Here is a 57,671-nt window from a genome sequence, read left to right on the forward strand (position 1 = left end):
AGAAGTGAAACGAAATAGCGCCGATGGTAGTGTGGGGCTTCCCCATGTGAGAGTAGGACATCGCCAGGCTTTAAATTATGGACACTTGCTGATTACAAGCGAGTGATACCACTGCGGAGTGGTAGTTCAGTTGGTTAGAATACCGGCCTGTCACGCCGGGGGTCGCGGGTTCGAGTCCCGTCCACTCCGCCACTTATTTGAGAGTCGTCTCATTAAACACGAACTGCAGGGGTGTAGCTCCAATTGGCAGAGCAGCGGATTCCAAATCCGCGTGTTGGGAGTTCGAATCTCTCCACCCCTGCCATATATCAAGGCTCTGACTTAGGTCAGAGCCTTTTTCGTTTCTAGCGAATAGTTGTCGACATCTGATGCACATTGATCTTAAGAACATATTACATCGGTGACTTAAGCCATTCTATTTTCCATTGCAATAGATTGCGTCACTAAGCTTCGGTGTATCGTTTTACCCTTTCTTACTTCTCTTCATACTCCCATTACTCTTCGTTAGTGAGCTAGTTGATTTACTACTTGATCTATATGACGTGTATAGAAAAGGTTAGTGGTTACATTGGCTTGGATGATTACTGACTTGGTTCCTGTTATTATCATGAGTTAATGCTAATAATTAGGAAGTAAGTTTATGCCACATTTTCGATTCCGTGCTGTAGAGCCGCAAGCTGTTCAGGCACTATCAAAGCCTCTGACGGATGAACTTCAGCCTCTGATGGACTGTCCGCGTGAGGATTTTACTTTTGAGTATATCTACACTACGTTTTTCAATGAGGGTGAGGTGAGTGCTGCATATCCTTTTGTCGAAGTGCTTTGGTTTGACCGTGGTCAGGAAGTACAAGATAAAGTTGCTAAGCTTATTACACAGCAAGTTCGTGGTATTGCTGGTGCAGATATTGATGTTGCTGTTATCTTTTCAGCTTTATCTCCTAAAGCTTATTACGATAATGGCGAACACTACTAAAGGCTAAAAGCTATGAAGCTGAGTTTCATTGTATCTTTGGGTTTATGTTTCTCAGCTTCTGTATACTCTACTCCTTGGGAGTCTGTTGCTAACCCTACCCGAAACTCTTCTTCCTCTATTGGTAGTTATGCCAACGGTTGTTTGGATGGCGCATTACCTTTGCCTCTTGATGGCGTTGGTTATCAAGTTTTACGTAGTAAAACGAAACGCTACTATGGGCACCCTAAAACGATAGAGTTTATTGAAAACCTAGCGCTTCAAGCTCATCAAAATCTCAACACAACGCTGCTTATAGGTGATCTGTCTTTACCACGAGGAGGAAGGTTTTCTTCTGGCCATTCTAGTCACCAAACTGGGTTAGATATTGATATCTGGTTAAGACTCGCTGACCAACCGCTTTCTTATAACGAATTACAACTCCCTAAGCCAATGAGTGTGGTGGACTTAAAAGGGTATTCCATACTTAACCATCGTTGGGAAGATAGGCACTTTAGGCTGATTCGATATGCTGCACAGAGTGAGGATGTAGCACGAATTTTTGTACATCCTGTTATTAAGGAGCAGCTTTGCTCGCAAGAAGAAGGCAAAGAACGTTCTTGGTTACGTAAAGTTCGCCCTTGGTGGGGGCATCATTACCACTTCCACGTCAGGTTATCTTGTCCTGAGTCGAGTGGCTACTGTGTTGAACAAGCTCTGCCTCCCGCTGGTGATGGTTGCGGGGTAGAGCTTGCTAGTTGGGGACCGAAAGTTAAGCCTATCGATAAGCCTCCGTCTGCGAAAGTTATTACTAAGCCCAAGCGAAAAAAAGCGATTCCACCGCAATGCCAATCACTTATCTCTACTAACTAGAGTGACTCTACAGGTTTATATTCCCTTACGTATCTCTTTTATGAAACTGGAGAAACATCATACTTTTGTCTACAGTGAATAATACCAATACAAAAACTAACCTAATTAGTTTTGGTGACATAATATAGAAATCTAAATTAAACAAAGAGTTGTAGTATAGATAAGTCGTAACTTCTCTGTTTAGAAAGATCTTTCGTCACGATACTTTGGTTTCTTAGCAATATGTCTGTCAGTTGGCTAGCGAAGCAATAACAAGGCAGACAAGTGTGTGATGCAGGAATGGATACTTCTCCTGCTAGAAGAGTAAATCAAGGATAAAACCATGACTATGATTTGTGCAAAAGAATTTGCAGAGTGGTTAAGACACAGATTTAGCAGTGAAACGAAAGGGGTCTTATTGACTCGGGTTGATGTAAATCACCTGACAGGACGTCAGCGTCTTGATCCCGGATTTGTTAATGATGTGCATTACGAGCTGATGCAATATGGAATGGCTTTCGTTACGGACACGAGCCGAGAAAACTTTTATCTTGTGCCGGTTTCCCAAGCAGAAAATTGGCGAGATAGGTTAGAGTCTCATTTTGAAAAAGAGTTGTTTTGTAATATCTATCCTATTGAAAAGTCGGGTTAAAAAAAGGTTCAACTTTGTCTCCAAAGTTGAACCTACTTGTTCTTATGCCAACCCTTGAATAATCACGAACTTCTCCAGTAACTGCTCTTCTGTTTCTACATGATCCGGGTCTGTGATGATGCATTTTGTAATCGGACACACTGACTGACAGGTCGGCTTTTCGTAATGTCCCTTACACTCTGTACATAGAGCTGGGTCAATCTCGAAAATGCTTTCTCCCATGCTGATTGCCCCATTGGGGCATTCGGGATCGCACATGTCGCAGTTGATGCATTTGTCAGTAATGAGCAAGGCCATGATTACTTACCAGTCGGGTTACGGGTGTCCTGCCCTGAGTTCAAGTTACGCATCAATAGACCGTATTCTAAATCTAGATCTGCTGGTACTGGAATGAAGACGAAGTGACCATTCCCTTTGGCATCCTCAATAGACTCTGACTTACGGTTTTCCATCGCTTCTAGCGTGAAAACAACATTACCTTTTGGCGTCATTAGCTCAAGACTATCACCGACAAGGAATTTGTTTTTCACTTCTACTTCAGCCATATCACCACGACGTTTACCAGTGAACTCACCGACAAACTGTTGAGCATCAGAGACTGAGTAGCCGTAATCGTAATTTTGGTAGGTATCGTGAGTATGACGACGTAGGAAGCCTTCGGTATAGCCACGGTGAGCTAGGCTCTCTAGTGTACCCATTAGGCTTTCATCAAATGGTCGGCCTGCTACAGCGTCATCAATTGCTTTGCGGTAAACCTGTGCAGTACGAGCACAGTAATAGAATGATTTAGTACGACCTTCGATTTTCAGCGAGTGCACACCCATCTTAGTTAAGCGCTCAACATGCTGTACCGCACGTAGGTCTTTAGAGTTCATGATGTAAGTACCATGTTCATCTTCGTACGCTGCCATTTTTTCTTCTGGACGGTGCGCTTCAGAAAGTAGAACGACTTCATCCGTTGGTTTACCACGACCAATTGTGGTTTCAGGGCGTTCGTCTTGTACTTCGACAGGCTGTGCTTCAGATGGGTCAAACTTCTCTACAATATCACCAGCGTCGTTTTCTTTGCCTTCTTCCACTTTGTATTCCCAACGGCACGCGTTGGTGCAAGTGCCTTGGTTAGGATCACGTTTGTTTATGTAACCAGAAAGTAGGCAACGACCAGAATAAGCCATGCATAATGCACCGTGAACGAATACTTCAAGTTCAGTTTCAGGACAATGCTCACGAATTTCTTCGATTTCTTCTAGAGATAGCTCGCGAGAAACGATCACTCGTTCCACGCCATTCGCTGCCCAGAACTTAACAGTCGCCCAGTTTACAGCGTTTGCTTGTACAGAAAGGTGAATTGGCATTTCTGGGAAAGCTTCACGAACCATCATGATTAGGCCTGGATCTGACATGATCAATGCGTCAGGACCCATTTCTACGATTGGTTTAAGATCACGGATGAAGGTTTTTAGCTTCGAGTTGTGTGGTTGAATGTTACATACCACATAAAGCTTTTTGCCTAGAGCATGTGCTTCATCGATACCGATTTTTAGGTTTTCGTGGTTAAACTCATTGTTACGTACGCGGAGGCTGTAGCGAGGCTGGCCAGCGTAAACTGCATCTGCGCCGTAGGCGAATGCGTAACGCATGTTTTTCAGGCTTCCCGCAGGAGACAGTAGCTCAGGTACGAATGCTTTCTCAGTTGTCATTGCTCAATTCTCTTTTATCTGATCACAAGTCAGGCCAATTCCACCTAATGGAAATGGGGCGCAAATTTTACGTCAAAATGTGAACTGTGACTAGGGTAATTGTGCTTCAGATAGAAAAACGCCCTCAAAAAAAGTGAGGGCGTTATGGTTAACCTTTATACAATATTAAGCGTTGGGATTTGGTAAGCCGCCTAGCGCATCGTATAGGTTGGGTAGGAAAGCACTGAACTCCCCACACATCAGAGAGAAGTCTGCATCAAATCGAGCTGCTTGATCTTCACGTGGAATATCGTCATTTTGATCTTTCAATTCATCAGAGAATTTTAGACGCTTAATACCCGCATCTTCTGTCATGATGAATTCAATACGATCTTGCCAATTAAGTGCAAGCTTCGTTACGACTTTATCTGCTGCGATGTGGTTGCGGATTTCATCTGTGGTCAGCTCTTGCTTCTTACAACGAATCACGCCACCTTCTTCAAGCACGGATTTTAGCTCAGCTTCGTCCATCATGGTGATACCTTGAGGTGTGTCGCCCGTTTTCACCCACTCGGTTAGCGTTGTTTCAATCGCTACTTCTGGAATGGCAGGAACAACAGGTAAACTACCCATGGTTTTACGAAGTAGTGCTAATACGTCTTCCGCTTTTTTGTAGCTGCTTGCGTCAACAAGGATGAACCCTTCTTTTGGCATGATGAGCACGTGAGTGTGGCTGCTGCGGCTAAATGCGCGAGGCAGTAAATCCATTACGATGTCATCTTTCAGGTTGTCTTTCTCTTTCTTCTTCAGAGGACGACCTTCTTGCGCTTCCATTGCTTCTACTTTTGCATTCAATGACTCTTTGATCACTGAGGCAGGTAGCATTTTCTCTTCTTTCTTGGCGCAAATCAGAATGCGGTTTTCTGACACGTGAGTCATCATGTCGCCATGTCTACCCATTGCACTGACCCAGCCAAATTTCTGTTTATCTTGACTGCCACATGGGGTGAATCGGAATTCAGACAGTTGAGTTTCTAGTTGTTCGGCGTTGAAAGTAACCTCGCGGTTAACGCGGTATACCAGACAGTTTTTAAACCACATAAATCTTCTCTAGGCTTGATGACAAGGGACTAATCATAGGGAATTTTTGTGCTGATGTCTTAATAGAAATGAAAAATATCCGAATGAACCTCAAAAGAAAGTTATATGAAAATTTGTTTTCAAAGGTCACAAAAGTGTCATAATTGGTAGTGATAATGCTTATGCATAGAGAGGCGCTTTGTCTCTTAAATTCATTAGCTCAACGAACATAAGGTTACTCAATTATGTCTAGAAGGATTCTGGTTGTTGAAGACGAAGCTCCTATTCGCGAAATGCTGTGCTTCGTACTTGAGCAGAAAGGTTACCAAGCGGTAGAAGCGGAAGATTACGATACTGCAGTAACCAAACTGGCTGAACCCTTCCCTGATTTAGTTTTACTGGATTGGATGTTACCAGGAGGCAGCGGCATTAACTTCATCAAGCATATGAAGCGAGAGGAATTAACGCGCAACATTCCAGTTGTGATGCTTACCGCTCGTGGTGAAGAAGAAGATAAAGTGCGCGGTTTAGAAGTCGGTGCGGATGACTACATTACTAAGCCATTTTCTCCTAAAGAGTTGGTTGCCCGTTTAAAAGCGGTGATTCGTCGTGTAACCCCGACCGCACTGGAAGACGTAATTGATGTGCAGGGATTGAAGCTTGATCCTGTATCACACCGTGTCACGGCTAATGATGCACCATTAGATATGGGCCCAACAGAGTTTAAAATGCTACATTTTTTCATGACGCATCAAGAGCGTGTGTATAGCCGTGAGCAGCTATTAAATAATGTTTGGGGTACTAACGTGTATGTTGAAGATCGTACGGTCGATGTTCATATTCGCCGCCTGCGTAAAGCATTGGAAGCCGCAGGTCATGATAAGCTGATCCAAACTGTTCGTGGTGCTGGATACCGCTTCTCGACAAAAGCATAAATTAACACGCAGCTTATCGGTACCATTTCTGGAGTTATGAGTGGTTGAAAGATTAACGTGGAAAAAGCTGGCCTGGGAGCTGGCTTTTTTTTACACCCCATGGGTGATAGTAGGTTGGATATTCGGTTATATGCCGTGGTTGCTTTTGGCAGCTACGGCATTGCAGCTTGTGTGGCATTTGCATAACCAAGTACGTTTATCTTCTTGGTTATGGGATGAAAAGCGCCTCACGCCACCGTCTGGTAGCGGTAACTGGGAATCTTTGTTCAATGGCTTGTATCGCTTACAGCAGCGCCAACGTCGTAAACGCAAAGAGCTTACTAATCTCATTCGCCGATTCAGAAATGGTGCGGAATCGTTACCCGATGCCGTCGTGGTGTTCCGTGCTGAAGGCAATATCGTTTGGTGTAACAAACTGGCTCAACACTTATTGGGTTTCCATTGGCCGGAAGACTCTGGTCAACCTATCTCCAACCTCATCCGTACGCCTGACTTTATCAAGTACCTCAACAAGAAAGACTTCTCTGAGCCATTGGAAATGCGTTCACCACTCAATGTCGAACGCATGCTAGAACTACGTATCGTACCGTATACCGAAGGTGAACATTTGATGGTGGTGCGTGATGTTAGCCAGTTAAAACAACTTGAGGGAATGCGCCGTAATTTCTTTGCTAACGTTTCTCATGAACTGCGTACACCAATGACGGTGCTACAAGGTTATTTAGAGATGACAGAAGACCCTGACATGGTTGTGGGCCCAATGTGGAGCAAAGCGCATGGCGTCATGACGGAGCAGCTCAACCGCATGAACAGTTTGGTGAACCAATTACTGACGCTATCTAAAATTGAAGCGGCACCTATGCATGAGCTTGAAGAAGTCGTGAATGTACCTGCGATGCTTGAAGTGTTAGAAAAAGAGGCGGTTAGCCTTAGTGGAGACAACCAACATAAATTGAAATTTGATGTTGATGCTAGCCTACGCGTACTGGGCGATGATGACCAGTTACGCAGTGCTATCTCCAACCTTGTTTATAATGCTGTCAAATACACACCACCTGGTGCAAACATTAATGTTCGTTGGTTCCAGACATCTCAAGGCGCATGCTTAGAGGTGGAGGATAGTGGTGATGGTATAGAACCTCAGCACCTCCATCGACTTACTGAGCGTTTTTATCGCGTCGATAAAGCAAGATCACGCGATACCGGAGGGAGTGGGTTAGGGTTGGCCATTGTAAAACACGCGCTGAGCCACCATGACTCTCATTTAGAAATTCACAGTGAAGTAGGTGTGGGCAGTAAGTTTTCTTTCGTATTGCCTGAGCGTTTGGTGGTGAAATAATGGCGTTACGATTGGCAAAAACATTCAGTTTATTCGCGCTTGTTTGTTCCTGTATGGCTGCCGCTCAAGATAAACCATTGCCGAATTATCATAAAACGACTGGGATTGTTGGGAACTTGCTCTCTGTCGGCTCCGATACGCTTGCGGGCATGACGACACTTTGGGTTGAAGAGTTTAAATCCATTTACCCGAATATTAATGCGCAAGTCCAAGCGTCTGGCTCTTCTACTGCTCCCCCTGCATTGACCGAACAAACTGCTCAGTTTGGTCCCATGAGCCGTCCTATGCGTTTAAGAGAGGTTGAAGCGTTTGAACGTGAACATGGTTACAAGCCAACGGCGCTTAGGGTGGCCATCGATGCTATCGGTATTTTTGTCCATCAAGACAATCCAATTCAAGGGCTCAACTTTAGTCAGTTAGATGCTTTGTTTTCTGCAACTCTGCGCTGTGGTGAAAGTCAATTTGTCACAAACTGGCAGCAACTCGGTCTTGAATCACAGTGGGCAAAGCGAAACGTACAGTTGTTTGGTCGTAACTCCGTTTCTGGAACTTATGGTTACTTCAAAAGCAATGCCTTGTGTGGCGGCGATTTCAAGACCCGAGTAAACGAGCAGCCAGGCTCCGCGTCAGTTGTGCAAGCTGTAGCGTCAACCATCAGTGGAATTGGTTATTCTGGTGTCGGTTATCGAGTGGCAGGTGTACGCTTAGTTCCTGTGGCAAAAATGGGAAATGACTACGTGACGCCAACGCGAGAACATATTGTTAGTGGTAAGTACCCACTATCACGTTACTTATATGTTTATGTGAATAAGCACCCGGATTACCCATTAACACCAATAGAAGCCGAGTTTATTCGCTTTATTTTCTCCGCTCAGGGGCAAGCGTTGGTTGAGAAAGATGGCTATGTACCCATTACAGCAGATTTTGCAGAAGAAGAATTAAAAAAAGTCGGCCTATAAGCCGACTTTTTATTTAGGCGTGAACAGTGCGAGATTAGAAAGTGAGTGTCCACTTCGCGCTGCTCCATCGTTCTTGTTCTTCCTGTAAATCAGCATGAAGCAATTTGTTGCTTTCTAGCCATGCTTCATCTGTGCTCGCGAGAGTCCATTCATCATTTTTGATGGATAAAGTGATGTCAGGCAATGGATCTTCGTTACGCTGTCCATTTAATACGATAGAAAGTCTTAATATTTTGATGAGGCTTATCACATCACTTTGTTTGTAGAGGTTGAAATCTGGCAGTTCTTGCAGTTTGAGCGCTTTACGCTGGAAGCGAGCTAATGTTGCGAGCACTAATTGCTGTTCACGGTTGAAACCTTGTAGAGTGGAATGCAACAGAATATAGAAAGAGTGGCGATGGAAGCTACGTAAGTTGATACTTAATCCGACTTCATGAAGCAATGCTGCCCATTCTAGTAAGTCAAATAACTCACTCTTTTTCTTAATGCCTAGTTCAGAGCGCACCTGACATAACATCTCACGTGCATGGCCTTTAACACGAGCAGCATGCTCTAAGTCAACCCGGTGTTTGTTGGCTAAATTTTCAGTTGTGCGCATACGTATATCGGAGCGCGCAAAACGCTCTTCCATTTCGTACAACAGACCTTCGCGCAGAGCACCATCGGAGAAAAACATCTGCTCAATGCGAAGTGCTTTGAAAATTGCGGACAAAATTGCCACGCCTGCCGCGAATACGGGCTTACGTTCTTCTGTTAAACCTGTCAGTTCAATCTCTTCAATTGAATCAAAATTACACAGAGTTTCAATAAGCGTGTCCAGTCTCTTCGCGGTGATCAGGCCATCTTCAAAACCTAATCCTACTAGCACTTCTTGAATCGCTTTGATGGTTCCTGATGAGCCGAGAGCGATATCCCAGCCTTTTTTACGGTATGCTGAAGCGATGGACTCGAGTTTTTGCTCGGCGGCTAACATCGCTTTATTGAAGTTTTTCCCAGACAGTTTGCCGTTTTTAAAATATTGCTCTGTAAAGCTGACGCATCCCATCTGTTTACTGTTGAGAAGCTCAGGTTCAAACTCTTGTCCAATGATCATTTCGGTACTGCCGCCGCCAATATCAACGACCAACTTGGAGTTTGACTCTACTTGAGTGTGAGCGACACCTAAGTAAATCAAGCGGGCTTCTTCTTCCCCTGGGATGATTTCTATTGGGAAGGGCATCACTTCTTTCGCACGCTCAATGAATAGATGAGCATTTTTAGCGCGTCTTAGTGTGTGTGTCGCGGCGATACGCACATTCGACTCATCAAGCCCTTGCAGTCTCTCTGCGAACATGGCTAAGCACTCTAACGCACGTTCCATCGCGGAATGACTTAAGTTCAATTCACTGTCGAGTCCTGATGCTAAGCGAACACGCTGTTTATGACGGCTAACCAGTTGTAAGTCACTGCCTACAACCTTGGCCACCACCATGTGGAAACTGTTTGAGCCGAGGTCTATCGCGGCAATGTAGCGAGTATCTTGTTCAAGTATTTGAGGCATCTGAATTTTGTTTTCTAGTTTGCTTTTCTATATTTTTAAGATAGTCATAGATAGCGATTTGAGAACGAACTTTTTTGCGATTACCTCGTGGTACGTAAGTGTTGCTCATTTCCTTATCTATAAAACGAGCCTTTACTGTATCGGTAAAATGGATATTCGTTATATCAATAATTCTCTGTTTCAAACGTGGATCACGGACTGGCGCCGCCACCTCAATGCGGTGATCGATATTTCTTGTCATCCAGTCAGCAGAAGAGATATAGACTTGCGGATCGCCATCGTTATGGGTAATCACCACGCGTGGGTGTTCCAAAAAGCGGTCAACAATACTGATGATGCGAATATTGTCGCTGATCCCCTCAATGCCCGGTACTAATGAGCACATGCCGCGAATGATCATATTTATTTTCACTCCCGCCGTACTTGCTCCATATAGCTTATTGACGATGCCCTTATCGACTAGGTTATTGACCTTGATCGTAAGAGCGGCTTTCTTTCCTAGCTTGGCATTCGCAATTTCATTATCAATTAAGCGGTAGATTTGGGTTCGAGAATTACGTGGAGATACCATGAGGTGGTTGAACTTCACTGGGCGGTATGGATTCTCAATATAACCGAAGACATTACGAACTTCGTTAGTGATTTCTTGATCTGCGGTAAGGAGAGAGAAGTCGGTATAAATTCGTGCCGTCTTCTCATGGAAGTTGCCTGTGCCGATGTGCGCGTAGCGAATAATTTCTTCACCTTCACGGCGACTGATCATCAATAGCTTTGAGTGAATCTTAAGGCCAGGCGCTCCGAAGATGACGTGTACACCAGCTTCGGTCAACACTTTTGACCATTCGATATTGGCTTCTTCATCAAAGCGAGCCTGCAGCTCCACGACCACTGTGACATTTTTTCCGTTGTGCACCGCATCAATTAATGAGTTCATCAAGCGAGAATCTTTCGCGACGCGATAAATGTTAATCTTGATACTAAGTACTTTTGGATCGAAGGAGGCCTGGCGTACCAACTCACTAATGTGGTCAAAAGTGTGGTAGGGGTAATAGAGTAGAATATCTTTCGCTTTAATCGCATCAAAGCTGTTAGCGTAACCTTCGAAATCGGCGCATTTCATTGGTGGAAGCGGTTTATTTTCAAGGTACTCTCGCCCAACATTTGGAAACGCAATGAAGTCTTTAAAATTGTGATAGCGGCCGCCGGGGATAAGGTTATCGTAATTAGAGATATTGAGCTTGTTACAAAGAAACTCTAGCATTTGGGGCGGCATATCACGTTCGTAGACGAAGCGAACGGGCTTTGCTGTCAGTCGCTGATTGACACCTTCAGACATTTGTTCGAGCAAGCTGTATTCGATTTCGTTGCGTAAATCGTATTCGGCGTCACGCGTCATTTTCATCGCATAGCCGCTAAGCTCATCATAATCAAAAAAGCCTTTGAACAGCTCATCCAAACAGTGGCGGATAATATTATCAAGTAAGATGATGGTTTTTCGACGCTTTCCTTTCTGTTCTGGTACCATCACAAAGCGGGGAAGGTGATCGGTCGGAATTTCGATCAAAGCGTATTGGTAATGTTCTTCTTTACGTAGCTCTACGGCGATGTAAGCGTACTCGTCTTTGAGAAATTGCAGAACATCGATCTCATCTTTCATTAGCAGAGGGGTGATATGCGGCATGACCTCTCTACGGAAGTATTTCGCGATCCACTTTTGCTGCGATTCATCCAGTTGTTGCTCGTTGACCAAGAAAATGCGACGTCGCGCCATTTCTCGAATCAATTCGCTGTAAAGCTCATCAAATTGTTCGTTAAGCTTGAGTGCTTTCGACTGCATTTTGGTTAACAGTCGTTTAGGGCTATCGCTGCCACCGCGCTCTTGGCTGATTAGGATTCTGCGCTTCACGTCCGCAAAGCGTACTTTGTAAAATTCATCTAAATTGTTGGAAAAAATCCCAAGAAAGCGAATACGTTCGATCAAAGGGACGGTTTTATCGGCAGCTTCTTGTAATACTCGTTCGTTGAAAGACAACCAACTAAGTTCTTTTTCTATATATAGTTTTTCTGCGCTCATAACCTTACCTAGCCAAAAGTGAAGTAATACGTACTCATCTTGGAAAAATGGATGAGTGAGAACATTATGAGATTTTCATTACAGATTTATTTCATACCACGCATTGCATAAGAGTTGTATTCTTTTCAGGTGTTTAATGTGATCTGTAATATAATTGTCATCTTAACGACATATTCTAGTACTAAGTCAAAAAAGGTAGAGATTTAAATGGCACAAGCCGAGTTTTCATTGCAGGAAAAAGATAAGAAACGACTGATAAAAGATCGTTTAGTTCGACTTGCAGTGACATCCGGTGGTGTCGGCGTTCTCGCGGCGCTTATTTTGATCTTTGTCTACCTCGCCATGGTGATCATTCCGCTTTTTTCTGATGCGGAGATCAAAACCAACCAAGCCATTCGAGCCACCCATATTGAAACACCACTGGCGATTTCGGTGGATGATTACGCTCAGCTCGCGTTCGTTCTAACCCAAAGTGGTGAGATTCAATATTTGTCGATGGACGATCCTACGAAGCCTGCAGTGTATAAACAGCAAATCGTCCAGGAACCCGTCGCTTTCTCTCAATCTGCTCCTGGACTAGGTTGGTATGGGGTTGTTGATGGGCAGGGTAAAGCGCACCTTTTTAAGCCTGAATTTAATGCCACGTTGAGAGAAAATACACGTCCTCCGGAAGTGATTGAGCTAGACACCAGCATGGATCTGACGCTGAGTACGCCTCAAGATCCTGTGACTCAGTTTGTGTTTGCAGCTTCAACGCCCTTACCAACAATTGTTTGGCAGACACAAAGCGGTGAAGTGAAGGCTCGTTGGCAAGTGGCTTCGTCTTTGGGTACGCCTCCGACAACGATCGATTTTACGTTCTCTTCAGGCTTTGATGCACCTCAGCAAATGTTATTGACACCTGATGGTGAAACGCTTTATTTGCGCGATGGCTCTGAGTTGATCGTGTTAAAGAAAACCGCACGTAAATTTGCTGTGCGAGAGGTGGTCGATCTTACTCAAGGTGATAAGAAGCATTCCGTTCGTACGATAGATTTATTGGCTGGTGCTTACTCGCTTTTGGTGACGCACAACGATGGTCGGGTGTCGCAATGGTTTGATACGCTGCAAGAAGAGAAACGCACGTTAACGCATATTCGTGATTTTAAATTGGCATCAGAGCTTAAGTATTTGTTGCCGGATTCTCATCGCAAAGGATTTTATAGCTTTTACACCAACGGCACGTTGCAAAGCCATTATACAACCAGTGAAAAACTGGTGTTGTTTAAGCGTGCGTACAATCAAGCGCCCGCAATCGCAGCAATGTCTAACAATGAACGCTACTTAATCACTTGGCAAAATAATGCGTTAAATGTTGCGGAAGTGGACAATGCCTATCCGGAAATTTCATTGTCCTCATTATGGCAAGAAGTGTGGTACGAAGGGTATCCTGAGCCTGAATTTGTGTGGCAATCGACTTCGGCGAGCGATAACTTTGAGGCTAAGTTCAGCCTAGTACCTATTGCGTTTGGGACGATAAAAGCGGCGATGTTTGCGATGCTGTTTTCAGTGCCGCTCGCAGTGCTAGGTGCTATTTATACGGCTTACTTTATGTCGCCACGCATGCGTCGTGTCGTAAAACCGTCGATTGAGCTAATGGAAGCACTGCCGACGGTGATCATTGGTTTCCTAGCGGGGCTGTGGTTCGCGCCTATTGTCGAAGATCACCTGATTACGATCGTCGTCATGCTGTTTGTTTTGCCCTTGAGCACCATGATTATGGGCGGGCTATGGGCATTAATACCGCAACCTGTGCGGAATCGTCTGCCTAATGGTTGGCATGCTTTAGTGCTCATGCCTGTCATATTGGTACTGATTGGGCTTGGCGTGTGGATTTCGCCTACGATTGAGCAGACGTTCTTTGGTGGCGATATGCGCTTATTCTTAACCGAGCATGGTATTGGTTACGATCAACGCAATGCATTGGTGGTGGGGTTAGCGATGGGGTTTGCTGTTATCCCGACGATTTTTACCATCGCCGAAGATGCCATTTTCTCTGTACCGAAACATTTATCGGATGGTTCTTTGGCATTAGGGGCCACGCCTTGGCAAACTTTAATCTATGTTGTCTTGCTTACCGCAAGCCCAGGTATTTTTTCTGCCATTATGATGGGCCTGGGACGCGCTGTTGGTGAAACCATGATTGTGTTAATGGCAACGGGCAATACGCCATTAATGGATTGGAATATTTTGGAAGGATTGCGCAGCCTGTCGGCGACCATCGCCGTTGAGTTGCCAGAGTCGGAAGTTGGAAGTTCGCATTATCGCCTGCTGTTCCTAGCTGCATTGATTTTGTTTGTGTTTACGTTTGCAGTAAACGCGCTTGCGGAGTGGGTTCGTCAGAGACTGAGAGACAAGTACCGTGCGTTGTAATAATGGTTTGAATAAAGAGCGAGTAATGACGTGTTAAATTGGATTCGTTCTGGCGCACCGTGGATATGGCTAACAGGCGGTGCAGTCAGCATCAGTTTGTTGTCGGTATTAGGGTTGTTACTCCTTATCGGCTGGAAAGGCCTGACTTACTTTTGGCCAGCGCCCTTGTATCAGTGGAATGTTGCAGCGCTGACTCCTGTGCAAGGCGAAGTGCTACATGAAAATACTATTCTGATTGGTCAAGTGTATGAACGCAGTTTTGTACCGAAGAGTTATCTGCCTGAAAGCGCGGCGCAGCAATTAGAAGACGATGAAGACTTTGCTACGCGACTCAGTATCAAAATCGCCAACCGAGAGTTGTATCCTGCTGATTTTATCTCCGTATTGCAAATGCAGTTGGATGACCCCACGACGCCAAAAGAGTGGGCGGTGATAGAGCGCAGTAGCGGTGGTTATTTCTTTGGTAAGCTGGTGGCGTTTCAGGATGGAGACAACTTATACACCAACGATATTCAATCAATCTTGAACAAAAAACTGGATGATGCAGAAACTCTGCGCCATGAGATTGATTCTTTGGTGGTCGATCAGCTTAAAGAGCTTGGTTGGAAGCTAGAGCAGTTGCGATTAGAAAAGCGCAAGCATGAATTGAATGACACGCTGACAGAAAGCTTCTTAAAGGAAAATCAGACGAAAAAAGAGCAGATAGAAAAAGCGCTTGCGACGTTAGATTTGCAGCTTGATGGCTTACGATTACAGCTTTCTGGCTATGCCCTGATTGTCGAGGATATGACGGGCTCACAAGTATCGATTCCGCTCGAAGACATTTTGGACTACTGGTACCCAAACCAAATGTCACTGCCTGATAAAGTCATGCACTGGGGGAAGCAGGTTTGGAAGTTTTTATCTGAAGATCCAAGAGAGTCGAACTCTGAAGGAGGCGTGTTCCCTGCGATATTTGGTACGGTTTTCTTAGTACTCATCATGTCGATCATTGTGATGCCACTTGGGGTGATCGCCGCTATCTATCTGCATGAATACGCTAAGAATAACGCTCTAACCAGGGTTATTCGTATTGCAGTTATAAACCTAGCGGGTGTTCCATCGATTGTTTATGGCGTGTTTGGTTTAGGCTTCTTCGTTTATACGATAGGTGCCTCTATCGACAACGTATTCTATGCGGAGAAGCTACCGGCACCAACCTTTGGTACGCCGGGTTTGTTATGGTCTGCACTAACTCTTGCCGTGCTGACGCTTCCAGTTGTGATTGTGACGACAGAAGAAGGTTTAACTCGTATTCCGAGCTCAGTACGACATGGTTCTCTGGCGCTTGGTGCAACTCAGTCCGAAACACTATGGCGTGTGGTTTTACCTATGGCGACGCCAGCTATTATCACAGGTTTGATCCTTGCGATTGCACGTGCAGCTGGCGAAGTAGCGCCACTGATGCTGGTGGGGGTCGTGAAATTGGCATCCAGTTTACCGGTTGACGGACAATTCCCTTATGTGCATTTGGATAGAAAGTTCATGCATTTAGGTTTTCACATTTACGATGTTGGCTTTCAAACCTCCAACATCGAAGCGGCGCGACCATTAGTTTATGCTACCTCTTTCTTACTCGTGACAGTGATTGTCGGGCTAAACTTAACAGCAATCAGTATTCGCAATAATTTACGAGAAAAATACAGAACGTTAGGACAAGATTAAGTATGTTTAATTTTGATAGTACATTAGGTTATGAGCCACCATTGGATGTTCATAATTTAACGGATGAACAAACAGCAATCTCAATCGAGAACCTTAATCTGTTTTATGGTCAAACTCAGGCGTTGCATGATATTTCGATGCGAATTCCCAAAGGGCGAGTCACCGCTTTTATCGGTCCTTCAGGGTGTGGAAAGTCGACGTTATTACGTTGCATCAATCGCATGAACGACTTAGTGGAAGGGTGTCGAGTCACAGGTAAAGTGCGTCTACATGGCAAGAATGTTTATCATCCCAATGTCGATGTTGCGACACTTCGACGCCGAGTGGGGATGGTGTTTCAAAGACCCAATCCATTTCCTAAGTCTATTTATGAAAATGTAGTTTATGGCTTACGCTTACAAGGTGTAAAAAACAGCCGCAGTTTAGATGACGCAGTGGAGCGCTCCTTGCGCTCGGCGGCGTTGTGGGATGAGGTAAAAGACCGCTTGCATGAGAACGCATTTGGCTTATCTGGTGGTCAGCAACAGCGCTTGGTCATTGCGCGCGCGGTGGCGATTGAGCCGGAAGTCCTGTTATTGGATGAGCCAACATCAGCGTTGGATCCAATCTCAACTTTAACTATTGAAGAGCTTATCAATGAGCTGAAGACTCAATATACTGTCGTTATCGTTACCCATAACATGCAGCAAGCGGCGCGAGTGAGTGATCACACCGCATTCATTCATATGGGTAAGTTAATTGAATACTCTGACGCGGACTCGATCTTCACCTCGCCAATGAAGAAACAGACCGAAGATTACATTACGGGTCGATACGGTTAAGTCGCGACTCTATACGGAATAAGGAACATCATGCACTTTGGACGTCATATTTCAGGACAATTTAACGTAGAGCTAGAATCGATTCGTACTCATGTATTAACCATGGGTGGCTTGGTAGAACAGCAGCTTTCGTATGCTATTCAAGCCTTGCATAAGGAAGACATCGAACTGGCGCGTAAGGTTGTGCGTGACGATCATAAAGTGAATGCGATGGAAGTCTCGATCGATGACGCCTGCACACGCATTATTGCTAAGCGTCAGCCAACGGCAAAAGACTTGCGCTTAATCATGGCTATCATCAAAACGATCACTGATTTAGAACGTATCGGTGACGTGGCGACACGCATTGCTTACGTTGCCATTGAAAGCCCATCATCAAAAGAACGACAATTCCAAGTGTCGTTAGAGCCTCTCTGCCGTCAGGCTATTAATATGCTGCATCAGGTTTTAGATGCGTTCGCCCGCATGGATGTAGAAGCGGCAGCAGAGGTGCACAAACAAGATGACAAACTAGACGCCGAGTATGAAGCGGTGATTCGTCAGTTGATGACCTACATGATGGAAGACCCAAAAAATATTCCCAACATTCTGCAAGTGATGTGGTCTGCACGTGCCATTGAACGCGTGGGGGACCGTTGCCAGAACATCTGTGAATACATTATTTACTTCGTGAAAGGGAAAGATGTACGCCATCTAGGTGATCAAAGCATTGATGACGTACTGAAGTAACTGATTTCAATAAATAGACCAGCTTTTAGGCTAGTCTATTTATTAGGGAGAGGGAAAGTACATCAATATTTATCGGGCACGAAGGTCTGATCATCAATGGGCGCTCTGACATAACCTTCTTTATTGAGATCAGGTAATTCAATCGGTGGGTACTCAAGCGCTTTGTAATCAATCTGGCTAAGTAAATGGCTGATACAGTTCAAGCGCGCTTTCTTTTTCGAGTCAGAGGGCACGACCCACCAAGGACAGCTCTTCGTATCTGTGTAAGCGAACATTTTATCTTTTGCCTCAGAATACTCGACCCAGCGATGACGTGACTCCAAATCCATTGGGCTGAATTTCCAACGTTTAATCGGCGTATTAATTCGACCTAGAAAACGTTTTTCCTGCTCTTCGTCTGAAACCGAAAACCAATACTTAATCAGAATAATCCCAGAGCGTTGCAACATTCTCTCGAATTCAGGACAAGAGCGTAAAAACTCTTCGTATTCATCAGGCGTACAGAACCCCATGACTTTTTCGACACCCGCTCGGTTATACCAACTTCGGTCAAATAAAACGATTTCACCAGCAGATGGTAAATGAGCGACGTAACGTTGGAAGTACCATTGCGTTTTTTCTTTTTCTGTCGGTGCAGGCAGAGCGACCACGCGACAAACACGCGGGTTTAGCTTTTCTGTGATGCGTTTAATCACCCCGCCTTTGCCCGCAGCATCACGGCCTTCAAACAGAACCACCACTTTTAACCCTTTGTGTTTGACCCACTCTTGAAGTTTTACGAGCTCAACTTGAAGGTTTTTGAGCTCCTTTTCGTATTCCTTTTTCTTCAATTTAGACATACACCTTTCCTCACTCCTTGATAAACAATATGTTAGCACTCAAAAGCTATGCGTGTGAGGTTACGGTCGTCTATTTGAGAGCTGCTACGACATCGGTAATGGTTTGTGTACTTGTGATGGGGATTAAGAAATCATCGACATCAGTTGCGCCCATTTTGCTTTGTTCAGCAACAAAGTTCATTTTACTAGGTCGAGTCGTTTTGCCTGACAGATGGATTTCAGGAACTTGAGTGTCTTCTACTAATGCACGTACGTTACTCGCATTAACGCCAGCACCCGCCATGATTGCAATGCGTCCTTGGGCTTGCTTAACCAAAGCTCTAAGCACATCGATCCCTTGCGGTGCTGAAGGCGCAAGACCGGAGGTTAAAATACGTTCACAACCTAAGCTGATCACTTCTTCCAAAGCTTTTTCAGCGTCACGACACTGGTCAAAGGCACGATGGAAGGTCACACCTAAGCCAAGCGCTTGAGCAAATTCACACAGCGTAGCCGCGTAAGGCATGTGAATATCCCCCTCTTGAGTGAGTACACCTAAAACCACACCATCCAAGCCCGATTGGTGAGCAGCTTCAATATCCCAACGCATCATTTCGATCTCTTCTTCACAGTAGAAGAAGTCACCTTGGCGTGGGCGAATCATGGCATAAATAGGAATAGCCGAAATCCTAGCGGCTTGCTGCATAAAGCCATAACTGGGTGTTAGCCCGCCTAAAGCCAAAGAGGAGCAAAGTTCAATCCGAGTGGCGCCGCCAGCAATGGCGTAGTGCAGAGATTCAATATTATCGATACAGACTTCTAGGTGAGTAACCACGTTCATTCATCCTGCTAACGTTACAAATAAGTGTTGTGGCTAAGATATTAACAGGGCCAGTAAGCAGAATCTGTATGGAGGGCATGAGAAATAGAGGTAAAGTTTACGCTGCAGCGTTACCTCATTTTGGCGGTTTATCTGAAGGTAAAAGAAAGCCCAGAGCATTTGCTCTGGGCTTTGATAGGACTTTACTTAGACTGATTGGCGTTTGCGGTTATCCGCATTAGCTTTTTGCTTTATATACATCCAACCATCACACCCGTTGAGCTAGGGTGAAGGTCTATTATTTTTTGCCTAGGTCAGCTGCGTGCTCAGATAGGAACGCTGCAACACCTTTTGGAGATGCGTCCATACCTGCTTTACCTTCTTCCCATTGTGCAGGACATACTTCGCCGTGCTTCTGGTGGAAGTTAAGAGCGTCAACCATGCGTAGCATTTCGTCGATGTTACGGCCTAGAGGTAGGTCGTTAACTACTTGGTGACGTACAACGCCTTCTTCGTCGATTAGGAAAGAACCACGGAAAGCAACGCCTGCTTCTGGGTGCTCAACGTCGTAAGCTTTACAGATTTCGTGCTTAACGTCAGCAACTAGTGGGTACTTAACTTGACCGATACCGCCATCTTCGATAGCAGTGTTACGCCATGCGTTGTGAGAGAACTGAGAATCGATAGAAACACCGATTACTTCAACACCTTTAGCTTGGAAATCAGCTAGACGGTTGTCGAATGCGATTAGCTCAGATGGGCAAACGAAAGTGAAATCTAGTGGGTAGAAGAATACTACTGCTTTCTTACCTTTAGTGAACTCTGCAAAGTTGAAGTTTTCAACGATTTCACCGTTACCTAGAACAGCTGCTGCAGTAAAATCAGGGGCTTGACGACCTACTAGTACCATTTTTTTGCTCCTAAAAAGTATGGTTAGTTCCAAACCGAATTCAGTTGTGTCGGTTTGGTCCGTGTTTGTACGAGACAAACTATAGTACAGATTGTAGTATTGAAAAAAGCGAAATAAATAGATTGAGTTAATCGAAAAAAACGATAATAGCAAAACTCTTAACTCGATCACTGGAACGGCGGTAGATACAAATACAATTATGAATAAATGGCCCAGTTTGAAGCAGTTGCACTACTTAGTCACACTGCATGAAACAAGACATTTTAGTGACGCTGCAGAGCGTTGTTTTGTCAGTCAGTCGACTTTAAGTAAAGGTATTCAAAACTTAGAGGAATTGATTGGTTGTCCATTATATGAAAAGAAAGACAAGAAAAGTCCACTGGTTTTTACCCAAACAGGAGAAATGGTAGTAAAGCAGGGGCGAGAGCTGTTAGCAAAAGGGCAAGATTTGGTCGAGCTTGGACGTATGTGCCAAGGCGGCGATATGCAAGGCCAGCTAAAAGTGGGATGCATACCAACAATTGCTCCGTTTTTACTGTGTGATTTGGTGCAAGAGGTTAACTACCGTTTCCCACAACTGAATCTTTTATTAAGAGAAGACACGACAACAAACTTACTTCAAGCGCTTAGACACGGTGAGTTGGATGTACTCATTTTAGCGTTGCCAGTTGAAATTGACGGTATGGAAAGTCGAGTGGTGGGTAAGGATCCGTTTCGAATGGTTATTAGTGCTAATCAAGCCCAATCGGTGCCTGTGCCGATTCGTTACGCAGATTTACCTGACGAATCCGTCTTTTTATTAGAGAAAGAGCATTGCTTAACGGAACACGCGGTATCAGCGTGTAAATTAACAGATAAAGAAAAAATTAATCCGTTTACAGCAACCAGCCTTCATACTTTGGTGCAAATGGTTGCGAATGGTTTAGGAACGACGTTCATTCCTCAAATGGCTATCGACCACGGCCTGCTGCATAACCAGAATTTAGTCGTGATCGATCCCCCAGGAAAGCAAGCCTATCGTGAAATTGGCTTAGTTTGGCGTCCGAGTTCATCAAGAACGAAAACATTTAATCAGCTTGCAGAAGTCGTTTCCGAGCTGCTTTAGCTATTAGTATTAGCCTCTACATCTCCATTATTTATCTAAAAGCGCACTGAAAACAGTGCGCTTTCTAGTATTTTATTCTGTTGGTGAACTTTGACTTGTAAAATTTTACAGCTCTTCTTTGATGAAGCTTTCATAAAATAGTGAAATTTCACAATGTTAATTTTACACAAAACCTTGTATGTCTTGTTTGACCCTTGTTTGAGTTCACCTTGCCAGCCCTTGTGAATACAAGGTGTTTGTTTGCCAGTCTATATTCATACACTCGTTTGAAATGATAAATCGACCTTAAAATTAATGTAATTTAATTACGTAATAACTTACAAAAGTAGGTGTTCGATAGGCGGTTTTTACCCTGCCGAATAAAACTTCGAATTTTCTGTTTTGTTTATCTTGGGGGTTTCGTTAAACCCTTTGTTGAGATAGCTTATTTAAAGGCCGATAAGACTTATGTCTAGATTGAAAATACACATAACATTACGCAATCTATCGACATGGCTAGACGAGTTGAACACAAAGTTAAAGGATGTAATTTGTTGTTCATAACTTACAAATGTAGCTTTACGCTGACTGCCCAAGATGGATAAAGCACGTTAAGGATGAATGATTATGCTTGCTCAGACAGAACAAAAAACACAACAACTAAAGCAAACCCAAGGCATGCTTGAGGTGAATGGAGTCGTTGCTCCAGAACATCAAGCAATTTTCCCTGTTGAAGCCCAAACCTTTTTATCTCTGCTGTGTGAAAAATTTGCCGAACGTGTTGAGCAGTTGATGGAAGCACGAGAAGAGAAGCAAGCGCGTATCGATGCAGGTGAACTGCCAGACTTTTTACCAGAGACACAAGACATCCGTGAAGGAAGTTGGAAGATCTTAGGAATCCCACAAGATCTGCAAGATCGCCGTGTGGAGATTACCGGACCAACTGATCGCAAGATGGTGATTAACGCACTGAATGCGAATGTAAAAGTGTTCATGGCAGACTTCGAAGATTCAATGTCTCCAGCATGGAGTAAAGTGCTGGATGGGCAAGTGAATTTACGCGATGCCGTGAATGGCACCATCAGTTACACCAACCCTGGCAATGGCAAGCATTATCAGCTGGAAGATGACCCAGCGGTGTTGATCTGCCGTGTTCGCGGCCTTCATTTAAAAGAAAAACACGTTACGTGGCACGGTCAGATCATTCCAGGTGCGCTATTCGATTTCGCTCTGTACTTCTATAACAACTACAAAGCGTTACTTCAAAAAGGCAGCGGCCCTTATTTCTACATTCCGAAACTACAATCGCATCACGAAGCGAAGTGGTGGAGCGAAGTGTTCCATTTCACGGAAGACTATTTCGGTCTTGATACAGGCACCATCAAAGCGACTGTGCTGATTGAAACTTTACCAGCCGTATTCGAAATGGATGAGATTCTGTTCTCACTTAAAGAACACATCGTTGGTTTGAACTGTGGTCGCTGGGATTACATCTTTAGCTACATCAAAACCTTGAAGAAGCACCCTGAACGCGTACTGCCAGATCGCCAAGTGGTTACGATGGATAAGCCATTCTTGAACGCTTACTCGCGATTATTGGTGCGTACTTGTCATAAACGAGGTGCTTTCGCGATGGGAGGAATGGCCGCCTTTATCCCAGCGAAAGACCCGCAAGAGAATCAAAAAGTATTAGACAAGATCCAGACTGATAAATCGCTAGAAGCAAACAATGGTCACGACGGTACTTGGGTAGCTCATCCAGGTTTGGCTGACACCGCGATGGAAGTCTTTAGTGCTGTACTGGGCGAGCGCACCAATCAATTGGATGTGAGTCGTTCAGAGGATGCACCTATTACAGCGGCTGAACTACTTGAGCCTTGTGAAGGCGAGCGGACAGAAGCCGGAATGCGCCACAATATACGTGTTGCGCTGCAATACATAGAAGCTTGGATTTCTGGTAATGGTTGTGTACCGATTTATGGCTTGATGGAAGATGCGGCGACAGCTGAAATCTCTCGCGCTTCTATCTGGCAATGGATTCAACACGGCAAGTCGCTAGATAACGGATTGAAGGTCACTAAGGATCTGTTCGAGCTCTATCTAAAAGAAGAGATTGAAGTAGTGAAACAAGAAATTGGCGAGCAGCGCTACCAAGCGGGTCGATTTGAAGAAGCGGCAGACTTGATGGCAAGGCTCACTACGAGCGATGAGCTGACCAACTTTTTAACAGTTCCTGGTTATGACTACCTGGATTAATAAAGAATAACTGTAACACCAATAACGTGAAGGATTTTCAAGGCAGATAGGGAAGTACTGCCTGAGAACGGAAACTCAACGCACACGCATAAAGTGCAAATTATAAAGAGGGATAGACCAATGACTAACTTAACTCGCCGCCAACAAATTGAAGCTCTGGAAAAAGACTGGGCAACTAACCCGCGCTGGAAAAATGTAAAGCGTACATACACTGCTGAGGAAGTGGTGGAACTGCGTGGCTCTATGGTACCAGCTAACACAATTGCACAACGTGGTGCAGACAAACTTTGGTCACTGGTCAACGGTAGCGCGAAAAAAGGTTACGTAAACTGTCTGGGCGCGCTGACAGGCGGCCAAGCTGTTCAACAAGCTAAAGCTGGTATTGAAGCGATTTACCTATCTGGTTGGCAGGTAGCGGCAGACAACAACACCGCTTCAACGATGTACCCTGACCAGTCTCTATACCCAGTCGATTCTGTACCGTCAGTAGTAAAACGCATCAATAACTCGTTCCGTCGTGCAGACCAAATCCAATGGTCAGCAGGTAAATCGCCTGAAGATGAAGGCGGTATTGACTACTTCCTACCAATCGTAGCGGATGCTGAAGCGGGCTTTGGTGGTGTGCTTAACGCTTACGAGCTCATGAAATCGATGATCGAGGCAGGCGCAGCGGGCGTTCACTTTGAAGACCAGCTAGCATCGGTGAAGAAATGTGGCCACATGGGCGGCAAGGTATTAGTTCCAACGCAAGAAGCGGTACAAAAACTGGTTGCTGCTCGTTTAGCTGCTGATGTAGCGGGTACAACAACCTTGGTTATTGCTCGTACTGATGCGAATGCGGCAGATCTCATTACTTCAGATTGCGACCCATACGATAAAGACTTTATTGAAGGTGAGCGTACTCAAGAAGGTTTCTACCGTGTGCGTGCAGGTATCGACCAAGCTATCTCTCGTGGTCTAGCTTACGCGCCATATGCGGATCTAATCTGGTGTGAGACAGCAACGCCATGTCTAGAGGAAGCACGCAAGTTTGCAGAAGCGATTCATGCAGAGTACCCAGACCAATTGTTGGCATACAACTGTTCGCCTTCATTCAACTGGGAGAAGAACCTAGACGCAGAAACCATTGCTAAGTTCCAACAAGAGCTGGCTAACATGGGCTACAAGTACCAGTTCATCACGCTAGCAGGTATTCACAACATGTGGTTCAACATGTTCGAACTGGCACACGCTTATGCTCAAGGTGAAGGTATGCGTCATTATGTTGAGAAAGTTCAGCGTCCTGAATTCCAGGCGGCAGAAAAAGGCTATACATTTGTTGCACACCAACAAGAAGTAGGTACAGGTTACTTCGATAGAATGACCAATACTATCCAAGGTGGTAACTCTTCAGTGACCGCATTGACAGGTTCGACCGAAGAAGACCAATTCTAATTGGCAGAGAAACACTTCCTTAATCAGCGTCAGTAATGGCATTTTGAGCGGCAACCCTGCCGCTCTTTTTTCGTTTAATACGTTTAAGAAACGAAATTTACACCCAAGATAACGCGTTTGCGTATTATTCTTCTGGCTCGATTTCTTCGGGTTCCACTTCTTCTTGCAGTTCCAATAAGTTAATCGCAATGGTCACAAAGTCACTGTCAGTAATGATGCCTACCAATCGACCCTTGGTGACAACAGGTAAACAGCCAACTTTGTGCTTTTGCATATAGATAGCGCTCTCTTTGAGCCCCGCGATGGGTTCGGCCGTCATGATGTTGGTGTGCATCATTTCGTAGAGCGGTGTATCTAGAGTAAAAGATTGTTCAGCCTCATCTGGGTGCAAGCTCGATTCTTGAGCAGCAAGAATGTCGCGTTGAGTCACCAAGCCTTGTAAGTGGTTATTGGCATCAACAACCGGAATATGTCGAATATCAAGCGCATCCATCATGCTTTTTGCATCACGCAAGGTGTGCGTGCGCAGTAAGGTATGAGGATTACGAGTCATCATGTCTTCAACCTTGATCATAGAGACCTCCAGCGGCATTGTCCTTCTCTTAAATATAGAGAATATTTTTCTGTATATCTGGGAGCTAACTCGTTTTTCATCAATTAAATAGCACAATACACTTGCGCTTCTTTTTGTCTGCGTAATCTGTGTCTTATCGACGTTTTTATTAATTTGAATAAGTCGGTTTGTGTGCGAGTCAGTTGGCATTTTGGGTTGATATTGAATGGACCGCCAAGGTAATCCAATGAATTGAATCGCACATTTTTATTCGCTGGATTTTCCAAGATTCGTCTCTCGAAGAAGATACGTTCAGGCTTACCAAATTGAAGACAGCAACCTAAATGAAAAGAACAACGTGTAACAAACTCATTGCGCTGGCAGTGGCGGCATTCAGTGTGCAATCAGCACAGGCGATTGTGTTAGGAGATGAACTAACCGACTCTGTTGATCGTGTTACTTTACGAGCAAGTAATATGGCAGAGTTCCCACTGTGTGGCGGCACCATGCTGACGGAGCAGTGGGTGTTGACTGCGGCACACTGCGTGGTAATGGGGCAGGGAACGAATGAAGCCAGCTACTATGTGACCCCGCCGGGCGAGTTGTCGGTGAATGCGAATGTGCATGAACTTAATTCAGCAGGGCTTGATAACTTCTATCCGGTGTCTCACGTTGTGGTTCACCCTGATTACACGCGGATTTCAAAAGCTGAGACTGACAGTAGTGGTAACGTGAAACCTATCCAAACCGGTTTAGACTCAGACATCGCGTTGCTGTATCTCACGCGCCCAGTGGCAAACGCGAGCTTTGCTGATTTAGCAAACAAAGCCGACATGGAGAGTATCGAAGCGCGTTTGGCAGTGGATTGGAACGATAATTACCTGACCAATCAACGTGTCGAAAATGTGCAAGTGTTTGGGTGGGGGACCACTCAGCCGGATGCTTCTGAACCTTCCAATACGCTCAAAACCACCATTAGTACATTTTTACCCATCGACAAATGTTATGAGCGTTTAGAAATTGGCAGCAGTTTTCCGGGGATCATCGACTCAAGAGAAAACCAAACCAAAATTTGTACGCTACCAACGAAAAACCGAGTATTAGAGCCGGATAGCCACACCCAATATGGCAACTCTGCATGTAAAGGTGACAGTGGGGGGCCGCTGGTCGATGTGGCGACGGGAAAACAGATTGGTATTGTTAGTGGTGGACCTCTCATTCTTCCGACTTGTGGCTCTTTGACGATTCCAAGTTTCTACACCAAGGTGAGCCAATATTACGACTGGGTACAGTCTTACATTACTGCCGATGCGCCACCAAGTAGCTACATCATTGCACCGAACTTTATTAAAGAGGCTAATAACGAAGTCGGCGGAGATAAAGAGTGTCACGACGGTATCGCAACTAATAACTGTGATTTCAAAGGGTCAGATGATGATGGTGGCAGTTTGGGTCTGTGGCTATTGGGTCTATTCGTACCCTTGGCGTGGTGGCGAAGGCGTGAGGTTTGATAGGGCGATTTGAATACCAAACGAGTAAGCAGCGTTATGCGCTGCTTTGCTTTTTAATGTTCCATTTCTTTCGACTTAAACTGAAAAATAATGCCAAGTGATCGCGGTTTTTCACGTTTTATTACACTCTTCATCATGGCTTTTACAGTGATATTCTGGGGATTTGCTTGCTATTGCAGCATGTAAACATATACTAGTCTGCTGCGAAAAACTCGTCGCAATTTTATCGTCGTCCTAGACGTGATTTGACCAATATATAAGACAAGTAACATGCAAGTATCAGATTTCCATTTCGACCTTCCAGATGAACTTATCGCTCGTTACCCTCAGCCAGAGCGTACCGCTAGCCGACTATTACAAATGGACGGCAATACCGGAGAGCTAATTGATGGCACATTTACTGATGTATTGGGCCAAGTTCAACCCGGTGATCTCGTGGTGTTTAATAATACTCGTGTTATACCTGCTCGTCTTTTTGGTCGTAAAGAGTCGGGTGGTAAGCTAGAGGTGCTGGTGGAGCGCATGCTTGACGAGAAAAGCATCCTCGCGCACGTTCGCTGCTCTAAATCTCCAAAACCAGGTACGACCATCATTGTTGGCGAGAATGATGAATACTCAGCAGAAATGGTGGCGCGTCATGACGCTCTATTTGAACTGAAATTTAACGCTGATAAGACGGTATTAGAAATTTTGGAAGAAATCGGCCACATGCCGCTTCCTCCTTACATTGACCGCCCAGATGAAGATGCAGATAAAGAGCGTTACCAAACCGTATATAACCAGAAGCCAGGCGCAGTAGCGGCGCCGACAGCGGGTCTTCATTTTGATGATGTTCTACTAGAGAAAATTAAAGCGAAAGGCGCAGAGTTTGCTTACGTCACTTTGCACGTTGGTGCTGGTACATTCCAGCCAGTAAAAGTAGAAAACATCAACGATCACCATATGCACGCTGAGTACGTAGAAGTACCGCAAGAAGTCGTCGAAGCAATTAAAGCGACGAAAGCGCGCGGTGGACGAATTATTGCTGTTGGTACTACATCGGTACGCTCACTTGAAAGCGCAGCGCAAGACGCATTGAAAAAAGGGACTGAGTTGGTCCCATTCTTTGGTGATACAGAAATCTTTATTTTCCCTGGCTACGAATATCAGCTTGTGGATTGCTTGATTACCAATTTCCACTTGCCAGAATCCACACTGATCATGTTGGTGAGTGCATTTGCAGGTTATGAGAACACCATGAATGCTTACAAGCATGCGGTAGAAAACAAATATCGCTTTTTCTCATATGGTGATTCAATGTTCATCAAGAAGAAAACGATTTAGTAAAAAATAAGATTTACGAGTGCTAGCAGTAAGCTAGGAAATAGAGCAGAACCTCTGCTTTATCTCTCGCAAGGAAAAGCGACCGCTCCTTAAAGTAGGGTAGAGCCCTAAACACTCAGTCAGACTGTTTCTCTGACACCCGGAGGCATCGTGAAATTAAAATTCGATCTTAAGAAGAAAAACGGCAATGCGCGTCGTGGTCAACTGACTTTCGAACGTGGCACTGTTCAAACCCCAGCGTTTATGCCAGTTGGTACTTACGGTACGGTTAAAGGCATGACGCCAGAAGAAGTGAAAGGTACGGGCGCAGAAATCCTACTAGGTAACACGTTCCACCTTTGGCTGCGTCCAGGTCAAGAAGTCATGAAAATGCACGGCGACTTGCATGATTTTATGAACTGGCACGGTCCTATTCTTACTGATTCAGGCGGCTTCCAAGTATTCAGCCTTGGCAAGATGCGTACTATTACCGAAGAGGGTGTGCACTTCCGTAACCCAGTTAATGGTGACAAGATTTTCATGGACGCAGAAAAGTCGATGGAAATTCAAAAAGACCTAGGTTCTGACATCGTCATGATTTTTGACGAGTGTACGCCATACCCAGCGACACACGATGAAGCGAAGAAATCGATGGAAATGTCGCTACGTTGGGCACAGCGCTCACGTGATCACTTCGAGAAGCTAGAAAACCCGAACAACCTGTTTGGTATTGTTCAAGGTGGTGTTTACGAAGATCTACGTGATGTGTCGGTAAAAGGTCTAACGGAAATCGGTTTTGACGGTTACGCGGTTGGTGGCTTGGCAGTAGGCGAGCCTAAAGAAGATATGCACCGTATTCTTGAGCACACTTGTCCGCAGCTTCCAGAAGACAAGCCTCGCTACTTAATGGGCGTGGGTAAACCAGAAGACTTGGTTGAAGGTGTTCGCCGTGGTATCGACATGTTTGACTGTGTAATGCCAACGCGTAACGCGCGTAATGGTCACCTGTTTGTGACTGGTGGTGTGATCAAGATCCGTAATGCGAAACATAAAACGGATACAACCCCGTTGGATCCGCACTGTGACTGTTACACTTGTCAAAACTACAGTAAATCGTACCTTCATCACTTAGAGCGTTGTAATGAAATTCTGGGTGCTCGTCTGAATACGATCCACAACCTACGCTACTACCAGCGTCTGATGGAAAGTATTCGTAAAGCGATTGATGAAGATCGTTTTGATGAGTTTGTTACCGAGTTCTATGAGCGTCGTGGCCGTGAAGTGCCACCACTAGCAAAAGAACAGTCATTGACGGACTAAAAAGAATTAAAGCCTTTGGCATGTCGCCAGAGGCTTTTGCTAATAAAGTAGGCTAACGCACGTTATTTTTGAGAGAGTGATCGCTATTAGTTACTCTCAGACTTGAATCTAAAATGCGAAAGCCCAACTTGTTGGATTATCAATAAAATATAATGAGGATGTTTTAATGTTTATTTCTCAGGCTCACGCAGCAGCAGAAGGCGCGCCAGCAGGCGGTGGTTTTGAAATGCTAATCATGCTTGGCATGTTCGCAGTGATCTTTTACTTCATGATTTACCGCCCACAAGCGAAACGTGTAAAAGAGCACAAGAACCTAATGGCTTCTATGGGCAAAGGCGACGAAGTTCTAACTAGCGGTGGCCTAGTGGGTAAAATCACTAAGATTGCTGAAGACAATGACTACATTTCAATCGAGCTTAACGCGAACAATGAAGTGGTAATCAAGAAAGACTTCATCACTGCAGTGTTGCCAAAAGGTACGCTTAAGTCTCTATAAAACAGCTAAAGGATCCTCGCTGTGCTAAACCGTTATCCATTATGGAAGTACTTGATGGTATTTTTTGCCATCATCACCGCTGCGTTATACGCACTTCCAAATATCTACGGTGAAGATCCGGCTATTCAAGTTACAGGGGCGCGTGGCGCCTCTGTAGATATGTCAACGCTGGATGCTGTCACTACTGCTCTTGATAAAGAGCAACTCTCTCATAAATCCATTGCTTTAGAGAATGGATCAATTCTTGTTCGTTTTAACGACACTGACACGCAAATCAGTGCTCGTGATGTCATCAGCGAAGCGCTTGGCAAAGACACAATTGTTGCACTTAACCTTGCTCCTTCTACACCCGATTGGCTAGAAGCGATTGGCGCGTCACCATTAAAGCTGGGTCTTGACCTTCGTGGTGGTGTCCACTTCTTAATGGAAGTAGACATGGACGCTGCGATGGAAAAGCTCGTTGGTCAGCAAGAAGAAGCTTTCCGTAGCGAACTTCGTGAGGCAAAAATTCGTTATCGTGCTATCCGCCCTTCTGGCAAAGAAGCGGTAGAGGTTCTGCTACGTAACGAAGAGCAATTAGCAGAAGCGAAAGCAATGCTAGAAAAGAATCACCCGGACATGCTCTTTGTCGAATCTGATTCAAATGGCCGTTACGCTCTTACTGCGACCTTTACCGAGCAACGTTTACAAGAGATCCGTAACTACGCTGTTGAGCAAAACATTACGATTTTACGTAACCGTGTAAACGAGCTAGGTGTTGCAGAGCCTCTCGTTCAACGTCAAGGTGCAAGTCGAATTGTTGTTGAGCTTCCTGGTGTTCAAGATACTGCTCGTGCAAAAGAGATTCTAGGTGCGACTGCAACGCTAGAATTCCGTGAAGTTGACGATAAAGCTGACCTATCCGCGGCAGCAAATGGTCGTGCGCCAGCAGGTAGTGAAATCAAAATGGACCGAGACGGTCGTCCGGTTGTGCTTAAGAAGCGTGTTATTCTTGGTGGTCAAAGCATTACGGATGCAAGCTCAAGTGTCGATGAATACGGTCGTCCACAAGTTAACATCTCGCTAGACAGCGAAGGTGGTAACAAGATGTCAGCGTTCTCTAAGAAGAACATCGGTAAGCTAATGGCTACCGTGTTTGCTGAGTACAAAGACAGTGGTCGTCGTACGCCAGAAGGCAAAGTCATCCTAGATAAGCATGAAGAAGTCATCAACCAAGCGACGATTCAATCGGCTCTTGGACGTAACTTCCGTATCACGGGTATAGACTCCGCAGCTGAAGCGCACAACCTTGCACTTCTATTACGTGCTGGTGCACTGATCGCACCTATCTCTATCGTTGAAGAGCGTACTATTGGTCCATCAATGGGCCAGCAAAACATCGATATGGGTATCCAAGCGTGTATCTGGGGTATGGTTGCCGTAATGCTGTTTACGCTGCTTTACTACCGTGGCTTTGGCTTGATTGCCAACATCGCTCTAATGGCTAACTTAGTGTTGATCATTGGTGTTATGTCGATGATTCCAGGCGCTACCATGACGCTTCCGGGGATTGCCGGTATCGTGTTAACGGTCGGTATGGCGGTTGATGCGAACGTACTGATCTTCGAGCGTATCCGTGAAGAGCTTCGTGATGGGCGTAGTCCACAACAAGCTATTCACCAAGGTTACGCGAATGCATTCAGTACGATTGCCGATGCGAACATCACGACACTGATTACTGCAATTATCCTATTTGCAGTCGGTACTGGTGCAGTGAAAGGTTTCGCGGTTACTCTATCTATCGGTATCTTAACTTCAATGTTCACCGCCATTATTGGTACACGTTGTATCGTGAACCTGATTTACGGTGGCAAACGCGTTGATAAATTGTCGATCTAAGGCTGGGAATTAATATGTTTCAAATTCTAAAAGCAGAGAAGACGATCGGCTTTATGCGTTGGTCGAAAGTAGCATTCGTTTTTTCAATCTTTATGATTGCTGCTTCTATCTTCACTTTGTCAACTAAGTGGCTAAATTGGGGCCTAGACTTCACTGGCGGTACGCTAATTGAAGTTGGCTTTGAAAAACCTGCGAACCTTGAAAAAATCCGAACCGCTTTAGATGCGAAAGGTTTTGGTGATGCGACAGTACAAAACTTCGGTAGTGCTCGTGAAGTAATGGTTCGTCTTCGTCCACGTGATGACGTTTCTGGTGAAACGCTGGGCAACCAAATCATTGGTGCTATCAAAGATGGTACTGGCGAAAGCGTAGAAATGCGTCGTATTGAATTCGTAGGTCCTAACGTTGGTGATGAGCTAACAGAAGCTGGCGGTCTAGCGATCCTCGTGTCGCTGATCTGTATCCTGCTTTATGTCTCGATGCGATTTGAATGGCGTCTAGCGGCTGGTGCGGTTATGGCATTGGCTCACGATATCATTATCACGTTAGGTGTTTTCTCATTCCTACAAATAGAAGTTGACCTAACCATCGTCGCGGCATTATTAACGGTAGTCGGTTACTCGCTCAACGATACCATCGTTGTGTTTGACCGTATCCGTGAAAACTTCCGTAAGATGCGTAAAGGTGAGCCAGCCGATATCATGGACGCTTCAATCACCCAAACGTTGAGCCGTACGTTGATTACCTCGGGTACAACATTGTTCGTGGTAATTGCACTGTTCATGCAGGGTGGTGCGATGATTCACGGCTTCGCAACCGCACTTCTACTTGGTATCACTGTAGGTACTTACTCTTCTATCTACGTAGCATCAGCACTAGCGCTAAAACTGGGCATCCAGAAAGAGCACTTGATGCCACCTCAAGTAGAAAAAGAAGGCGCAGAGTTCGACGAAATGCCATAAGGCAGGTTGAGAGTCGAAAACAAAAACCGCCCCGCTCATTGAGCGGGGCTTTTTAAAGTCATCAGCGTGACGGGCTAAATATGACTTTCAAATCTTACTTAAGGATCGCGCTGTTACCGTTTTCGCGGATGTGCTTAAGGATAGATTTTACGCCACGAGCGCTTGAAGCAACAATGTTACCAGACTTCATGTACTCAGTGCCGCCAGCAAAGTCAGTTAGGATTGCGCCAGCTTCACGAGCAATAAGCTCACCTGCTGCCATATCCCAAGGTTTTAGACCTAGCTCGAAGTAACCATCAACACGGCCAGCAGCCACGTAACATAGGTCAAGAGCAGCAGAGCCGCTACGACGGAAATCAGCACATTCAGTGAATAGCGCACCAACGATCTTGATGTAAGACTCAGCGTGTTGTTTCTGTTTGAATGGGAAACCAGTAGCTAGAACAGTACCTTGAAGGTCTTTTAGTTGAGCAACACGGATACGCGCACTGTTTAGTTGAGCGCCTGCACCACGTTGTGCAGTGAATAGCTCGTTTTGCATTGGATCGTAAACACAAGCAACTTCAGTTTTGCCTTTGATACGAACTGCGATAGAAACCGCGAAAGTTGGGTAACCTTTTACAAAGTTAGTGGTGCCATCCAGTGGGTCGATGATCCATTGTACGTCTTTATCTTTACCTTCGATAAGACCTTGTTCTTCAGCAACGATACAGTGCTCAGGGTAAGACTGCTTGATAGTATCGATGATGATGTATTCTGCTTCTTTATCTACATTAGTGACAAAGTCATTAGTGCCTTTAAGAGTAGATTCTACTTTATCAGTGTTTTCTAATGATTTAGCAATATGATTGCCTGCCTTTCGCGCAGCGCGAATAGCAATGTTTAGCATTGGATGCATACGAATTTCCCAACGGATGTTAAAGAACAAATGAAAGCGGCGGCGAGTATACCAGAGATCAGTAAAAAGGGAAGTGGTTATTTTTTGTTCTAAAGTCAGTGGTTTTATTGTATTTAGCTTGAGGCGAACGAGAACAATGACCAAGAATGAGAAGAGAGCCCTGCTTCGCCCTAGGGTGTGTTAAAAAACTATGGTAACATTCTGCGGTTTTAATTTAGGTAGCAAACACAGATGTTGGATCAAGTAAAAATTGTACTCGTAGGTACCTCTCATTCAGGCAATATTGGCTCAGCAGCTCGAGCTATGAAAGTGATGGGTTTGAGCCAACTAGTATTAGTCGATCCACAATGTGAAGTGGATGAACAAACTCTTGCTTTGGCTGCGGGTGCTGGTGATATTGCTCAAAATGCAAAGATTGTCGGCACATTAGAGGAAGCGGTTGAAGATTGCAGCCTCGTGGTGGGCTCCAGTGCTCGCTCTCGTACATTAGAATGGCCAATGCTTGAGCCACGTGAATGTGGTGAGAAATTTGCGGTTGAGGGTAGAAAACATCCTGTCGCGCTCGTGTTTGGTCGTGAAAGAACTGGTCTAACAAACGAAGAGCTGCAAAGGTGTCACTACCATGTTTGCATTCCTGCTAACCCTGAATACAGCTCGCTTAACCTAGCTATGGCCGTACAAACTCTGAGTTACGAAGTACGAGTTGCGCATTTGAACTTAGAGCAAAGCCAGTTTGCCCCAAATGAGCCGGAAGAGTACCCACGTCATAGAGAGCTCGAAATGTTCTTCGAGCATCTTGAAAAGGTGATGGTTGAGACCCAGTTTATCAATAAAGAGCAACCAGGGCAGGTGATGAATAAATTGCGTCGCTTGTTCTCTCGTGCTCGGCCAGAAACCCAGGAGCTCAATATTCTACGCGGTATTTTGACCTCGATAGAAAAGAAGTTCTGAATAAAGAATAACCACTTTAGGTGTAAGGATGAATACCTGAGTAAAATGGTCAAATAAATACTTGACCAAATTACTCAGGTATGGAAAAATCTTAACCATTACAAACCATGTGGATACGGTGTGGTATGAAACTTACATCTAAAGGAAGATATGCGGTGACAGCCATGCTGGATGTGGCACTGCATTCGCAACAAAACCCTGTACCTCTTGCTGACATCTCAGAGCGTCAGGGGATCTCGCTCTCTTACTTAGAGCAGCTATTTTCAAAATTGCGTAAAGCAGGTCTCGTTGCCAGCGTTCGTGGTCCTGGTGGTGGTTACCGACTTGGTGCCGACGCACACAGTATCGCTATTGGTACCGTGATTGCAGCCGTAGATGAGTCAGTCGATGCAACCAAATGCCAGGGCAAAGGAGATTGCCAAGGTGGAACACGTTGCCTTACTCACACGCTATGGCGCGACTTAAGCTCTCGCATTAGTGACTTCTTGAATAACATCACTCTTGGTGAGTTGATGACAGACAATGAAGTCCTCGAAATTTCTGATCGTCAGGACATTGATCTGGCGGTAACCCATGGGCTATCAAACAAAAATACAACCGCCGCGCCCATCGGTGTAAACGTCCGCTCTTAGCGGTCAGCTTTTTACATTGGAGTAGAGAATGAAACTGCCGATTTATCTTGATTATTCCGCTACATGTCCAGTTGATCCACGTGTTGCTGAAAAAATGGTTCAGTACATGACAATGGATGGCACATTTGGCAACCCAGCGTCGCGTTCGCACCGTTACGGCTGGCAGGCAGAAGAAGCGGTCGATACTGCTCGTGAGCAAATTGCTGACCTTCTAAATGCAGATCCTCGCGAAATCGTATTTACATCTGGTGCGACAGAATCAGACAACCTTGCTATTAAAGGTGCAGCGCACTTTTACTCGAAGAAAGGCAAGCACGTAATCACTTGTAAAACAGAGCACAAAGCCGTTCTTGACCCATGTCGTCAACTTGAGCGTGAAGGCTTTGAAGTGACTTACCTTGAGCCAGAATCAAATGGCTTGATCGATCTAGAGAAGCTTAAAGCGGCAATGCGTGATGACACAGTGCTTGTGTCTATTATGCACGTAAACAACGAGATTGGTGTGGTTCAAGACATTACAGCGATCGGCGAATTGTGTCGTGAGCGTAAAATTGTTTTCCACGTGGATGCAGCGCAATCTGCAGGTAAATTACCAATCGACGTTCAAGAGATGAAAGTTGACCTAATTTCGCTTTCTGCTCACAAAGTTTATGGCCCTAAAGGTATCGGTGCACTTTACGTTCGTCGTAAGCCTCGTATTCGTCTTGAAGCGCAAATGCACGGTGGCGGCCATGAGCGTGGTTTCCGCTCTGGTACACTTCCTACCCACCAAATCGTTGGTATGGGTGAAGCATTCCGCATTGCAAAAGAAGACATGCAAAAAGATTACGATCACGCTTTAGCGCTTCGTAACCGTCTTTTTGATGGCGTGAAAGACTTAGAAGCAGTGACGGTAAACGGTGACCTTGAGCAACGTGTACCACACAACCTAAACATCAGCTTCGCATTCGTAGAAGGTGAATCACTACTAATGTCGCTTAAAGATCTAGCGGTATCTTCTGGTAGTGCTTGTACGTCTGCAAGCCTTGAGCCTTCTTACGTTCTTCGTGCCCTTGGCATGGATGATGAATTGGCTCACAGCTCGGTTCGTTTCTCGTTTGGTCGTTTCACGACTGAAGAAGAAATTGATTACGCAATTGAACAAATCCGCGTTGCAGTGACTAAGCTACGCGACATGTCTCCTCTATGGGATATGTACAAAGAAGGGATTGATTTGAGCACTGTTGAATGGGCTCACCATTAATCTCAGGGATTGAAATAGAGGATTCGAGGTAATTTATCATGGCATACAGCGAAAAAGTAATTGATCACTACGAGAACCCACGTAACGTTGGTTCATTCGATAAAGAAGACCCATCAGTAGGTAGCGGCATGGTTGGCGCTCCAGCTTGTGGTGACGTAATGAAGCTTCAAATCAAAGTGACACCGGAAGGTATCATCGAAGATGCGAAGTTCAAAACATACGGTTGTGGTAGTGCAATCGCATCAAGCTCACTAGTAACTGAGTGGGTAAAAGGCAAGTCAGTTGATGAAGCAGCAGCAATTAAAAACTCTGAAATTGCTGAAGAGCTAGAGCTTCCACCAGTGAAAGTTCACTGTTCAATTCTTGCTGAAGATGCAATCAAAGCAGCGGTTGCAGACTACAAGAAAAAACACCAAGAATAATTATTCCGTAATATAATGGGAGCTTTGATGCTCCCATTCCAATCGAAATTTAGACAGACTAAGGTGCAGTATGGCCATCACAATGACAGAATCAGCGGCAAGTCGCGTAAGAGCATTCCTAGATAACCGAGGCAAAGGTATCGGTTTACGTCTTGGAGTGAAAACGACTGGTTGTTCAGGCATGGCATATGTACTTGAGTTTGTTGATGAGCTTAACGAAGAAGATGAAGTTTTTGAACTCTCTGGAGTGAAAATCATCATCGACAAAAAAAGCTTAGTGTACCTAGACGGTACCGAATTGGATTACGTGAAAGAAGGGTTGAATGAAGGTTTTGAATTCAACAACCCTAACGCGAAAAGTGAATGTGGTTGTGGTGAAAGCTTCAACGTCTAATTGATTGTCCTTCTGGGCAAGCGAGTCCGGAAGGCTTTACTAGGACCCGAACTTAATGAATCACTTTGAATTATTTGGGCTACCAAGTCAGTTTAAGCTGGATGGTAGCCTTCTTTCTTCTCAGTTCCGAGAACTACAAAAACGCTTCCACCCGGATAACTTTGCAACGGGATCTGAACGTGACCGTTTGATGGCGGTGCAAAAGGCAGCGCAAATCAACGATGCCTATCAAGTTCTGAAAAATCCTATCTCCCGTGCCGAGTACATACTCGCAGAGCAGGGAGTTGAGATCCGAGGTGAACAGCAGACAATGCAAGATCCAATGTTCTTAATGGAGCAAATGGAGCTGCGCGAAGAACTGGAAGAAATTGCTGACAGCACCGATCCTGAATCGGCGCTTTTTGACTTCGATTCTAAGGTCAGCAAAATGTACAAACAGCATCTGGCAAGCGTCGAGCAAGAGCTTGATGATGGTCTTTGGGCTGAAGCCGCAGACCGAGTTCGTAAGCTAAAATTCATTGCCAAACTAAAGAACGAAATTGAACTAGTCGAAGACAAACTCCTCGGCTAGTTAGCGTGACAAGGACCTATCATGGCACTACTTCAAATCGCAGAACCGGGCCAAAGCTCGGCACCTCATGAGCATAAGTTAGCAGCGGGTATCGACTTAGGTACTACCAACTCTTTGGTTGCTTCTGTACGTAGCGGCGATGCAACTCCACTTGCGGACGAGCAGGGCCGTACTATTTTACCTTCAGTCGTTAATTACACTGAGGAAACGTTAACGGTTGGCCACGAAGCCAAAGCCAAAGCAGAGTTTGAACCAGAGAACACTATTATCTCTGTAAAACGTTTGATCGGTCGTTCATTAAAGGACATTCAGTCCCGTTACTCTTCACTTCCTTATCGTTTTAGAGAGAGTGAAAATGGTCTTCCGATCCTGCAAACGCCTCAAGGAGACAAAAACCCGATTGAAGTATCTGCGGACATTCTAAAAACGCTAGGTAAGCGAGCAGAAGAAACGTTAGGTGGTGAGTTAGCGGGTGTTGTGATCACTGTTCCTGCTTACTTTGATGATGCTCAGCGTGCAGGTACGAAAGATGCCGCGAAATTAGCTGGCCTTCATGTGCTCCGTCTTCTGAACGAACCAACTGCCGCGGCAATTGCTTATGGTCTAGACTCAGGCCAAGAAGGGGTGATTGCGGTTTATGACCTAGGTGGCGGTACATTTGATATCTCTATCCTACGTTTGTCGAAAGGCGTATTTGAAGTATTAGCAACAGGTGGTGACTCTGCGTTAGGCGGTGATGACTTTGACCATCTGTTAGCGGATTACCTAATGGAGCAAGCGGGTCTCGAAGCCCCACTTTCTGCTGAAAAAAACCGTACGCTACTGAACATTGCTACTGCGACTAAGATTGCTTTCTCTGAGCAAGACAGCGTTGATGTTGACGTGTTTGGCTGGAAGGGCACCGTTACTCGTGAGCAGTTCGAAGAGCTGATTCGCCCATTAGTGAAGAAAACACTAATGTCTTGTCGTCGTGCATTAAAAGATGCTGATGTTAACGCAGACGAAGTACTCGAAGTTGTCATGGTTGGTGGTTCAACACGCACATTGCTGGTTCGTGAAATGGTAGGCGAGTTTTTTGGCCGCACACCGCTAACAAGCATTAATCCTGATGAAGTTGTCGCAATCGGCGCGGGTATCCAAGCCGACATTCTAGCGGGTAACAAGCCTGATTCAGAAATGTTACTTCTTGACGTGATCCCACTGTCGCTTGGTATTGAAACCATGGGTGGTTTGGTTGAGAAGATCATCCCTCGCAATACCACGATTCCTGTTGCGCGTGCGCAAGAATTTACCACATTCAAAGATGGCCAAACGGCCATGAGTGTTCATGTGGTACAAGGTGAGCGTGAAATGGTTGATGATTGTCGTTCACTGGCTCGTTTCTCATTGAAAGGCATTCCACCGATGGCGGCGGGTGCGGCACATATTCGTGTGACTTACCAAGTTGACGCTGACGGTCTTCTTTCTGTTACGGCAATGGAAAAGAGCACCGGTGTTCAGTCAGAGATTCAAGTAAAACCTTCTTACGGGTTAAGCGATAATGAAGTGGCGGATATGCTGCGTGATTCAATGACTCACGCTAAAGAAGACATGCAAGCTCGTGCGCTAGCTGAGCAGCGTGTTGAGGCCGACCGTGTGATAGAAGGCTTGATTGCAGCCATGCAAGCTGATGGTGACGAACTACTATCAGAACAAGAGAAACAAGACCTGATAAAAGCCATCGAAGCCTTGATTGAGCTGCGTAATGGTGATGATGCAGATGCGATTGAGCAAGGCATTAAAGATACCGATAAAGCGAGCCAAGATTTCGCATCGCGCCGTATGGATAAATCGATTCGAGCTGCGCTGTCAGGTCAATCAGTAGACGATATATAAGAGATAAGTAGTTATGCCTAAGATTATTGTATTACCACACGACGATTTGTGCCCAGAAGGCGCAGTGTTGGAAGCAAACACTGGTGAAACCGTTCTGGACGTAGCGCTAAAAAATGGTATCGGTATTGAACATGCGTGTGAAAAATCATGTGCTTGTACCACCTGCCACGTGATCATCCGTGAAGGTTTTGATTCGCTAGAAGAAAGTGAAGAGCTGGAAGACGACATGCTGGATAAAGCGTGGGGTCTAGAGCCTGAATCACGTCTAGGGTGTCAGGCGAAAATTGCTGATGAAGACTTAGTGGTAGAAATTCCTAAGTACACGCTAAACCACGCTTCAGAAGATCACTAAAACTATCTTCCCAATATAGGGAAGAAGCAAAAGGAAGATGAGCAATGAAATGGACAGATTCTCGCGATATCGCGATTGAACTTTGTGACAAGTTTCCAGATGTTGATCCGCAAACGGTGCGTTTTACCGATCTTCATCAATGGATCATGGAGTTAGATGAGTTTGAAGATGACCCAAACCATTGTAACGAAAAGATTCTGGAAGCCGTTATCATGTGCTGGATGGATGAAGCAGACTAAGTCTGTAAAACACAGCCTAGTTAACAATTCTTACTAAAAAAAGCGGACCTTTAGGTCCGTTTTTTTATCCAATTGACATTTTTGCCCTACATAATGCTAACATCCGTGAGTTATTAAAAAGAAGCAGCGTAGGCAACGCTGCTATAAGACAAGGAGAAACCATGTCTACACAGATGTCTGTATTTTTAAGTCAAGAGTCGGCAGCACCACATTGGGGTGAAAAAGCACTGCTTTCATTCGCTGAAAACGGCGCAACCATTCATTTAGGTGAAGGTCACGATCTTGGTGCAATTCAACGTGCAGCTCGTCAGCTAGATGGCCAAGGAATTCGTTCTATTTTTCTTTCCGGTGATAACTGGGATTTAGAGAGCGTTTGGGCTTTCCACCAAGGTTACCGTAACCCCAAAAAACATGGCTCAGTTGAGTGGTCTGCATTGTCTGAAGAAGATCAAGCAGAGCTTCAAGCGCGTATTACCGCGACTGATTTTACCCGCGATATCATCAATAAAACCGCAGAAGAAGTTGCCCCTCGTCAGCTAGCGACAATGGCCGCTGAATTCATCAAATCTGTTGCGCCTAAAGGCACAGTGACAGCTCGTATCGTCAAAGACAAAGACTTGTTGGCAGAAGGTTGGGAAGGTATTTACGCCGTAGGCCGTGGTTCGGAGCGTACTTCTGCGATGCTCCAGCTAGACTACAACCCGACAGGTGACGAGAACGCACCAATATTCGCGTGTCTTGTCGGTAAAGGTATCACCTTTGATTCGGGTGGTTACAGCTTGAAGCCTTCTAACTTCATGAGCGCAATGAAAGCAGACATGGGTGGCTCAGGCACCATCACCGGTGGTCTTGCACTGGCGATTCTTCGTGGTTTGAACAAGCGTGTAAAACTGATCCTTTGTTGTGCAGAGAACATGGTTTCTGGTCGCGCACTCAAGCTTGGCGACATCATCACCTACAAAAACGGTAAAACCGTTGAAATCATGAACACCGATGCAGAAGGTCGTTTAGTGCTTGCTGATGGTCTTATCTACGCTAGTGAGCAAAAACCTGAGTTAATCATTGATTGTGCAACACTAACAGGTGCGGCGAAGAATGCGTTGGGTAATGATTATCACGCACTAATGAGTTTCGATGACGAGTTATCGCATCAAGCGCTCACTGCGGCAAACCAAGAAAAAGAAGGTTTATGGCCGCTACCACTTGCTGACTTCCACCGTGGAATGCTGCCGTCAAACTTTGCTGACCTATCGAATATCAGTTCTGGCGATTACTCTCCGGGTGCAAGCACAGCAGCAGCATTCTTGTCTTACTTCGTAGAAGACTACAAAAAAGGCTGGTTGCACTTCGACTGTGCGGGTACATACCGTAAAGCCGCGTCTGATAAATGGGCTGCGGGAGCTACGGGTATGGGCGTTCGTACACTTGCTCGTTTCCTCAATGAGCAAGCTGTTAAATAAGATTGATTGCGGCACTCTCTTGCTTGAGTGCTGCTCTTACCCAGTAAGTCACTTTAAAAACACAACTATTATTACAAGTACAGAAAGGAAACTTTATGGCTCTAGAAAGAACATTTTCAATCATTAAGCCGGATGCGGTAGAGCGAAACCTAATTGGTGAAATCTATAACCGTATTGAAAAGGCTGGCCTACGTATTGTCGCTGCTAAAATGGTTCACCTGACTGAAGATCAGGCAAGCGGTTTTTATGCAGAGCATGAAGGCAAAGAGTTTTTCCCTCCACTAAAAGAGTTCATGACATCTGGTCCTATTATGGTTCAGGTACTGGAAGGTGAAAATGCGATTGCACGTTACCGTGAGCTGATGGGTAAAACTAACCCAGAGGAAGCGGCATGCGGCACTTTGCGTGCTGATTACGCACTTAGCATGCGTCACAATTCAGTTCATGGTTCCGATAGCCCTGAATCTGCAGCGCGTGAAATTGAGTTTTTCTTCCCTGAGTCAGAGGTTTTCTCTCGCTAATTAGGCGTGATACTTCACTTGTTAGTGATACTCTGATACAGAAAAGCCTCGGAACTTTCCGAGGCTTTTTCATTTCATATACCTAAGTTGAGTGGCAATGTTGACTGCATAAGTGAGCTCTTACACGCTAACTAGTCTGACTATATAATGGGCTTTAAAGCCCAGTAACGTGAGTTATTTTTAGTCTTTTCCCTTTACGATTTCTACGCTTTTACTTTTGATAGTGTAATAGCCACTTATAGCGCAAGGGGTGCTTAAAATTTAATCACTTTGATTTTAATGCCTTAGCAAACTCAGGGTTTTACACCCCTTGTTGTAGCTGCATAAAGGCTGTACAATTCGCGCCCTTATTCTTGTTTCAGTCATTGAGAGGCAACATGACCACTGAAAAAATCAATCTACTCGACTTTGATCGCAAAGGCATGCGTCAGTTTTTCGCAGAAGAACTCGGCGAGAAAGCGTTTCGTGCCGATCAGGTTATGAAGTGGATCTACCATTTCGGTGTAGATGACTTCGAAAAAATGACAAACATTAACAAGAAGCTGCGCGAAAAGCTTTTACACAAGTGCGAAATCAAGGCACCAACAGTTGCAGAAGCTCAGCACTCTTCTGATGGTACGATCAAGTGGGCGATGAACGTTGGTGATCAGGATGTGGAAACGGTTTACATTCCAGAAGATGACCGTGCAACGCTTTGTGTGTCTTCTCAAGTAGGTTGTGCGTTGGAATGTAAGTTCTGCTCAACCGCACAGCAAGGTTTTAACCGTAACTTGAAAGTTTCAGAGATCATCGGTCAGGTGTGGCGCGCTGCACGTGAAATTGGTCTTGAGAAAGAAACAGGTCGCCGCCCAATTACTAACGTCGTGATGATGGGGATGGGTGAACCGCTTCTAAACATGAAGAACTTGATCCCGGCATTAGAGCTAATGCTGGACGATCTTGGCTTTGGTTTGTCAAAACGTCGTGTGACTGTATCTACATCAGGTGTGGTTTCTGGTCTTGATCAGATGACAGGCAAAATCGATGTCGCGTTGGCAATTTCCCTTCATGCGCCAAACGATAAGCTGCGTAGTGAAATCATGCCAATTAACGATCGTTGGGATATTCAAGATTTCCTAGCATCAGTTCGTCGTTACATCGCTTCATCGAATGCAAACCGCGGTAAGGTAACGGTTGAGTACGTACTTCTTGATCATGTGAATGATGACATGGACCATGCTCGTGAACTGGCTGAGCTGATGAAAGACACACCATGTAAGATTAACTTGATTCCGTTTAACCCGTACCCAGGTTCACCTTACAAGAAACCAAGTAACTCACGTATCGATCGCTTCCAAAAAACATTGATGCAATATGAGCATACAGTAACGGTTCGTAAGACTCGTGGCGATGACATTGATGCGGCGTGTGGTCAGTTAGTCGGTGATGTGATTGACCGAACTAAACGTACTGCAATGTTAAAAGCGTCGCGCGGTGCTGATACCATTGAAGTAAAAGCGGTATAAACGACCGGAATTCAAAAATAGCCAGAGCCATTTGCTCTGGCTATTTTGTTTATTGTTTAGGACATTTTCGCCAAGATTTGGGACTATCACTCTTCAACCTCAGGTTATTTGGGTATAATTTTGAATTCCTTTGTCAAAGTTTGGACAAAAGCTTGAGCTATCTGTTAGTTTGAGTGTAAAGAGTTTTTGTCTTCGTTACACATTCGCTTATCATGATATGCGACATTAACGATGACACCGATAATTCTCAGCATTTTCTCACATACGCTTTGCTGATTTTTGCAAAACGGGTATTCACACTCAAATCGCTGAGAGTTTCTTAAAATTATTATTTTGGTTAACGCGTTTAGGCTAGCTATCTTTTAAAGAGGCTTAAGAACAATAACGAAAATACATAACCACGTTAGCCACTAAAACAGATTAAATACCACCATTATGACAGAACACGAAAATACGAATGAAGTGCCACTTTCTATTGAAGCTGGCACATTACTGAAAAACAAACGCGAATCTCTTGGGATGAGTCAAAAGCAAGTTGCTGATCGCCTGAGGCTTCGCGTTTCTGTTATTGAAGATATTGAAAATAACCGATTTGAGTCTCAACAAGTTGCGACATTTACGCGTGGTTACTTGCGTTCTTACGCGAAGTTCGTGGGCCTTGATGAGAAGATGGTTTTGACTGCGTTAGAGCAGACAGCAGATGTACAGCCGCAAGAGCAAGAAATTGAAATGCAGAGCTTCTCTCGCAAAACAAAAGATGAGAAGCACAATAGCCGTATCATGCTCCTGACTTGGGTTATCGGGTTGGTCATTATTGGTATTTCTGCAGCTTGGTGGTGGCAAAACCAGCAAGAGAATAGCCTAACGAAGGAAGTTACGGATTCAAGTGTTGAAGCGCCGAAGCCCACAGCGCAAGAGTTAGCTGATATCGATTTAATGACGGCTGAGGAGTTAATCGCAAGTACTCCTGAAGAAGTTGTTTCAACAAGTAATGATGTTGTTGAAACGAGTGAAGTACCAGTCGAGCAGGGTAGCGACCCTCTGCTTGCTGAAACTGAAAATACAACAAGCGTAGATTCTGAAGAACCTGTTGCCGTGATTGAAACTGCGGAAGAGGAACAGCCTGCGCCAATCGTACCTGAAGGCATGACACTTCTTACTATGAAGTTTAAAGCGGACTGTTGGATTCAAGTAAAAGACACCAATGGTAAAACGCTGGTAAGTGGTACTCATAAACCAGGACAAGATGTAGAACTTACCGGAAAAGCGCCGTTTAAAGTGATATTAGGCGCACCGGAAGGGGTTACAATGACATTTGCAAGTGAACCTGTCGACCTTTCTGGGTATACTTCAGGCAAAGTAGCTAGATTCACTCTACCGTTATAAAAAATTATGCAACACGAATCTCCAATTATTCGTCGTAAATCGACGCGTATTTATGTGGGTGATGTGCCAATTGGTGATGGTGCGCCAATTGCCGTACAGTCAATGACTAACACTCGCACGACTGACGTAGAAGCGACAGTCGCTCAAATCCGAGCACTAGAAAAAGTCGGTGCAGATATCGTTCGAGTTTCTGTACCTACCATGGACGCAGCAGAAGCTTTCAAACTGATTAAACAGCAAGTTTCTGTACCATTAGTGGCTGATATTCATTTCGACTATCGTATCGCGCTGAAAGTGGCGGAGTACGGTGTTGACTGTTTACGCATCAACCCAGGTAACATTGGCAATGAAGAGCGCATTCGCGCTGTTGTTGACTGTGCTCGCGATAAAAACATCCCAATCCGTATTGGTGTCAACGGTGGATCTTTGGAAAAAGATTTACAGATGAAATACGGCGAACCAACGCCAGAAGCTTTAGTTGAATCGGCGATGCGTCACGTAGATCATCTCGATCGTCTTAACTTTGACCAATTTAAAGTTAGCGTGAAAGCTTCAGACGTCTTCCTTGCGGTGGATTCATACCGTCTGCTAGCGAAGAAAATCGATCAGCCTCTTCACTTGGGTATTACAGAAGCGGGTGGTGCTCGTGCTGGTGCTGTTAAGTCATCTGTTGGCTTAGGTATGCTGTTATCTGAAGGGATCGGCGATACGCTGCGTATCTCTTTGGCTGCCGATCCAGTTGAAGAAATCAAAGTCGGTTTCGATATCCTTAAATCTCTGCGCATTCGCTCTCGAGGCATCAACTTTATTGCTTGCCCAAGTTGCTCGCGCCAAGAATTTGATGTGATTGGCACAGTGAACGCACTTGAGCAGCGTTTAGAAGACATCATCACGCCAATGGATGTGTCTATCATCGGTTGTGTGGTAAACGGCCCTGGTGAAGCAGAAGTTTCTCACTTAGGTCTAGCAGGTAGTAACAAGAAGAGCGCATTCTACGAAGATGGTAAACGCCAGAAAGAACGCTTTGATAACGATGACCTTGTGAATCAGCTAGAAGCTAAGATCCGTGCGAAAGCAGCCATGATGAATGGCGAAAACCGCATCGAAGTTAAAGTACAAGATTAATCTCAACGAGAATTACGGTAAGTATTGTGGCAAAAACAATTCAAGCAATTCGAGGCATGAACGATTGCCTCCCAACTCAGTCTCCACTGTGGCAAAAACTAGAAAACACAGTGAAAAATGTAATTAGCGCATACGGTTATAACGAAGTGCGCATGCCAATCGTTGAAGAAACAAACCTATTCAGCCGCGCTGTTGGTGAAGAGACAGACGTCGTTTCAAAAGAAATGTACACCTTTGATGATCGTAACGGAGACAGCCTAACACTTCGCCCTGAAGGTACGGCGGGTTGTGTACGTTCATGTATTCAAAACAGCCTGATCAACCGTGACGAACAGCGTCTGTGGTACATGGGGCCTATGTTCCGCCATGAACGTCCGCAGAAAGGTCGTTACCGTCAATTCCACCAGTGTGGTGTTGAGGTGTTTGGTCTAAATGGTCCAGATGTTGATGCAGAGCTTATCATGATGACGGCGCGTCTATGGCGTGAGCTAGGTATCAATGAACATGTTCGTCTTGAGCTGAACTCTATCGGTTCTCAAGAAGACCGCGCAGACTACCGTACTGCACTGGTTGCGTTCCTTGAGCAACATATTGATGTGCTAGACGAAGATTGTAAGCGTCGCATGCACACGAACCCACTGCGTGTTCTGGATACGAAGAACCCTGACGTTCAAGCTATTTTAGGTGATGCACCTCGCCTTTCAGATTACTTAGGTGAAGAATCTAAAGCACACTTCGCAGGTCTATGTGAACTTTTAGACGCCGCAGGTATCGAATACACAGTTAACGAACGTCTAGTTCGTGGTCTGGATTACTACAACCGCACGGTATTTGAATGGATCACTGAAAGCCTAGGTGCTCAAGGCACCGTTTGTGGCGGTGGACGTTACGATGGTCTTGTAGAGCAATTAGGTGGTAAACCAACACCAGCAGTTGGCTTTGCAATGGGCCTAGAGCGTCTTGTTCTGATGCTAGAAACACTAGAACTAACAGACGTTCGTCGCAGTGTGGATGTTTACGTAGTAACAGCAGGCGAAGGCACCATGATGGCAGGAATGAAGCTAGCAGAGCAGCTTCGTGAGTCCATCCCTGGCGTTCGTGTGATGAATCACTTCGGTGGCGGTAACTTCAAGAAACAGTTTAAACGTGCAGACAAAGTTGGTGCTGTTATAGCATTAGTTCTGGGTGAAAACGAAGTTGCGGATAATACCGTAGTACTGAAAGACTTGGCCGGTGGTGAGCAAGAGACTTACAACCAAGCAGAAGTTGCAGAAAAGATCGCAGCACTGATTTAAGTCTTTTAGTAATCTAACAAAATTACATCCTAGTTCGTAAGCTAAGGCTCCCAAATGTGGAGCCTTTAAACGAAATAGGAACAATGGCAGCTAAGCTGCCATTTACATGTTTTAAGAGGACAGGAAGTGGAACTTTACGATACTGAAGAACAACAAGTTGAAGCCATTAAAGACTGGTGGAAGGAAAACGGCAAAGCCGTCATCATCGGTGCGGTTGTTGGCTTAGGTGGTCTATTTGGCTGGCGTTACTACCAGGATTCTGTGATTCAGGCGAGTGAAGCAGCTTCTCAAAGCTACACGACAGCAATGAATGCTTTGCAAGATAAAGGTACTGATGCTCAAGCTGACGTGAAAGCTTTCATTGAGTCAAATGAAGTAAAAGAATATTCAGTATTGGCTGCGCTACAACTTGCTAAAGCACAAGTTGAAGCTCAAGATCTTTCTGCTGCATTGGAGCAATTGAAGTGGGCGCAAAGCAACACTCAAGATGCTGCGCTATTACCATTGATTAGTTACCGTATTGCACGCATTGAAACGGAAATGGGTAACTTTGACGCTGCAACGGCTGAGCTAAGTAACGTCACTGATGCAGCATGGACAGGGCGTATTGCTGAACTTCGTGGCGATATTGCGATTCGCCAAGGTGACAAAGATGCCGCATACGCTGCGTATACTGAAGCTCAGCAAGCGGCAGACGCAAGCCCGACGCTACAAATGAAATTGGACGATCTGGCGAAATAAGGACCGCATTGGATGAAAAGAGTCTTTAACAAAGCCTTGTTAGGGGTGTTAACAATGGGAGTGCTTGCCGGTTGTGCTGGTGAGAAAGATACCATTGTAATGGCGCCACTACCTCAGGTAGACAGTGAATTTACAACCAGTAGTGAGTGGAGCACATCGGTTGGCGATGGTGTTGGTCATTACTTTTCAAAGCTATCCCCTGTATTTGCGAATGATACATTGTTCGTGGCAAGTCGCGATGGCTTAGTAAAAGCGCTGGATCCTGAAAACGGTAAACAACGTTGGCAAACGGACCTAGAAGAAGATGTCATTGCTCGTCTCTCTGGTGGTATCACAGCAGCATACGGAAACCTTTATATTGGCTCTGAGAATGGTGAAGTCATCTCTCTTGACCAAGAAACAGGTGAAGTTGTTTGGCGTGTGAAAGTTGGTGGTGAGGTACTGGCGAAGCCAGTTGCAGATTCAGGCCTTATTATCATCAATACGAGCCGAGGCATGTTGATTGCCCTTAATGAGAGTACAGGTGAGCAACGCTGGGCATTGAGTACAGAAGTGCCGAACCTAACTTTACGTGGCGACAGTACTCCGACTGCAATTGGCGGCGGTGTATTTTGGGGAACGGCAAATGGCCGACTCGCAGCTGCTATCGTTGAGCGTGGTCAGCTGATTTGGCAACAGCCTGTTGGTACGCCAAAAGGCGCGACAGAAATTGATCGTTTGGTTGACGTTGATTCATCGCCAATTGTGCTAGGCGGTACTCTTTTCACCATTGGATACAATGGCCAACTTATAGCCATTGACTTGCGTTCAGCGAACCCGATTTGGAAGCGTAATTACTCATCTGCAACAGATATTTCTACAGATGGTAGCCGCATCTTTGTGATAACGGAAAAAGATCATGTTGTTGCCGTTGATTCACGAAGTGGGACTGAGTTGTGGGAAAACAGCTTGCTTGAGCACCGACAACTTACAGCGCCAGTTATTGTCGGCAATTATCTCGTTGTCGGTGACACGCTTGGTTACCTTCACTGGATGGATCGTTCAACAGGCGAATTTGTTGCGCAGCAGTTTATCGATGATAGCGGCTTGGCCGTTGGCCCGACGTTATTGTCGGATGGTTATGTGATTACAACTCGCAACGGCGATGTAAAGAAACTAACCATTAACGAATAATATCGTGATATAATTCACATTCGGCTCCTGGCTGGTGACAGCTAGGAGCCGTTTTGTTGTTTGAATTTATTAACCCTGACGTGGTTATAGGTAAAAAGCTGGTTTGATTTGGCATCGAGCAAGTCGTTACCTATAACTACAGAAGAAAGATTATTGTAGAGGTTGTTATGGTACCTGTTGTAGCTCTAGTAGGGCGTCCGAACGTAGGTAAATCTACACTATTTAACCGATTGACTCGCACTCGTGACGCGTTGGTTGCGGACTTTCCAGGCCTAACGCGAGACCGTAAATATGGCCAGGCGAGACTTGGTGAAGAGCACGAATTCATTGTGATTGATACCGGCGGTATTGATGGCACAGAAGAAGGCGTGGAAACAAAGATGGCAGAACAGTCATTAGCCGCGATTGATGAGGCTGATGTTGTATTGTTCCTTGTTGACGGTCGTGCTGGTCTGACTCCTTCAGATGCAGCAATTGCTGCGCATCTGCGTAAAATTGAAAAGCCAGCGATGCTGGTAGTAAACAAAATAGATGGTATTGATGCCGATGCGGCGTGTGCTGATTTTTGGCAGCTCGGCGTGGATGATATGTATCAGATTGCGGCCGCTCATGGCCGTGGTGTGACCGCTTTGCTTGAGCGTGCTTTATCTCCATTCTTTGATGATCTATTAACAAGTGAATCTGAAGAAGGTGAGATTGAAGACCTGACTGGATTCGAAGACGAAGAGCCTCTTGTTGAAGATTACACTGAAGAAGACGCAGAAGCTGAATTCAAGCGCCTTCAAGAGCAGCCGATTAAGTTGGCGATCATCGGTCGTCCTAACGTAGGTAAATCGACACTGACTAACCGTATTCTGGGTGAAGAACGTGTAGTTGTATACGATATGCCTGGTACAACGCGTGATTCTATCTACATCCCGATGGAGCGTGATGGACGCGAATACGTACTAATTGATACCGCAGGTGTTCGTCGTCGTGGTCGTATCAATGAAACGGTTGAAAAGTTCTCTGTTGTTAAGACGCTGAAAGCGGTAGAAGATGCAAACGTCGTTCTACTGGTGATTGATGCACGTGAAAATATTTCAGACCAAGACCTAAGCTTGCTTGGTTTTGCACTGAATGCTGGCCGCTCAATTGTCATCGCCGTTAACAAGTGGGATGGCCTAGACAGTGACGTGAAAGAAAGCGTGAAGAAAGAACTGGACCGCCGTCTAGGATTCGTCGATTTCGCGCGTATCCACTTTATCTCTGCGCTGCACGGTACTGGCGTTGGTCACTTGTTTGAATCTATCCAAGAAGCATATAACTCGGCGACAACGCGTGTGGGTACGTCAGTACTGACGCGTATCATGAAGATGGCAGTGGATGATCACCAGCCGCCAATGGTTCGTGGTCGTCGTATCAAACTCAAATACGCACACGCAGGTGGTTACAACCCACCGATCGTTGTTATCCACGGTAACATGGTTCGTGAATTGCCAGATTCGTATAAACGTTATCTGATGAACTACTTCCGTAAGTCTCTGGAAATTATGGGAACACCGATTCGCATTAACTTCCACAACAGTGATAACCCATACGAGAACCGTACGAATAAGCTTACGCTATCACAAGAGCGTAAACGCAAACGTATGATGTCGATGGTGAAAAACCGCAATAAATAATGAAATTCGAATACCCAAGTTTCTACTTGGGTATTTTTTTATCAAAAGTAATCGTAAAAATGACTATCACAGCAACAAAGACTCGTTTTTGTCATCAAACATGGCAATTAGAAGCACAAATACAGCTCGTTCAATCTACGGAAGAAGTGACTTACGTTATTACAGATGTCACGCCGTTCCATCCCGTTAGTCACATATGGCCGGATCACCCTGCAGACAAAGGAACGTTGAAGGTGAATGGGGCTGAGCATGACGTAGTAGATTGCCAAGTTGGAGCAGTGGAGCAGGAGAGTGGTGCTTTGTATGTGGGTAGTGACATCCCTGTAAAGCGTGATGCTGAAGGTTGGGTGTTTGTCGTCGTGCATGTTTTATCACGTACGGAATCACTTGCAATTAATGACTTGGTAATATTAGCGGTAGATAAAGACTATCAAAATGCTTTGAGCCGAGGTCACACTGCAGGACACTTAGCGTATTTGGCGTTGAATAAAGTACTAGCGGAAGACTATTGGCGAAAAGACGCAGACCGCAAAGACCCGCATGGTTATTATGACTTTAATAGCTATGCGCAAGTTACGAGTTATGTCACTCCAGACAAGTGCCTCGATACGTACCGTTTAGGCAAAACACTCCGTAAAAGAGGATTAAACAGTGCAGATATGCTGAATGACCTCCAGGCGATTGCAGAAAAAGTGAATGACCAACTGGTTGAATGGCTTCAAAGAGATGCGATGATCACCATGGAATGCCACGGCGATAGATTAACTGACTCTCGCTATTGGAAATGCGATTTAGGGGAAGGTCAATTAGCGGTAATCCCTTGTGGTGGAACGCATGCGAGCCATTTAAATGAGTTTGCTTTTATCCAAGTTAAACTCGTTGAGCTCGACGCTCAAACTATCGAAATGCACACCAATGTAAACGCGGCTTTCTGAATAAGATCTTTTTATTAAATTCTATTTTTTTGTTTAATTAAATTAACTTAAGGGTTTTTATTCTGTATTAAATTGGAATACAGAATATGTAACTTATGCTTTCGGTGTGTGGTTATATAAATATTCTTTTAAGGGGTGATCGCTGATCAAGGAGTAAATATCAGACGATCAGTATAAGATCCTGCTTATCAAGTATGGTTAGCGCCTCGTGAAACTTGTTGGGGCGGTGATGAAGATCAACATACTTGTTCGTTATTTTGAGTAGCATGCGTTACTCGAAATTGCTTAGTTTAGAGAGAGGAACGGGATATGCAGCAGAACATTTGCCCGACTTGCAATGTCGAACTGGAATGGACAGGACAATACCATTGTGCACAGTGTGAATCGGATTTTAAAAAAGTAGGTTTTTGCCCTGATTGTGAGGCGGAGCTGGAGAAGCTGCAAGCATGCGGTGCTGCGAGTTACTTTTGTAATGTGTGTAATGAACTCAAATCAAAATCACGTGTCCGATTTGAGTTCCAGAAAATCAGTTAACCAGAGTTTGTATTCAGTTAACGGTAGAACGAACGTCGCCTTCGGCTAATCGAGTAATCAATACATCTCCCGATTTTACATCTGAAGATTGAGTAATCACTTTACCTTGCTCAGTTTGAGTAATTGAGTAACCTCGTTTCAATGTCGCTAGCGGGCTGACGGTGTCTAACTTCTCTGCAGCAATCGCGAGTTGATGGCGCATAGTCAGTAACTTGCGATCCATTGCATCCATGAGCTTTTGCTCAACACGTTCTAGCTTCGACTTCTGCTCGGCAAGGCGTGTTACAGGAGAATTTAATTGCAGCCGATAATGTTGACGCTCGATTCGCTGTTGACGCAAGGCAATAAAACGACTCATCGCTCGCTGTAAGCGCATGTCCAACTCATCTAACTGTTGCGTCTGACGCTGCAAGCGATAGCTTGGGTGCTGTCTCTCTAGACGGTGCACTAATTGCGCAGATTGCTGCTTTTGTTGTGCTAGGTAGTAACGCATCGCGCTCGCTAACTTATGCTGGCGGGTAACTAAAGCTTGATCTTTGTGGCTGTTATCACGGCTTACTAGCTCAGCTGCTGCTGATGGAGTAGGCGCGCGTACGTCGGCGACAAAATCAGCTATTGTCACGTCGACTTCATGTCCAACGGCGCTAATAATAGGAATTTGGCTTGCTGCAATCGTGCGAGCTAATATCTCGTTGTTAAAGCACCATAAGTCTTCCAATGAACCACCACCTCGGCCCACAATTAGCACATCACATTCATCACGGCTGTTAGCGCGACCAATGGCTTGTGCGATTTGAATGGCTGCATCTTCACCTTGTACCACTGTCGGATAAATCACAACGGGTAGGGAAGGATCACGACGTTTCAATACGTCTAAGATATCGTAAAGCGCGGCACCAGTTTTCGATGTGATGACGCCAACACGTTTTGGGTGTTCAGGCAAAGGTTGCTTATTGGTTTGAGCGAACAACCCTTCTGCGGCAAGCTTCATTTTCAGCTCTTCAAACTCTTGCTGAAGACGGCCGTCACCTTCCGGTTGCATGCTTTCGATGATCAATTGGTAGTCACCGCGAGGCTCATAAAGAGAAAGACGAGCTTTTACTAGGACTTGATTACCGTTAGTGGGCTTGAAAGTAACGCGGCGATTGTTACCACGAAACATGGCACATTTAACTTGAGCGCGAGAGTCTTTAAGAGTGAGGTACCAGTGACCAGAGACAGGAGCTGAAAAGTTGGATATCTCTCCGACGAGCCAAACGATCCCCATTTCGTTTTCAAGGAGTAAACGAACTTCTGCGTTGAGACGAGAAACAGTAAAGATGTTTTGATTGGTCTTGGAGAGCACAGCTAATCTCTTAGACGTGAGTATGGAAATTAGCGGCAATATAATACATAGCAAGGGGGTAATTGCAAGAAAAAAATTAAAAAATTTGTGGTCAAGCGATTGCGTTAACCGTATAATCCCTCCGCAATATCTAATCCAAATGTAGCTTGTTGCTAACACAGGTTACCCTCATTATGCGAAACGATGAGATTGGATTGTTCTTTTTACTCCTCTAATTGTGAGATATTGCAAATGCTAAGAATTGCCAAAGAAGCGCTGACATTCGATGACGTACTACTTGTGCCAGCACACTCCACCGTTCTCCCAAACACAGCTGATCTTCGCACTCAGCTAACTAAGAACATCACCCTAAACATCCCTATGATTTCAGCGTCTATGGACACTGTTACTGAAGCTCGTCTAGCGATCGCGCTAGCGCAAGAGGGTGGCATTGGCTTTATCCACAAGAACATGTCTATTGAGCAGCAGGCAGCCGAAGTTCGTAAAGTTAAGAAGTTCGAAGCTGGTATGGTGACTGACGCGGTTACAGTAAACCCTGACGCGACCATCGCTGATGTTGTTGCACTCACTGAAAAGCATGGTTTTGCAGGTTTCCCTGTTGTCACTGAGAGCAATGAGCTTGTTGGTATTATCACTGGTCGTGACGTTCGTTTTGTGACGGACCTTTCTAAGAAAGTATCTTCAGTAATGACGCCAAAAGAGAAGTTGGCAGCGGTTAAAGAAGGTGCTACACGAGAAGAAGTGCAAGAGAAAATGCACGAAGCTCGCGTAGAGAAAGTATTGGTTGTGAATGATGAGTTCCAACTAACCGGTATGATTACTGCGAAAGACTTCCACAAAGCAGAACGTAAACCAAACGCATGTAAAGATGAGCGTGGTCGCCTACGTGTTGGCGCAGCAGTTGGTGCTGGTGCTGGTAACGAAGAGCGAGTTGCTGCACTAGTTGAAGCTGGCGTTGACGTTCTACTTATCGACTCTTCACACGGTCATTCTGAAGGTGTTCTAAGCCGCATTCGTGAAACACGTGCAGCTTACCCAGATCTAGACATCATCGGTGGTAACGTAGCAACAGGTGCTGGTGCTAAAGCACTAATCGAAGCTGGCGTAAGCGCAGTGAAAGTTGGTATCGGCCCTGGTTCTATCTGTACAACTCGTATTGTAACGGGTGTGGGAGTTCCACAAATCACTGCAATCGCAGATGCGGCAGAAGTTGCTAATGATTATGGTATTCCAGTTATCGCTGACGGTGGTATCCGTTTCTCAGGTGATATCTGTAAAGCAATCGTAGCAGGCGCATCATGTGTGATGGTTGGTTCTATGTTTGCAGGTACTGAAGAAGCGCCGGGTGAAGTGATTCTATACAACGGCCGTTCTTACAAGTCTTACCGTGGCATGGGTTCTCTTGGTGCAATGTCTCAAGGTTCTTCTGACCGTTACTTCCAGTCTGACAACGCAGCGGACAAGCTAGTACCAGAAGGTATCGAAGGTCGTATCGCATACAAAGGCCGTCTAAAAGAGATCGTACACCAACAAATGGGTGGTCTACGTTCAAGCATGGGTCTAACTGGCTCTGCAACTATCGAAGATATGCGTACGAAAGCTGAATTTGTACGTATCTCTGGTGCTGGTATGCAAGAGTCTCATGTACACGATGTTCAAATTACTAAGGAAGCACCGAACTACCGTCTAGGGAACTGATTACTTAACGGAAACGTTTGCTTTTTCCTTGAAGCATTAAGAAGAGGCGAGTACACTCGCCTCGGTTTTAATCACTTAGCCTTAAAAAGACTGCTCAAAATGACTAAAAATATCCATGACCAACGTATTCTGATCTTGGACTTCGGTTCTCAGTACACTCAATTAGTAGCACGCCGCGTACGTGAAATCGGCGTTTACTGTGAACTATGGAGCTGGGATGTAGAAGAAGCGGATATTCGCGAATTCAACCCAGATGGCATTATCCTATCTGGCGGTCCAGAAAGCGTAACGGAAGAGAACTCTCCACGCGCGCCTCAATATGTATTTGACTCTGGTGTTCCTTTACTTGGCGTATGTTACGGCATGCAAACTATGGCGGAACAACTAGGTGGCAAAGTAGCAGGCTCTAACGAACGTGAGTTTGGCTACGCTCAGGTTAAAGTTTCTGGTGAATGTGCCTTATTTAAAGATCTTGAAGCAACTCAAGACGTATGGATGAGCCACGGCGACAAAGTAGTAGAGATCCCAGCCGATTTCGTAAAAGTTGGTGAGACAGACACTTGTCCTTACGCTGCGATGGCGAACGAAGAGAAGAAATACTACGGCGTTCAGTTCCACCCAGAAGTGACACACACAAAAGGTGGCCTACAAATGCTTGAGAACTTTGTTCTTGGCGTATGTGGCTGTGAGCGTCTATGGACATCGGAATCTATCATCGAAGACGCGGTTGCTCGCATTAAAGAGCAAGTGGGTGACGACGAAGTTATCCTAGGCTTATCTGGTGGTGTGGATTCATCTGTTGTTGCGATGCTGGTGCACCGCGCAATTGGCGACAAGCTAACGTGTGTATTTGTCGATAACGGTCTACTTCGTCTAAACGAAGGCCAACAAGTGATGGATATGTTTGGCGATAAGTTCGGCCTAAACATTATCAAAGTTGATGCAGAAGATCGTTTCCTTGAAGCTCTGAAAGGCAAGTCTGACCCAGAAGAGAAGCGTAAGACAATCGGCCACGTATTTGTAGATGTATTCGATGAAGAGTCGAAAAAGCTGAAAAATGCAAAATGGCTAGCGCAAGGTACCATCTACCCAGACGTAATCGAGTCTGCGGCATCTAAGACTGGTAAAGCGCACGTGATAAAATCACACCACAATGTGGGTGGTCTACCAGATGAAATGGAAATGGGTCTTGTTGAGCCACTACGTGAGCTGTTCAAAGATGAAGTTCGTAAGATTGGTCTAGAATTAGGCCTGCCTTATAACATGCTTTACCGCCACCCATTCCCAGGTCCAGGTCTAGGTGTTCGTGTTCTTGGTGAAATCAAGAAAGAATACTGTGACTTGCTACGTCGTGCTGATGCTATCTTCATTGAAGAGCTTCACGCTGCAGACCTATATGACAAAGTATCTCAAGCGTTCACGGTATTCCTACCAGTTCGCTCTGTAGGTGTAATGGGCGATGGCCGTAAATACGACTGGGTTGTATCACTACGTGCAGTAGAAACCATCGACTTTATGACGGCACACTGGGCGCACCTACCATACGACTTCCTAGGTAAGGTATCTAACCGTATTATCAACGAAGTTGATGGCATTTCTCGTGTTGTTTACGACATTTCTGGTAAGCCACCAGCGACAATCGA

Annotated in this window: 52 protein-coding genes and 2 tRNA genes (1 of these 54 running past the window's edge); 43 read left to right on the plus strand and 11 right to left on the minus strand. The window is 45.2% G+C overall.

Features of this window, described 5'->3' with window-relative positions; translation table 11 throughout:
• Positions 1-115: 115 nt before the first annotated feature.
• The 5 genes from ACWPOD_RS18045 (at position 116) to ACWPOD_RS18065 (ending at position 2,453) form a co-directional block, all read left to right on the plus strand.
• A tRNA-Asp gene (locus ACWPOD_RS18045) sits at positions 116-192 on the plus strand.
• Between the two features lie 35 nt (positions 193-227).
• Positions 228-304 (plus strand) — tRNA-Trp (locus tag ACWPOD_RS18050).
• A 336-nt stretch (positions 305-640) separates the two neighbouring features.
• A complete protein-coding gene (locus tag ACWPOD_RS18055) occupies positions 641-973 on the plus strand; it encodes a DUF1904 domain-containing protein (RefSeq protein WP_005391613.1) in 333 nt (110 codons plus the stop codon).
• 12 nt (positions 974-985) lie between these two features.
• Positions 986-1,822: a penicillin-insensitive murein endopeptidase gene (gene mepA, locus ACWPOD_RS18060; protein ID WP_006741905.1), complete on the plus strand. Its 837-nt coding sequence runs from the start codon at positions 986-988 to the stop codon at positions 1,820-1,822.
• A 322-nt stretch (positions 1,823-2,144) separates the two neighbouring features.
• Positions 2,145-2,453, plus strand: coding sequence for a hypothetical protein (locus tag ACWPOD_RS18065; RefSeq protein ID WP_005391608.1), 309 nt, complete (start codon positions 2,145-2,147; stop codon positions 2,451-2,453).
• A 42-nt stretch (positions 2,454-2,495) separates the two neighbouring features.
• Here ACWPOD_RS18065 and ACWPOD_RS18070 read toward each other — a convergent pair whose 3' ends face one another.
• The 3 genes from ACWPOD_RS18070 to rdgC form a co-directional block, all read right to left on the minus strand.
• Entirely contained in the window at positions 2,496-2,750 is a 255-nt protein-coding gene (locus ACWPOD_RS18070) for a YfhL family 4Fe-4S dicluster ferredoxin (RefSeq protein ID WP_031780214.1), read from the minus strand.
• Between the two features lie 2 nt (positions 2,751-2,752).
• Positions 2,753-4,153: a prephenate-dependent tRNA uridine(34) hydroxylase TrhP gene (gene trhP / locus ACWPOD_RS18075; RefSeq protein WP_006741904.1), complete on the minus strand. Its 1,401-nt coding sequence runs from the start codon at positions 4,151-4,153 to the stop codon at positions 2,753-2,755.
• 165 nt (positions 4,154-4,318) lie between these two features.
• Complete coding sequence (gene rdgC / locus ACWPOD_RS18080) at positions 4,319-5,233, minus strand: recombination-associated protein RdgC (RefSeq protein WP_005391604.1); 915 nt, start codon at positions 5,231-5,233, stop codon at positions 4,319-4,321.
• 224 nt (positions 5,234-5,457) lie between these two features.
• Here rdgC and phoB point away from each other — a divergent pair, with 224 nt between their 5' ends.
• The 3 genes from phoB to ACWPOD_RS18095 are packed head-to-tail and all read left to right on the plus strand — an operon-like array spanning position 5,458 to position 8,445.
• Positions 5,458-6,147, plus strand: a complete 690-nt coding sequence (gene phoB, locus ACWPOD_RS18085) for a phosphate regulon transcriptional regulator PhoB (protein ID WP_005381752.1) — start codon at positions 5,458-5,460, stop codon at positions 6,145-6,147.
• A gap of 40 nt (positions 6,148-6,187) precedes the next feature.
• Complete coding sequence (gene phoR, locus ACWPOD_RS18090; protein WP_005383667.1) at positions 6,188-7,486, plus strand: phosphate regulon sensor histidine kinase PhoR; 1,299 nt, start codon at positions 6,188-6,190, stop codon at positions 7,484-7,486.
• Positions 7,486-8,445, plus strand: a complete 960-nt coding sequence (locus tag ACWPOD_RS18095; RefSeq protein ID WP_047010201.1) for a PstS family phosphate ABC transporter substrate-binding protein — start codon at positions 7,486-7,488, stop codon at positions 8,443-8,445. The genes phoR and ACWPOD_RS18095 overlap by 1 nt, the downstream gene beginning before the upstream one ends.
• A 34-nt stretch (positions 8,446-8,479) precedes the next feature.
• On the opposite strand, the gene ppx is transcribed toward ACWPOD_RS18095, so the two are convergent.
• Both ppx and ppk1 read right to left on the minus strand, forming a co-directional pair.
• Complete coding sequence (ppx, locus tag ACWPOD_RS18100) at positions 8,480-9,985, minus strand: exopolyphosphatase (protein WP_395196425.1); 1,506 nt, start codon at positions 9,983-9,985, stop codon at positions 8,480-8,482.
• Positions 9,969-12,059, minus strand: coding sequence for a polyphosphate kinase 1 (ppk1, locus tag ACWPOD_RS18105; protein WP_176320221.1), 2,091 nt, complete (start codon positions 12,057-12,059; stop codon positions 9,969-9,971). The genes ppx and ppk1 overlap by 17 nt, the downstream gene beginning before the upstream one ends.
• 207 nt (positions 12,060-12,266) lie before the next feature.
• On the opposite strand from ppk1, the gene ACWPOD_RS18110 reads away from it, so the two are divergent.
• From ACWPOD_RS18110 to phoU, 4 genes are read left to right on the plus strand one after another with little or no spacing between them, the layout of a single operon-like run.
• A complete protein-coding gene (locus ACWPOD_RS18110) occupies positions 12,267-14,471 on the plus strand; it encodes an ABC transporter permease subunit (protein WP_456232109.1) in 2,205 nt (734 codons plus the stop codon).
• A gap of 30 nt (positions 14,472-14,501) precedes the next feature.
• Positions 14,502-16,175 (plus strand): phosphate ABC transporter permease PstA, encoded by a 1,674-nt coding sequence (pstA, locus tag ACWPOD_RS18115; RefSeq protein WP_456232110.1) that lies wholly within the window; start codon positions 14,502-14,504, stop codon positions 16,173-16,175.
• Between the two features lie 2 nt (positions 16,176-16,177).
• Entirely contained in the window at positions 16,178-16,996 is an 819-nt protein-coding gene (gene pstB, locus ACWPOD_RS18120) for a phosphate ABC transporter ATP-binding protein PstB (protein ID WP_005381745.1), read from the plus strand.
• Positions 16,997-17,026: 30 nt separating this feature from the next.
• Complete coding sequence (gene phoU, locus ACWPOD_RS18125) at positions 17,027-17,725, plus strand: phosphate signaling complex protein PhoU (RefSeq protein ID WP_005381744.1); 699 nt, start codon at positions 17,027-17,029, stop codon at positions 17,723-17,725.
• A 62-nt stretch (positions 17,726-17,787) separates the two neighbouring features.
• On the opposite strand, the gene ppk2 is transcribed toward phoU, so the two are convergent.
• From ppk2 to ACWPOD_RS18140, 3 genes are all read right to left on the minus strand, one after another.
• Complete coding sequence (ppk2, locus tag ACWPOD_RS18130; protein ID WP_085343051.1) at positions 17,788-18,564, minus strand: polyphosphate kinase 2; 777 nt, start codon at positions 18,562-18,564, stop codon at positions 17,788-17,790.
• Positions 18,565-18,634: 70 nt separating this feature from the next.
• Positions 18,635-19,378, minus strand: a complete 744-nt coding sequence (locus ACWPOD_RS18135) for a copper homeostasis protein CutC (protein WP_456232130.1) — start codon at positions 19,376-19,378, stop codon at positions 18,635-18,637.
• Between the two features lie 283 nt (positions 19,379-19,661).
• Complete coding sequence (locus ACWPOD_RS18140) at positions 19,662-20,273, minus strand: peroxiredoxin C (protein WP_005381738.1); 612 nt, start codon at positions 20,271-20,273, stop codon at positions 19,662-19,664.
• A gap of 199 nt (positions 20,274-20,472) precedes the next feature.
• On the opposite strand from ACWPOD_RS18140, the gene ACWPOD_RS18145 reads away from it, so the two are divergent.
• From ACWPOD_RS18145 to aceA, 3 genes are all read left to right on the plus strand, one after another.
• Positions 20,473-21,378 carry a hydrogen peroxide-inducible genes activator gene (locus ACWPOD_RS18145; RefSeq protein ID WP_456232111.1) on the plus strand — a complete coding sequence of 302 codons (906 nt, stop codon included), beginning with the start codon at positions 20,473-20,475 and terminating at the stop codon, positions 21,376-21,378.
• A 606-nt stretch (positions 21,379-21,984) separates the two neighbouring features.
• Positions 21,985-23,613 (plus strand): malate synthase A, encoded by a 1,629-nt coding sequence (gene aceB, locus ACWPOD_RS18150; protein WP_185090745.1) that lies wholly within the window; start codon positions 21,985-21,987, stop codon positions 23,611-23,613.
• Positions 23,614-23,733: 120 nt separating this feature from the next.
• Complete coding sequence (gene aceA / locus ACWPOD_RS18155) at positions 23,734-25,047, plus strand: isocitrate lyase (protein ID WP_053808703.1); 1,314 nt, start codon at positions 23,734-23,736, stop codon at positions 25,045-25,047.
• 124 nt (positions 25,048-25,171) lie between these two features.
• Here the strand turns inward: aceA and ACWPOD_RS18160 are convergent, their stop codons facing one another.
• Positions 25,172-25,621 carry a CBS domain-containing protein gene (locus ACWPOD_RS18160; protein ID WP_005391583.1) on the minus strand — a complete coding sequence of 150 codons (450 nt, stop codon included), beginning with the start codon at positions 25,619-25,621 and terminating at the stop codon, positions 25,172-25,174.
• Positions 25,622-25,944: 323 nt separating this feature from the next.
• On the opposite strand from ACWPOD_RS18160, the gene ACWPOD_RS18165 reads away from it, so the two are divergent.
• The 6 genes from ACWPOD_RS18165 (at position 25,945) to secF (ending at position 33,069) form a co-directional block, all read left to right on the plus strand.
• Positions 25,945-27,111 carry a S1 family peptidase gene (locus ACWPOD_RS18165; RefSeq protein WP_139059873.1) on the plus strand — a complete coding sequence of 389 codons (1,167 nt, stop codon included), beginning with the start codon at positions 25,945-25,947 and terminating at the stop codon, positions 27,109-27,111.
• A 270-nt stretch (positions 27,112-27,381) separates the two neighbouring features.
• Positions 27,382-28,434 (plus strand): tRNA preQ1(34) S-adenosylmethionine ribosyltransferase-isomerase QueA, encoded by a 1,053-nt coding sequence (queA, locus tag ACWPOD_RS18170; RefSeq protein ID WP_046874341.1) that lies wholly within the window; start codon positions 27,382-27,384, stop codon positions 28,432-28,434.
• A gap of 150 nt (positions 28,435-28,584) precedes the next feature.
• Complete coding sequence (gene tgt, locus ACWPOD_RS18175) at positions 28,585-29,733, plus strand: tRNA guanosine(34) transglycosylase Tgt (protein WP_005391577.1); 1,149 nt, start codon at positions 28,585-28,587, stop codon at positions 29,731-29,733.
• 166 nt (positions 29,734-29,899) lie between these two features.
• Positions 29,900-30,229 (plus strand): preprotein translocase subunit YajC, encoded by a 330-nt coding sequence (gene yajC / locus ACWPOD_RS18180; RefSeq protein WP_005381725.1) that lies wholly within the window; start codon positions 29,900-29,902, stop codon positions 30,227-30,229.
• Positions 30,230-30,250: 21 nt separating this feature from the next.
• Complete coding sequence (gene secD / locus ACWPOD_RS18185; protein ID WP_006741889.1) at positions 30,251-32,107, plus strand: protein translocase subunit SecD; 1,857 nt, start codon at positions 30,251-30,253, stop codon at positions 32,105-32,107.
• A 14-nt stretch (positions 32,108-32,121) separates the two neighbouring features.
• Positions 32,122-33,069: a protein translocase subunit SecF gene (secF, locus tag ACWPOD_RS18190; protein ID WP_005391572.1), complete on the plus strand. Its 948-nt coding sequence runs from the start codon at positions 32,122-32,124 to the stop codon at positions 33,067-33,069.
• Positions 33,070-33,163: 94 nt separating this feature from the next.
• Here the strand turns inward: secF and suhB are convergent, their stop codons facing one another.
• Positions 33,164-33,967, minus strand: coding sequence for an inositol-1-monophosphatase (gene suhB / locus ACWPOD_RS18195; RefSeq protein WP_047010191.1), 804 nt, complete (start codon positions 33,965-33,967; stop codon positions 33,164-33,166).
• A 231-nt stretch (positions 33,968-34,198) separates the two neighbouring features.
• Between suhB and trmJ the strand changes: the two genes are divergently transcribed.
• From trmJ to ACWPOD_RS18295, 20 genes are all read left to right on the plus strand, one after another.
• Positions 34,199-34,918, plus strand: a complete 720-nt coding sequence (gene trmJ, locus ACWPOD_RS18200) for a tRNA (cytosine(32)/uridine(32)-2'-O)-methyltransferase TrmJ (protein WP_006741887.1) — start codon at positions 34,199-34,201, stop codon at positions 34,916-34,918.
• Positions 34,919-35,043: 125 nt separating this feature from the next.
• Positions 35,044-35,550: a Fe-S cluster assembly transcriptional regulator IscR gene (gene iscR, locus ACWPOD_RS18205; protein WP_005381720.1), complete on the plus strand. Its 507-nt coding sequence runs from the start codon at positions 35,044-35,046 to the stop codon at positions 35,548-35,550.
• A gap of 28 nt (positions 35,551-35,578) precedes the next feature.
• Positions 35,579-36,793, plus strand: coding sequence for an IscS subfamily cysteine desulfurase (locus ACWPOD_RS18210; RefSeq protein WP_005391556.1), 1,215 nt, complete (start codon positions 35,579-35,581; stop codon positions 36,791-36,793).
• A gap of 38 nt (positions 36,794-36,831) precedes the next feature.
• Entirely contained in the window at positions 36,832-37,215 is a 384-nt protein-coding gene (iscU, locus tag ACWPOD_RS18215; RefSeq protein WP_005381718.1) for a Fe-S cluster assembly scaffold IscU, read from the plus strand.
• A 70-nt stretch (positions 37,216-37,285) separates the two neighbouring features.
• On the plus strand, positions 37,286-37,609 hold the full coding sequence (iscA, locus tag ACWPOD_RS18220; protein ID WP_005391554.1) for an iron-sulfur cluster assembly protein IscA: 324 nt from the start codon (positions 37,286-37,288) through the stop codon (positions 37,607-37,609).
• Positions 37,610-37,664: 55 nt separating this feature from the next.
• Positions 37,665-38,180 carry a co-chaperone HscB gene (gene hscB, locus ACWPOD_RS18225; protein ID WP_012842113.1) on the plus strand — a complete coding sequence of 172 codons (516 nt, stop codon included), beginning with the start codon at positions 37,665-37,667 and terminating at the stop codon, positions 38,178-38,180.
• Positions 38,181-38,201: 21 nt separating this feature from the next.
• On the plus strand, positions 38,202-40,055 hold the full coding sequence (hscA, locus tag ACWPOD_RS18230) for a Fe-S protein assembly chaperone HscA (protein ID WP_456232112.1): 1,854 nt from the start codon (positions 38,202-38,204) through the stop codon (positions 40,053-40,055).
• A 13-nt stretch (positions 40,056-40,068) separates the two neighbouring features.
• On the plus strand, positions 40,069-40,407 hold the full coding sequence (gene fdx, locus ACWPOD_RS18235) for an ISC system 2Fe-2S type ferredoxin (protein WP_005391548.1): 339 nt from the start codon (positions 40,069-40,071) through the stop codon (positions 40,405-40,407).
• A gap of 44 nt (positions 40,408-40,451) precedes the next feature.
• Positions 40,452-40,646, plus strand: a complete 195-nt coding sequence (gene iscX, locus ACWPOD_RS18240; RefSeq protein ID WP_005391546.1) for a Fe-S cluster assembly protein IscX — start codon at positions 40,452-40,454, stop codon at positions 40,644-40,646.
• Between the two features lie 161 nt (positions 40,647-40,807).
• Positions 40,808-42,106, plus strand: a complete 1,299-nt coding sequence (gene pepB / locus ACWPOD_RS18245; protein WP_048626046.1) for an aminopeptidase PepB — start codon at positions 40,808-40,810, stop codon at positions 42,104-42,106.
• A 95-nt stretch (positions 42,107-42,201) separates the two neighbouring features.
• Entirely contained in the window at positions 42,202-42,627 is a 426-nt protein-coding gene (gene ndk, locus ACWPOD_RS18250; protein ID WP_005391542.1) for a nucleoside-diphosphate kinase, read from the plus strand.
• A gap of 377 nt (positions 42,628-43,004) precedes the next feature.
• Positions 43,005-44,132, plus strand: a complete 1,128-nt coding sequence (locus tag ACWPOD_RS18255; RefSeq protein ID WP_005391540.1) for a bifunctional tRNA (adenosine(37)-C2)-methyltransferase TrmG/ribosomal RNA large subunit methyltransferase RlmN — start codon at positions 43,005-43,007, stop codon at positions 44,130-44,132.
• Between the two features lie 435 nt (positions 44,133-44,567).
• Complete coding sequence (rodZ, locus tag ACWPOD_RS18260) at positions 44,568-45,518, plus strand: cytoskeleton protein RodZ (RefSeq protein ID WP_167426859.1); 951 nt, start codon at positions 44,568-44,570, stop codon at positions 45,516-45,518.
• A 6-nt stretch (positions 45,519-45,524) separates the two neighbouring features.
• Positions 45,525-46,643, plus strand: coding sequence for a flavodoxin-dependent (E)-4-hydroxy-3-methylbut-2-enyl-diphosphate synthase (gene ispG, locus ACWPOD_RS18265; protein WP_005391537.1), 1,119 nt, complete (start codon positions 45,525-45,527; stop codon positions 46,641-46,643).
• A 26-nt stretch (positions 46,644-46,669) separates the two neighbouring features.
• Positions 46,670-47,938, plus strand: coding sequence for a histidine--tRNA ligase (gene hisS / locus ACWPOD_RS18270; protein WP_005391530.1), 1,269 nt, complete (start codon positions 46,670-46,672; stop codon positions 47,936-47,938).
• 126 nt (positions 47,939-48,064) lie between these two features.
• Positions 48,065-48,679, plus strand: a complete 615-nt coding sequence (locus ACWPOD_RS18275; protein WP_005391529.1) for a YfgM family protein — start codon at positions 48,065-48,067, stop codon at positions 48,677-48,679.
• A gap of 12 nt (positions 48,680-48,691) precedes the next feature.
• Positions 48,692-49,852, plus strand: a complete 1,161-nt coding sequence (bamB, locus tag ACWPOD_RS18280; RefSeq protein ID WP_006741881.1) for an outer membrane protein assembly factor BamB — start codon at positions 48,692-48,694, stop codon at positions 49,850-49,852.
• A gap of 167 nt (positions 49,853-50,019) precedes the next feature.
• The gene (gene der / locus ACWPOD_RS18285) at positions 50,020-51,516 is read left to right on the plus strand and encodes a ribosome biogenesis GTPase Der (protein WP_005391527.1); all 1,497 of its coding nucleotides are present in this window, start codon (positions 50,020-50,022) and stop codon (positions 51,514-51,516) included.
• 59 nt (positions 51,517-51,575) lie between these two features.
• Positions 51,576-52,451 carry an alanyl-tRNA editing protein gene (locus tag ACWPOD_RS18290; RefSeq protein WP_041853054.1) on the plus strand — a complete coding sequence of 292 codons (876 nt, stop codon included), beginning with the start codon at positions 51,576-51,578 and terminating at the stop codon, positions 52,449-52,451.
• 309 nt (positions 52,452-52,760) lie between these two features.
• Positions 52,761-52,985: a zinc ribbon domain-containing protein gene (locus ACWPOD_RS18295; protein ID WP_012842112.1), complete on the plus strand. Its 225-nt coding sequence runs from the start codon at positions 52,761-52,763 to the stop codon at positions 52,983-52,985.
• A 13-nt stretch (positions 52,986-52,998) separates the two neighbouring features.
• On the opposite strand, the gene xseA is transcribed toward ACWPOD_RS18295, so the two are convergent.
• A complete protein-coding gene (gene xseA, locus ACWPOD_RS18300; RefSeq protein WP_012842111.1) occupies positions 52,999-54,330 on the minus strand; it encodes an exodeoxyribonuclease VII large subunit in 1,332 nt (443 codons plus the stop codon).
• Positions 54,331-54,561: 231 nt separating this feature from the next.
• On the opposite strand from xseA, the gene guaB reads away from it, so the two are divergent.
• Together guaB and guaA are read left to right on the plus strand one after the other, a co-directional pair.
• Positions 54,562-56,028 (plus strand): IMP dehydrogenase, encoded by a 1,467-nt coding sequence (gene guaB, locus ACWPOD_RS18305; protein WP_005391524.1) that lies wholly within the window; start codon positions 54,562-54,564, stop codon positions 56,026-56,028.
• A 99-nt stretch (positions 56,029-56,127) separates the two neighbouring features.
• On the plus strand, positions 56,128-57,671 hold the 5' portion of the coding sequence (gene guaA, locus ACWPOD_RS18310) for a glutamine-hydrolyzing GMP synthase (RefSeq protein ID WP_005391523.1). 10 nt of this gene lie beyond the right edge of the window; the window shows 1,544 of its 1,554 coding nt (coding positions 1-1,544); its start codon is at positions 56,128-56,130; its stop codon lies beyond the right edge, outside the window.

It is taken from the genome of Vibrio sp. JZG120, assembly GCF_053890955.1.

Coding starts and splice junctions, on each gene's coding strand:
- ACWPOD_RS18055 (WP_005391613.1), top strand. CDS start 641: ATGCCACATTTTCGATTCCGTGCTGTAGAGCCGCAAGCTGTTCAGGCA.
- mepA (WP_006741905.1), top strand. CDS start 986: ATGAAGCTGAGTTTCATTGTATCTTTGGGTTTATGTTTCTCAGCTTCT.
- ACWPOD_RS18065 (WP_005391608.1), top strand. CDS start 2,145: ATGACTATGATTTGTGCAAAAGAATTTGCAGAGTGGTTAAGACACAGA.
- ACWPOD_RS18070 (WP_031780214.1), bottom strand. CDS start 2,750: ATGGCCTTGCTCATTACTGACAAATGCATCAACTGCGACATGTGCGAT.
- trhP (WP_006741904.1), bottom strand. CDS start 4,153: ATGACAACTGAGAAAGCATTCGTACCTGAGCTACTGTCTCCTGCGGGA.
- rdgC (WP_005391604.1), bottom strand. CDS start 5,233: ATGTGGTTTAAAAACTGTCTGGTATACCGCGTTAACCGCGAGGTTACT.
- phoB (WP_005381752.1), top strand. CDS start 5,458: ATGTCTAGAAGGATTCTGGTTGTTGAAGACGAAGCTCCTATTCGCGAA.
- ACWPOD_RS18095 (WP_047010201.1), top strand. CDS start 7,486: ATGGCGTTACGATTGGCAAAAACATTCAGTTTATTCGCGCTTGTTTGT.
- ppx (WP_395196425.1), bottom strand. CDS start 9,985: ATGCCTCAAATACTTGAACAAGATACTCGCTACATTGCCGCGATAGAC.
- ppk1 (WP_176320221.1), bottom strand. CDS start 12,059: ATGAGCGCAGAAAAACTATATATAGAAAAAGAACTTAGTTGGTTGTCT.
- ACWPOD_RS18110 (WP_456232109.1), top strand. CDS start 12,267: ATGGCACAAGCCGAGTTTTCATTGCAGGAAAAAGATAAGAAACGACTG.
- pstB (WP_005381745.1), top strand. CDS start 16,178: ATGTTTAATTTTGATAGTACATTAGGTTATGAGCCACCATTGGATGTT.
- phoU (WP_005381744.1), top strand. CDS start 17,027: ATGCACTTTGGACGTCATATTTCAGGACAATTTAACGTAGAGCTAGAA.
- ppk2 (WP_085343051.1), bottom strand. CDS start 18,564: ATGTCTAAATTGAAGAAAAAGGAATACGAAAAGGAGCTCAAAAACCTT.
- ACWPOD_RS18140 (WP_005381738.1), bottom strand. CDS start 20,273: ATGGTACTAGTAGGTCGTCAAGCCCCTGATTTTACTGCAGCAGCTGTT.
- ACWPOD_RS18145 (WP_456232111.1), top strand. CDS start 20,473: ATGAATAAATGGCCCAGTTTGAAGCAGTTGCACTACTTAGTCACACTG.
- aceB (WP_185090745.1), top strand. CDS start 21,985: ATGCTTGCTCAGACAGAACAAAAAACACAACAACTAAAGCAAACCCAA.
- aceA (WP_053808703.1), top strand. CDS start 23,734: ATGACTAACTTAACTCGCCGCCAACAAATTGAAGCTCTGGAAAAAGAC.
- ACWPOD_RS18160 (WP_005391583.1), bottom strand. CDS start 25,621: ATGATCAAGGTTGAAGACATGATGACTCGTAATCCTCATACCTTACTG.
- ACWPOD_RS18165 (WP_139059873.1), top strand. CDS start 25,945: ATGAAAAGAACAACGTGTAACAAACTCATTGCGCTGGCAGTGGCGGCA.
- queA (WP_046874341.1), top strand. CDS start 27,382: ATGCAAGTATCAGATTTCCATTTCGACCTTCCAGATGAACTTATCGCT.
- yajC (WP_005381725.1), top strand. CDS start 29,900: ATGTTTATTTCTCAGGCTCACGCAGCAGCAGAAGGCGCGCCAGCAGGC.
- secF (WP_005391572.1), top strand. CDS start 32,122: ATGTTTCAAATTCTAAAAGCAGAGAAGACGATCGGCTTTATGCGTTGG.
- suhB (WP_047010191.1), bottom strand. CDS start 33,967: ATGCATCCAATGCTAAACATTGCTATTCGCGCTGCGCGAAAGGCAGGC.
- trmJ (WP_006741887.1), top strand. CDS start 34,199: ATGTTGGATCAAGTAAAAATTGTACTCGTAGGTACCTCTCATTCAGGC.
- iscR (WP_005381720.1), top strand. CDS start 35,044: ATGAAACTTACATCTAAAGGAAGATATGCGGTGACAGCCATGCTGGAT.
- ACWPOD_RS18210 (WP_005391556.1), top strand. CDS start 35,579: ATGAAACTGCCGATTTATCTTGATTATTCCGCTACATGTCCAGTTGAT.
- iscU (WP_005381718.1), top strand. CDS start 36,832: ATGGCATACAGCGAAAAAGTAATTGATCACTACGAGAACCCACGTAAC.
- iscA (WP_005391554.1), top strand. CDS start 37,286: ATGGCCATCACAATGACAGAATCAGCGGCAAGTCGCGTAAGAGCATTC.
- hscB (WP_012842113.1), top strand. CDS start 37,665: ATGAATCACTTTGAATTATTTGGGCTACCAAGTCAGTTTAAGCTGGAT.
- hscA (WP_456232112.1), top strand. CDS start 38,202: ATGGCACTACTTCAAATCGCAGAACCGGGCCAAAGCTCGGCACCTCAT.
- fdx (WP_005391548.1), top strand. CDS start 40,069: ATGCCTAAGATTATTGTATTACCACACGACGATTTGTGCCCAGAAGGC.
- iscX (WP_005391546.1), top strand. CDS start 40,452: ATGAAATGGACAGATTCTCGCGATATCGCGATTGAACTTTGTGACAAG.
- pepB (WP_048626046.1), top strand. CDS start 40,808: ATGTCTACACAGATGTCTGTATTTTTAAGTCAAGAGTCGGCAGCACCA.
- ndk (WP_005391542.1), top strand. CDS start 42,202: ATGGCTCTAGAAAGAACATTTTCAATCATTAAGCCGGATGCGGTAGAG.
- ACWPOD_RS18255 (WP_005391540.1), top strand. CDS start 43,005: ATGACCACTGAAAAAATCAATCTACTCGACTTTGATCGCAAAGGCATG.
- rodZ (WP_167426859.1), top strand. CDS start 44,568: ATGACAGAACACGAAAATACGAATGAAGTGCCACTTTCTATTGAAGCT.
- ispG (WP_005391537.1), top strand. CDS start 45,525: ATGCAACACGAATCTCCAATTATTCGTCGTAAATCGACGCGTATTTAT.
- bamB (WP_006741881.1), top strand. CDS start 48,692: ATGAAAAGAGTCTTTAACAAAGCCTTGTTAGGGGTGTTAACAATGGGA.
- der (WP_005391527.1), top strand. CDS start 50,020: ATGGTACCTGTTGTAGCTCTAGTAGGGCGTCCGAACGTAGGTAAATCT.
- ACWPOD_RS18290 (WP_041853054.1), top strand. CDS start 51,576: ATGACTATCACAGCAACAAAGACTCGTTTTTGTCATCAAACATGGCAA.
- ACWPOD_RS18295 (WP_012842112.1), top strand. CDS start 52,761: ATGCAGCAGAACATTTGCCCGACTTGCAATGTCGAACTGGAATGGACA.
- guaB (WP_005391524.1), top strand. CDS start 54,562: ATGCTAAGAATTGCCAAAGAAGCGCTGACATTCGATGACGTACTACTT.